Source organism: Kitasatospora sp. Ki12, assembly GCF_054601375.1.
In genome coordinates this window covers 3,364,322-3,421,992 of the sequence record NZ_BAAIHT010000001.1, presented here as the reverse complement: position 1 = coordinate 3,421,992, position 57,671 = coordinate 3,364,322, and the positions used below count along the sequence as shown (strand labels likewise).

46 protein-coding genes and 3 tRNA genes (2 of these 49 running past the window's edge) are annotated in these 57,671 nt (G+C 73.5%); 12 read left to right on the top strand and 37 right to left on the bottom strand.

The annotated features are described in order from the left end of the window. From ACYP53_RS15045 to ACYP53_RS15030, 4 genes are all read left to right on the top strand, one after another. Positions 1 to 351, top strand: the end of a protein-coding gene (locus tag ACYP53_RS15045; RefSeq protein ID WP_459647652.1) for an ABC transporter ATP-binding protein. It extends 1,383 nt beyond the left edge of the window; only the last 351 of its 1,734 coding nucleotides appear in the window; its start codon lies beyond the left edge, outside the window; its stop codon occupies positions 349 to 351. Positions 352 to 596: 245 nt separating this feature from the next. Then, entirely contained in the window at positions 597 to 2,495 is a 1,899-nt protein-coding gene (locus tag ACYP53_RS15040) for an ABC transporter ATP-binding protein (RefSeq protein WP_189918469.1), read from the top strand. Positions 2,496 to 2,715: 220 nt separating this feature from the next. Then, complete coding sequence (locus ACYP53_RS15035) at positions 2,716 to 3,624, top strand: sigma-70 family RNA polymerase sigma factor (protein WP_459647651.1); 909 nt, start codon at positions 2,716 to 2,718, stop codon at positions 3,622 to 3,624. Positions 3,625 to 3,751: 127 nt separating this feature from the next. Beyond that, positions 3,752 to 4,834, top strand: a complete 1,083-nt coding sequence (locus ACYP53_RS15030) for an NAD(P)/FAD-dependent oxidoreductase (protein ID WP_459647650.1) — start codon at positions 3,752 to 3,754, stop codon at positions 4,832 to 4,834. Positions 4,835 to 4,940: 106 nt separating this feature from the next. Here the strand turns inward: ACYP53_RS15030 and lepA are convergent, their stop codons facing one another. Next, positions 4,941 to 6,809 carry a translation elongation factor 4 gene (gene lepA / locus ACYP53_RS15025; protein WP_189917959.1) on the bottom strand — a complete coding sequence of 623 codons (1,869 nt, stop codon included), beginning with the start codon at positions 6,807 to 6,809 and terminating at the stop codon, positions 4,941 to 4,943. A gap of 188 nt (positions 6,810 to 6,997) precedes the next feature. Here lepA and ACYP53_RS15020 point away from each other — a divergent pair, with 188 nt between their 5' ends. From ACYP53_RS15020 to ACYP53_RS15010, 3 genes are all read left to right on the top strand, one after another. Further along, positions 6,998 to 7,324, top strand: coding sequence for an antibiotic biosynthesis monooxygenase family protein (locus ACYP53_RS15020; protein WP_189917957.1), 327 nt, complete (start codon positions 6,998 to 7,000; stop codon positions 7,322 to 7,324). A 253-nt stretch (positions 7,325 to 7,577) separates the two neighbouring features. Then, positions 7,578 to 7,847 carry a 30S ribosomal protein S20 gene (gene rpsT, locus ACYP53_RS15015; protein WP_030309778.1) on the top strand — a complete coding sequence of 90 codons (270 nt, stop codon included), beginning with the start codon at positions 7,578 to 7,580 and terminating at the stop codon, positions 7,845 to 7,847. Positions 7,848 to 8,329: 482 nt separating this feature from the next. Continuing rightward, positions 8,330 to 9,001 (top strand): hypothetical protein, encoded by a 672-nt coding sequence (locus ACYP53_RS15010; RefSeq protein ID WP_459647649.1) that lies wholly within the window; start codon positions 8,330 to 8,332, stop codon positions 8,999 to 9,001. Positions 9,002 to 9,087: 86 nt separating this feature from the next. Here the strand turns inward: ACYP53_RS15010 and holA are convergent, their stop codons facing one another. Next, positions 9,088 to 10,086 carry a DNA polymerase III subunit delta gene (gene holA / locus ACYP53_RS15005; protein ID WP_189917953.1) on the bottom strand — a complete coding sequence of 333 codons (999 nt, stop codon included), beginning with the start codon at positions 10,084 to 10,086 and terminating at the stop codon, positions 9,088 to 9,090. Between the two features lie 78 nt (positions 10,087 to 10,164). Between holA and ACYP53_RS15000 the strand changes: the two genes are divergently transcribed. Then, positions 10,165 to 10,458, top strand: a complete 294-nt coding sequence (locus ACYP53_RS15000; protein WP_459647648.1) for a hypothetical protein — start codon at positions 10,165 to 10,167, stop codon at positions 10,456 to 10,458. Between the two features lie 519 nt (positions 10,459 to 10,977). Here ACYP53_RS15000 and ACYP53_RS14995 read toward each other — a convergent pair. From ACYP53_RS14995 to ACYP53_RS14960, 8 genes are all read right to left on the bottom strand, one after another. Beyond that, positions 10,978 to 13,614: a ComEC/Rec2 family competence protein gene (locus ACYP53_RS14995; RefSeq protein WP_459647647.1), complete on the bottom strand. Its 2,637-nt coding sequence runs from the start codon at positions 13,612 to 13,614 to the stop codon at positions 10,978 to 10,980. 53 nt (positions 13,615 to 13,667) lie between these two features. Next, positions 13,668 to 14,363, bottom strand: a complete 696-nt coding sequence (locus ACYP53_RS14990; protein ID WP_459647646.1) for a helix-hairpin-helix domain-containing protein — start codon at positions 14,361 to 14,363, stop codon at positions 13,668 to 13,670. A gap of 522 nt (positions 14,364 to 14,885) precedes the next feature. Then, positions 14,886 to 15,731: a DegV family protein gene (locus ACYP53_RS14985; RefSeq protein ID WP_189923632.1), complete on the bottom strand. Its 846-nt coding sequence runs from the start codon at positions 15,729 to 15,731 to the stop codon at positions 14,886 to 14,888. 158 nt (positions 15,732 to 15,889) lie between these two features. Continuing rightward, positions 15,890 to 16,675, bottom strand: a complete 786-nt coding sequence (locus ACYP53_RS14980) for a hypothetical protein (protein WP_459647645.1) — start codon at positions 16,673 to 16,675, stop codon at positions 15,890 to 15,892. A gap of 338 nt (positions 16,676 to 17,013) precedes the next feature. Then, complete coding sequence (gene leuS, locus ACYP53_RS14975; RefSeq protein WP_459647644.1) at positions 17,014 to 19,929, bottom strand: leucine--tRNA ligase; 2,916 nt, start codon at positions 19,927 to 19,929, stop codon at positions 17,014 to 17,016. 324 nt (positions 19,930 to 20,253) lie between these two features. After that, complete coding sequence (locus ACYP53_RS14970; RefSeq protein ID WP_189923645.1) at positions 20,254 to 21,549, bottom strand: hypothetical protein; 1,296 nt, start codon at positions 21,547 to 21,549, stop codon at positions 20,254 to 20,256. 97 nt (positions 21,550 to 21,646) lie between these two features. Further along, positions 21,647 to 21,719: transfer RNA gene (locus ACYP53_RS14965), tRNA-Ala, on the bottom strand. Positions 21,720 to 21,914: 195 nt separating this feature from the next. Beyond that, complete coding sequence (locus ACYP53_RS14960) at positions 21,915 to 23,354, bottom strand: MFS transporter (protein WP_459647643.1); 1,440 nt, start codon at positions 23,352 to 23,354, stop codon at positions 21,915 to 21,917. 103 nt (positions 23,355 to 23,457) lie between these two features. On the opposite strand from ACYP53_RS14960, the gene ACYP53_RS14955 reads away from it, so the two are divergent. Next, complete coding sequence (locus tag ACYP53_RS14955; protein ID WP_189923649.1) at positions 23,458 to 24,357, top strand: helix-turn-helix transcriptional regulator; 900 nt, start codon at positions 23,458 to 23,460, stop codon at positions 24,355 to 24,357. Between the two features lie 58 nt (positions 24,358 to 24,415). Here the strand turns inward: ACYP53_RS14955 and ACYP53_RS14950 are convergent. The 8 genes from ACYP53_RS14950 to ACYP53_RS14915 all read right to left on the bottom strand — a co-directional run bounded on the left by ACYP53_RS14950 (position 24,416) and on the right by ACYP53_RS14915 (position 29,412). Next, a tRNA-Ala gene (locus ACYP53_RS14950) sits at positions 24,416 to 24,488 on the bottom strand. 47 nt (positions 24,489 to 24,535) lie between these two features. After that, positions 24,536 to 24,608 (bottom strand) — tRNA-Ala (locus tag ACYP53_RS14945). Positions 24,609 to 24,841: 233 nt separating this feature from the next. Next, entirely contained in the window at positions 24,842 to 25,492 is a 651-nt protein-coding gene (locus ACYP53_RS14940; RefSeq protein ID WP_459647985.1) for a histidine phosphatase family protein, read from the bottom strand. After that, on the bottom strand, positions 25,489 to 25,947 hold the full coding sequence (gene rsfS / locus ACYP53_RS14935) for a ribosome silencing factor (protein WP_189923657.1): 459 nt from the start codon (positions 25,945 to 25,947) through the stop codon (positions 25,489 to 25,491). Before rsfS ends, ACYP53_RS14940 begins: the two co-directional genes overlap by 4 nt. A 205-nt stretch (positions 25,948 to 26,152) precedes the next feature. Beyond that, entirely contained in the window at positions 26,153 to 27,997 is a 1,845-nt protein-coding gene (locus ACYP53_RS14930) for an LCP family protein (protein WP_459647642.1), read from the bottom strand. A 14-nt stretch (positions 27,998 to 28,011) separates the two neighbouring features. Then, positions 28,012 to 28,644, bottom strand: coding sequence for a nicotinate-nucleotide adenylyltransferase (gene nadD, locus ACYP53_RS14925; protein ID WP_459647641.1), 633 nt, complete (start codon positions 28,642 to 28,644; stop codon positions 28,012 to 28,014). 271 nt (positions 28,645 to 28,915) lie between these two features. Beyond that, on the bottom strand, positions 28,916 to 29,071 hold the full coding sequence (locus ACYP53_RS14920; RefSeq protein WP_189923663.1) for a hypothetical protein: 156 nt from the start codon (positions 29,069 to 29,071) through the stop codon (positions 28,916 to 28,918). Positions 29,072 to 29,265: 194 nt separating this feature from the next. Further along, positions 29,266 to 29,412 carry a hypothetical protein gene (locus ACYP53_RS14915; RefSeq protein ID WP_189923665.1) on the bottom strand — a complete coding sequence of 49 codons (147 nt, stop codon included), beginning with the start codon at positions 29,410 to 29,412 and terminating at the stop codon, positions 29,266 to 29,268. 247 nt (positions 29,413 to 29,659) lie between these two features. Between ACYP53_RS14915 and ACYP53_RS14910 the strand changes: the two genes are divergently transcribed. Continuing rightward, a complete protein-coding gene (locus ACYP53_RS14910) occupies positions 29,660 to 30,751 on the top strand; it encodes a M48 family metallopeptidase (RefSeq protein ID WP_189923667.1) in 1,092 nt (363 codons plus the stop codon). A gap of 170 nt (positions 30,752 to 30,921) precedes the next feature. Here the strand turns inward: ACYP53_RS14910 and ACYP53_RS14905 are convergent, their stop codons facing one another. The 5 genes from ACYP53_RS14905 to proB all read right to left on the bottom strand — a co-directional run bounded on the left by ACYP53_RS14905 (position 30,922) and on the right by proB (position 36,296). Further along, complete coding sequence (locus tag ACYP53_RS14905; protein WP_189923669.1) at positions 30,922 to 31,983, bottom strand: SCO2583 family membrane protein; 1,062 nt, start codon at positions 31,981 to 31,983, stop codon at positions 30,922 to 30,924. 179 nt (positions 31,984 to 32,162) lie between these two features. Further along, positions 32,163 to 32,747 (bottom strand): SCO2584 family spore wall biosynthesis protein, encoded by a 585-nt coding sequence (locus tag ACYP53_RS14900; protein WP_189923671.1) that lies wholly within the window; start codon positions 32,745 to 32,747, stop codon positions 32,163 to 32,165. An 89-nt stretch (positions 32,748 to 32,836) separates the two neighbouring features. Then, positions 32,837 to 34,159 (bottom strand): glutamate-5-semialdehyde dehydrogenase, encoded by a 1,323-nt coding sequence (locus tag ACYP53_RS14895; protein ID WP_459647640.1) that lies wholly within the window; start codon positions 34,157 to 34,159, stop codon positions 32,837 to 32,839. Between the two features lie 140 nt (positions 34,160 to 34,299). Next, positions 34,300 to 34,824, bottom strand: a complete 525-nt coding sequence (locus ACYP53_RS14890; RefSeq protein ID WP_189923675.1) for a hypothetical protein — start codon at positions 34,822 to 34,824, stop codon at positions 34,300 to 34,302. A 335-nt stretch (positions 34,825 to 35,159) separates the two neighbouring features. After that, complete coding sequence (gene proB / locus ACYP53_RS14885) at positions 35,160 to 36,296, bottom strand: glutamate 5-kinase (RefSeq protein ID WP_459647639.1); 1,137 nt, start codon at positions 36,294 to 36,296, stop codon at positions 35,160 to 35,162. 313 nt (positions 36,297 to 36,609) lie between these two features. Here proB and ACYP53_RS14880 point away from each other — a divergent pair, with 313 nt between their 5' ends. Then, a complete protein-coding gene (locus ACYP53_RS14880; RefSeq protein ID WP_459647638.1) occupies positions 36,610 to 37,401 on the top strand; it encodes a hypothetical protein in 792 nt (263 codons plus the stop codon). Positions 37,402 to 37,526: 125 nt separating this feature from the next. Here ACYP53_RS14880 and obgE read toward each other — a convergent pair whose 3' ends face one another. The 6 genes from obgE to ACYP53_RS14850 form a co-directional block, all read right to left on the bottom strand. Then, positions 37,527 to 39,005: a GTPase ObgE gene (gene obgE / locus ACYP53_RS14875; RefSeq protein ID WP_189923679.1), complete on the bottom strand. Its 1,479-nt coding sequence runs from the start codon at positions 39,003 to 39,005 to the stop codon at positions 37,527 to 37,529. Positions 39,006 to 39,126: 121 nt separating this feature from the next. After that, complete coding sequence (gene rpmA, locus ACYP53_RS14870) at positions 39,127 to 39,384, bottom strand: 50S ribosomal protein L27 (RefSeq protein WP_030058248.1); 258 nt, start codon at positions 39,382 to 39,384, stop codon at positions 39,127 to 39,129. 14 nt (positions 39,385 to 39,398) lie between these two features. Next, complete coding sequence (gene rplU / locus ACYP53_RS14865) at positions 39,399 to 39,716, bottom strand: 50S ribosomal protein L21 (RefSeq protein ID WP_189923681.1); 318 nt, start codon at positions 39,714 to 39,716, stop codon at positions 39,399 to 39,401. A gap of 230 nt (positions 39,717 to 39,946) precedes the next feature. Further along, positions 39,947 to 43,618: an Rne/Rng family ribonuclease gene (locus ACYP53_RS14860; protein ID WP_459647637.1), complete on the bottom strand. Its 3,672-nt coding sequence runs from the start codon at positions 43,616 to 43,618 to the stop codon at positions 39,947 to 39,949. A gap of 324 nt (positions 43,619 to 43,942) precedes the next feature. Beyond that, positions 43,943 to 44,743 carry a TIGR03936 family radical SAM-associated protein gene (locus ACYP53_RS14855; RefSeq protein ID WP_189923685.1) on the bottom strand — a complete coding sequence of 267 codons (801 nt, stop codon included), beginning with the start codon at positions 44,741 to 44,743 and terminating at the stop codon, positions 43,943 to 43,945. A 251-nt stretch (positions 44,744 to 44,994) separates the two neighbouring features. Then, positions 44,995 to 46,923: a TIGR03960 family B12-binding radical SAM protein gene (locus ACYP53_RS14850; protein WP_189923687.1), complete on the bottom strand. Its 1,929-nt coding sequence runs from the start codon at positions 46,921 to 46,923 to the stop codon at positions 44,995 to 44,997. Between the two features lie 570 nt (positions 46,924 to 47,493). On the opposite strand from ACYP53_RS14850, the gene ACYP53_RS14845 reads away from it, so the two are divergent. Beyond that, positions 47,494 to 48,795, top strand: a complete 1,302-nt coding sequence (locus tag ACYP53_RS14845; protein WP_459647636.1) for a M14 family zinc carboxypeptidase — start codon at positions 47,494 to 47,496, stop codon at positions 48,793 to 48,795. Positions 48,796 to 48,881: 86 nt separating this feature from the next. On the opposite strand, the gene rodA is transcribed toward ACYP53_RS14845, so the two are convergent. The 8 genes from rodA to folC form a co-directional block, all read right to left on the bottom strand. Further along, a complete protein-coding gene (gene rodA, locus ACYP53_RS14840) occupies positions 48,882 to 50,081 on the bottom strand; it encodes a rod shape-determining protein RodA (protein WP_189923691.1) in 1,200 nt (399 codons plus the stop codon). Further along, positions 50,078 to 52,417, bottom strand: a complete 2,340-nt coding sequence (mrdA, locus tag ACYP53_RS14835; RefSeq protein ID WP_459647635.1) for a penicillin-binding protein 2 — start codon at positions 52,415 to 52,417, stop codon at positions 50,078 to 50,080. The genes rodA and mrdA overlap by 4 nt, the downstream gene beginning before the upstream one ends. A 51-nt stretch (positions 52,418 to 52,468) precedes the next feature. Beyond that, on the bottom strand, positions 52,469 to 53,113 hold the full coding sequence (gene mreD / locus ACYP53_RS14830; protein ID WP_189923696.1) for a rod shape-determining protein MreD: 645 nt from the start codon (positions 53,111 to 53,113) through the stop codon (positions 52,469 to 52,471). Positions 53,114 to 53,116: 3 nt separating this feature from the next. Continuing rightward, entirely contained in the window at positions 53,117 to 54,076 is a 960-nt protein-coding gene (gene mreC / locus ACYP53_RS14825; RefSeq protein WP_189923698.1) for a rod shape-determining protein MreC, read from the bottom strand. Between the two features lie 105 nt (positions 54,077 to 54,181). Beyond that, positions 54,182 to 55,207, bottom strand: coding sequence for a rod shape-determining protein (locus ACYP53_RS14820; RefSeq protein WP_308437643.1), 1,026 nt, complete (start codon positions 55,205 to 55,207; stop codon positions 54,182 to 54,184). A gap of 321 nt (positions 55,208 to 55,528) precedes the next feature. Next, entirely contained in the window at positions 55,529 to 55,942 is a 414-nt protein-coding gene (gene ndk, locus ACYP53_RS14815; RefSeq protein WP_189923702.1) for a nucleoside-diphosphate kinase, read from the bottom strand. Positions 55,943 to 56,070: 128 nt separating this feature from the next. Then, entirely contained in the window at positions 56,071 to 56,430 is a 360-nt protein-coding gene (locus ACYP53_RS14810; protein ID WP_459647634.1) for a DUF4233 domain-containing protein, read from the bottom strand. Position 56,431: 1 nt separating this feature from the next. Then, on the bottom strand, positions 56,432 to 57,671 hold the 3' portion of the coding sequence (gene folC / locus ACYP53_RS14805) for a bifunctional tetrahydrofolate synthase/dihydrofolate synthase (RefSeq protein WP_189923706.1). 152 nt of this gene lie beyond the right edge of the window; the window shows 1,240 of its 1,392 coding nt (coding positions 153–1,392); its start codon lies beyond the right edge, outside the window; the stop codon is at positions 56,432 to 56,434.

Here is a 57,671-nt window from a genome sequence, read left to right as displayed (position 1 = left end):
GACGCCCCCATCGCCCAGGGCGGCAGCAACGTCTCCGGCGGCCAGCGCCAACGCCTCGCCATCGCCCGGGCCCTGGTCCGCAAGCCCTCCGTCTACCTCTTCGACGACTCCTTCTCCGCGCTCGACTACGCCACCGACGCCCGGCTGCGCAAGGCCCTCTCCCGCGAGACCGCCGACGCCACCGTCCTGATCGTCGCCCAGCGCGTGTCCACCATCCGCGACGCCCACCGGATCATCGTCCTCGACGAGGGCGCCGTCGTCGGCACCGGAACCCACCACGAACTGATGGCCGACAACCCGACGTACCGGGAGATCGTGCTCTCCCAGCTCACCGAGCAGGAGGCGGCGTGACCACCCCCGGAAAGCCCCCGGCAGACGCGGCGGACGTGACGGACGTGACGGACGCGGCAGGCGCGACGGACACCAGAGGCGCGACAGGCGCGGCGGACACCAGAGGCGCGACAGGCGCGGCGGACACGAGAGCCGCGGCCACGGCCGACCTGACCAAGGCCCGCCCGAAGCCGGACGACGCCGAACTGCCCAGCGACTCCCAGGCCGCCGCCGCCCGCCGCGGCCCTGCCGGCCCCGGCCGCTTCATGGGCGGCCAGGGCACCGAGAAGTCCATGGACTTCAAGGGCTCCGGCAAACGCGTCCTCGGCCTGCTGCGCCCCGAACGCACCATCCTCCTCGGCGTCCTCCTCCTCGGCGTCCTCGGCATCGGCTGCGCCGTCATCGGACCCAAGGTCCTCGGCGACGCCACCGACCTGATCTTCGCCGGCGTCATCGGCGCCCGCTTCGACCCCGGCGCCACCAAGGCCCAGGTCATCGACGGGCTGCGCGCCCACGGCGACACCGGCGTCGCCGACGTGCTCTCCGCCGTCGACTTCACCCCCGGCCACGGCATGGACTTCGGCGCCATCGGCTCCGTCCTGCTCTGGGTCCTCGGCATCTACGTCGCCTCCGCCGTCTTCGGCATCTTCCAGGGCCGGCTCGCCACCAAGGCCATCCAGCTCGCCAGCTACCGGCTGCGCCAGGACGTCGAGGCCAAACTCTCCCGACTGCCGCTCAGCTACTTCGACAAGCAGCCGCGCGGCGAAGTCCTCAGCCGGGTCACCAACGACATCGACAACATCGGCCAGTCCATGCAGCAGACCATGGGACAGGTCATCAACTCGCTGCTCACCGTGGTCGGCGTGCTCGCGATGATGTTCTGGATCTCCCCGCTGCTCGCCCTGATCGCCCTGGTCTCGGTGCCCGTCTCGGTGATCGTCGCCACCAAGGTCGGCAAGCGCGCCCAGCCCCAGTTCGTCCAGCAGTGGAAGTCCACCGGCCAACTCAACGCCCACATCGAGGAGATGTACACCGGCCACACCCTGGTCAAAGTCTTCGGCCGCCAGCGCGAGTCCGCCGAGACCTTCCGCGAGCACAACGAGGCACTGTACGAGGCCAGTTACAAGGCCCAGTTCATCTCCGGGATCATCCAGCCCGCGATGATGCTGATCGGCAACCTGCAGTACGTGCTGGTCGCCGTCGTCGGCGGCCTGCGGGTGGCCAGCGGCTCGCTCTCCATCGGCGACGTCCAGGCCTTCATCCAGTACTCCCGGCAGTTCAGCCAGCCGCTCACCCAGGTCGCCAGCATGGCCAACCTGGTGCAGTCCGGCGTCGCCTCCGCCGAGCGCGTCTTCGAACTGCTCGACGCCCCCGAGCAGAGCCCCGAACCGGCCATGCCCGAGAAGCCCGACACCGTCCACGGCCGGGTCTCCTTCCAGGACGTGTCCTTCCGCTACGACCCCGACAAGCCGCTCATCGAGGACCTCTCCCTCAAGGTCGAACCCGGCCACACCGTCGCCATCGTCGGCCCCACCGGCGCCGGCAAGACCACCCTGGTCAACCTGCTGATGCGGTTCTACGAGGTCAGCTCCGGCCGGATCACCCTCGACGGCGTCGACATCTCCGCGATGTCCCGCGAGGACCTGCGCTCCGGCATCGGCATGGTCCTCCAGGACACCTGGCTGTTCGGCGGCACCATCGCCGACAACATCGCCTACGGCGCCCAGGGCGCCACCCGCGAACAGGTCGTCGAAGCCGCCAAGGCCGCCCACGTCGACCGCTTCGTCCGCACCCTCCCCGACGGCTACGACACCGTCATCGACGACGAGGGCACCGGCGTCAGCACCGGCGAGAAGCAGCTGATCACCATCGCCCGGGCCTTCCTCGCCCAGCCGTCCATCCTGGTCCTGGACGAGGCGACCAGCTCCGTCGACACCCGCACCGAGGTGCTGATCCAGCGGGCCATGGCCCGGCTGCGCACCGGCCGCACCAGCTTCGTCATCGCCCACCGGCTCTCCACCATCCGGGACGCCGACGTGATCCTGGTGATGGAGAACGGCTCGATCGTCGAACAGGGCTCGCACGACGAACTGATCGCCGCCGGCGGCGCCTACGCCCGGCTCTACCAGGCGCAGTTCGCCGAGGCCGTCGCCGAGGTCGACTGACCGCGCGCCACCCGACGGGCCGGGGCGGACCCTCCGCCCCGGCCCCTCGCGTCCCCGCACCCGCCGTCGGAGGGCTTCCCGTCCGGGGCTTCCCGTCCCGTCCGGGGCTTCCCTTCCCGTCCGGAGTCTTCTCCCCCGGGGCTTCTCCTCCGGGTCTTCCCGTCCGGAGCTCTCGTCCGGGGCTTCGCAACGCGCCCGCGCGGGCGCTACCTTGGGGCCCGTGATCGACGACCAGCCCCCGGCCGCCCCGGACGCCTTCGAGACGAACCGCCGCTACCTGGGCTCGGTCGCCTACCGGCTGCTCGGCTCCTTCACCGACGCCGAGGACGTCCTGCAGGACGCCTGGCTGCGCTGGCAGGCCGCCGACCGCGCCGCCGTCGCCGACCCGCGCGCCTTCCTCACCACCGTCGTCACCCGGCTCTGCTACGACCAGCTGGGCTCCGCCCGGGCCCGCCGGGAGTCCTACTACGGCGAATGGCTGCCCGAGCCCACCGTCTCCTACGCCGACGGCCCGGAGACCCCCGCCGAACTCGCCGAACGCGGCGAGTCCGTCTCCCTCGCCCTGCTCGCCGTCCTGGAACAGCTCTCCCCCGCCGAACGGGCCGCCTTCGTGCTGCACGACGTCTTCGCGGTCGGCTTCGAGGAGATCGCCGGCTCACTGGACCGCTCCCCCGACGCCACCCGCCAGCTCGCCTCCCGGGCCCGCCGCCGGGTCAAGGAGGGCAGCCGGCCCGGCGGCGCCGACAAGGCCGCGCACCGCCGGGCCGTCGAGGCCTTCGCCGCCGCCAGTACCAGCGGCGACATCCTGGGCCTGATGGAGGTCCTCGACCCGGAGGTGGTCTGGCACTCCGACGGCGGCGGCATCGTCCGCGCCGGCGTCCGCCCGATCCACGGCTCCGAGAAGGTCTCCCGCCTGGTCGCCGGCCTCGTCCACAAGTGGTTCACCCCCGGCAGCGGACTCGACCACGCCGTGGTCAACGGCGAGCCCGGACTGGTCTGGTACGACCGCGCCACCGGGACCGTCGGCGGCGTCCTCGCCTTCACCGTGGCCGACGGGCGGATCACCGAGGCGTACGTCGTGGTCAACCCCGAGAAGCTCCGCCGGATCGGCCCGGTCGCCACCCCCTGACCCTGCCCTGCCGCTAACTCTGACCCGCGTGAGCTTGTGACGCGGGTCACGGTCACATCCCGGCCGGCCACGTCGTCCCCTTCCCGAACAGCGCCCCACGAGGGCACAGCGAACGGAGGCGGACGAGATGAGCAGCACCACCAGCGACCGGAAGCGGATCGTCGTCCTGGGCGCCGGGTACGCCGGACTCACCGCGGCCAAGGGCGCCGGACGCCACCACCACGTCACCCTGGTCGCCCCCGAGGAGCGGCTCCTGCACCGCATCCGCCAGCACGAGACCGCGGCCGGACGCGGCCGCGACTGGCCCGCCATCGGCGAACTGGCCCGCGGCCGCTCGATCGAGCACCGCCGGGCCCGCGCCGTCGAGCTCGACCTCGCCGGGCGCAAGGTCCTGCTCGACGACGGCACCGCCCTCGGCTACGACACCCTCGTCTACGCCCTCGGCAGCCGCACCGCCTGGCACGACGTCCCCGGCGCCGTCGAGCACGCCCACCCTGTGGAGCGCGCCGCCGAGGTGCGGCGCCTGATCGGCGAGGCCGACCGCCCCGGCACCCTGGCCGTCGTCGGCGGCGGCGCCACCGGCATCGAACTCGCCACCGAACTCGCCGAGGCCCACCCCGGCTGGCGGGTGCGGATCGTCGCGGCCGGCCGGGTCGGCGGAATCTACTCGCCCAAGGGCCGCGCCCACATCCTGCGCGTCCTCGACCGGCTCGGCGTCACCGTCACCGAGGACGCCACCGTCACCGAGGTCACCCCGGACGGCCCGCGCACCACCGCCGGCCCTATCGACGCCGACCTCACCGTCTGGGCCGCCTCGCTGGAACCGCACCCGCTGGCCGCCGAGGCCGGACTGGCCGTGGACGAGCGCGGCCGCGCCCTGGTCGACGACCACCTGCGGTCGGTCTCGCACCCCGACGTGCACGTGGTCGGCGACGCCGCCGCGGTCACCGTCCCCGGCATCGGCACCCTGCGGATGGGCTGCGCCACCGCCCTGCCGCAGGGCCAGTACGTCGGCAAGCTGCTCGACGGGCGCACCGCGAAGCCGTTCTCGTTCCGGTACGTCGTGCAGTGCCTGAGCCTCGGCCGGCGGGACGGGCTGCTGCAGCTGGTCCACCCGGACGACGCGATGAGGCCCACCGTCCTGACCGGCACCGCGGGGCGGCTGGCCAAGGCGGCGATCGTCTCGGCCGTCCTCGGCGCGCTGAAGTAGCGCGCCGAGGGAGTAGCCGCCCTCGGACGTCGAGGGCCCCTTCCGGGGACGCGAAGGGCCCGGGGTCCGGGCCCTTCGGCCAGCCTCTGTTACTGCTTTCCCTCGGCTACTTCTTGTCCTTCGGCGTCTCCGCGTCGGTGGACAGCGCGGCGATGAAGGCCTCCTGCGGGACCTCCACGCGGCCGACCATCTTCATCCGCTTCTTGCCTTCCTTCTGCTTCTCCAGCAGCTTCCGCTTACGGGAGATGTCACCGCCGTAGCACTTGGCGAGGACGTCCTTGCGGATCGCGCGGACCGTCTCACGGGCGATCACCCGGGAGCCGATGGCCGCCTGGATCGGCACCTCGAACTGCTGGCGGGGGATGAGCTTCTGCAGCTTGCCCGCCATCATCACGCCGTAGCCGTAGGCCTTGTCCTTGTGGACGATCGCGGAGAAGGCGTCCACCGCGTCGCCGTGCAGCAGGATGTCGACCTTGACCAGGTCGGCGGTCTGCTCGCCGATGGGCTCGTAGTCCAGCGAGGCGTAGCCGCGGGTCTTGGACTTCAGCTGGTCGAAGAAGTCGAAGACGATCTCCGCGAGCGGAAGGGTGTAGCGCAGCTCGACCCGGTCCTCGGAGAGGTAGTCCATGCCCTGCAGGCTGCCGCGGCGGGACTGGCAGAGCTCCATGATCGCGCCGACGAACTCGTTGGGCGCGAGGATGGTGCCGCGCACGACCGGCTCGTACACCTCGGCGATCTTGCCGACGGGGAACTCGCTCGGGTTGGTGACGGTGTGCTCGGTGCCGTCCTCCATGATCACCCGGTAGACCACGTTGGGCGCGGTGGAGATCAGGTCGAGGTTGAACTCGCGCTCCAGGCGCTCCCGGATGATCTCCAGGTGCAGCAGGCCGAGGAAGCCGCAGCGGTAGCCGAAGCCGAGCGCGACCGAGGTCTCCGGCTCGTACACCAGCGCGGCGTCGTTGAGCCGCAGCTTGTCCAGGGCGTCGCGCAGCAGCGGGTAGTCCGAGCCGTCCAGCGGGTAGAGGCCGGAGAACACCATCGGGCGCGGGTCCTTGTAGCCGCCGAGCGGCTCGGTGGCACCCTTGTGCATCGACGTGATGGTGTCACCGACCTTGGACTGCCGGACGTCCTTCACACCGGTGATGATGTAGCCCACCTCGCCGACGCCGAGGCCGTCGGCGACCTTCGGCTCGGGGGAGATGACGCCGATCTCCAGCAGCTCGTGGGTGGCGCCGGTCGACATCATCGCGATGCGCTCGCGCTTGGTCAGCTGGCCGTCCACGACACGGACGTAGGTGACCACACCGCGGTAGGAGTCGTACACCGAGTCGAAGATCATCGCGCGGGCCGGGGCGTCCTTGACGCCGACCGGGGCCGGGATGGTGTCGACGATGTGGTCCAGCAGGTCCTCGACGCCCAGACCGGTCTTGGCACTGACCTGGAGCACGTCGGCCGGGTCGCAGCCGATGATGTGCGCGATCTCGGCGGCGTACTTCTCCGGCTGGGCGGCCGGCAGGTCGATCTTGTTCAGCACCGGGACGATCGTGAGGTCGTTCTCCAGCGCCAGGTACAGGTTGGCGAGGGTCTGCGCCTCGATGCCCTGGGCCGCGTCGACCACCAGGATGGTGCCCTCGCACGCGGCGAGGGAGCGGGACACCTCGTACGTGAAGTCCACGTGGCCGGGGGTGTCGATCATGTTGAGGATGTGCGTCGTCCCGGCGTTCGCGCCGGTCTTCGGCGCCCACGGGAGGCGGACCGCCTGCGACTTGATGGTGATGCCGCGCTCACGCTCGATGTCCATGCGGTCGAGGTACTGGGCACGCATCTGCCGGGGGTCGACGACGCCGGTGATCTGCAGCATCCGGTCTGCGAGCGTCGACTTGCCGTGGTCGATGTGGGCGATGATGCAGAAGTTGCGGATCAGCGCCGGGTCGGTACGGCTGGGCTCTGGCACATTGCTGGGGGTCGCGGGCACCTTGGTCCGATTCTCCGTTGGTCCGGGGCCGGGGGTGTCCGGGTCATCGCTGACCGGCTTCCCGGGGACCGGACAGTCTCGTCCGATCGAAATAGTTCCTCCCATACTCCCACGAGCGCGGGCCCTGCCGCCGTTCGGGACCGTCCGACCCTTCCCGCCGCCCGCCCCGGAGCGGCAGGATGGCCCCCGTGATCCTCGAAAGCGCCCTGCTCGACGTCCTGCCCGGCCGGGAGGAGGAGTTCCTCGCCGCCTTCGCCGAGGCCCGCCCGCTGATCTCCGTCCAGCGCGGCTTCCGCTCCCTGGAACTCCGGCGCTGCCTCGACGAGGGCCGCGGCTCCCGCTTCCTCCTCCAGGTCGGCTGGGACACCCTCGCCGACCACACCGAGGGCTTCCGCACCTCCCCCGAGTACCAGCGGTGGCGTGCGCTGCTGCACCACTTCTACCGCCCCTTCCCGGAGGTCGAGCACTACGGCGAACCGCTGCTCGACGCCCGGCCGCCGGCCTCCGCCCACTGAGCGGTCGGGGCCGGACGGCGCGGGACGGCGCGGGACGGCGCGGGACGGCCGGTTTTGGGGGCGGACGGCGCGGGACGGCCGGTTGGGGAGCGGTCGGCTTGGGGGCGGTCGGGGCCGGGCGGCCGGTTTGGGGCGGGAGTGGGCCCCCTGGTAGCGTAGTCAGCTGCACCTGGCCTCGGCATGCCCTCTCAGCTGGACCGACGGCCGCCGGTGCGATCCCGTTCAGAACCTTTAGACAGACTGAGGCTCCTTCGTGGCGAACATCAAGTCCCAGATCAAGCGCAACAAGACCAACGAGAAGGCGCGCCTGCGCAACAAGGCCGTCAAGTCCTCGCTGAAGACCGCTCTGCGCAAGGCCCGTGAGGCCGCTGCCGCCGGCGAGACCGAGAAGGCCACCGAGCTGGCCCGCGCCGCCTCCAAGGCGCTGGACAAGGCCGTGAGCAAGGGCGTCATCCACGCCAACCAGGCCGCCAACAAGAAGTCGGCCATCACCAAGCGCGTCAACACCGCCGTCCAGGCCTGACGCCCCCGGGGCCACTGGCCCCCTCCGCCTCGGGACGCTCCGGCCCTCTACCCGGACCCTGAGGCGCGCGAGACTCGCACCGCACGCGGCCTGCGTTCGCCACGCGGGTGCGGTGCACGAATCTGTACGGCAGGCGCCGCAGTCGGCCTCCTCCCCGGAGGCCACTGCGGCGCCTGTCGCGTTTCACGGTCCGGCCGCTATGGTCGGGTCAGGTGTGATCGAGGTGCGGGGAGCGCCCCGACGCCAGGCCTAGGGGGAACCTCATGACGACGCCACCGCCACCGTCCGCACCGAACGGGCCGGGGTACGGATTCCCGCAGCAGACACCCGGCGCGCAGCCCGTACCGGGGGCGCGACCGCCGGGCGCCGCGGGCTTCGGACCGCCGCCCGGACTGCCGACGGCGCCCGGGATGCCCGCGGGGCCGGGGATGCCTCCGGGGCCGGGGATGCCCGCGGCGCCGGGAGCGGCGACCGCACCGGGGATGGCGTCGGTACCGGGGGGCGGTGCTTCGGGCTCCGGGGGGAACCTGCGGCGCAACGCCGTCTGGGCCTTCGTCGGCGCCGTGCTCGTCTCGGCCGGCTGGGCCACCGCCGTGATCGTCATCCCCGGCATGGTCAGCAGCGACTCCTCGCCGCGCAGCCTCGGCAGCTACCACCTCTCCGACGACTTCTGCACCACCGGGAAGCCCACCAAGCTGCTGCAGACGTACTCCGTCTCGGACACCTCCGCGCCGACCCACCACACCGACCGGCACCCGGCCCTGGACAGCATGAACTGCTCGATGAGCCTCAAGCGGACCGGCGGCAACAGCGACAGCGAGTACGCCTCCGTCTACATGCGCGCCGACCTGCACAAGGCGGTCAACCCCGGGCCCGAGCTGAAGGCCAACAAGGAGCTCTACCGGGCCCGCGGCTACCAGGTCACCGACATCTCCGGGCTCGGCGAGGAGGCGTACTTCCTCTACAAGGACGACGGCTCGGACAAGTACCACAGCCTCTACGCCGAACTGGACATCCTCGACGGCGGGATGACGTACTACATCAACTACTCGGCCAGCTACACCGAGGGGAAGGGCAAGCCGCCGTCCAAGGACGATCTGCGCAGCGCCCTGCAGTCGGACGCGCAGGACGCCGTCCGGGCCATGCGGAAGTAGCCTCCGGCCGCGGGGGTCGGCGGCGGGCGCCGCTCCGGGGCTCCGGCCGCGGGCCCGGGCGGCCTCGGCCCTCGGCCTCGGCCGTGTCAGTAGGCGGGGCGGGAACCGGCCCTGGCCGCCCGGGCCACGGCGACCACCGCACGCTCCAGGGCGAAGGCCGGATCGTCCGAGCCGCCCTTGACGGCGGCGTCGGCCTGGGCGATCGCGGTCAGCGCGGCGGCCACCCCGTCTCCCGTCCAGCCGCGCATCTGCTGGCGGACCCGGTCCACCTTCCACGGCGGCATGCCCAGCTCACGGGCCAGGTCGGCCGGGCGCATGTTCCGCCCGGTGGTCGCCAGCCGGCCGATGCTGCGCACGCCGGAGGCCAGCGCATAGGTGATGCCGGTCGGCGGCTGGCCGACGGCCAGGGCCCAGCGCAGCCGCTCCAGCGCCTCCGCGGCCCGGCCGGTGACCGCCAGGTCGGCCACCTCGAAGCCCGTCGCCTCCGCCCGGCCGCTGTAGTAGCGGGCGACCACCGTCTCGTCGATCGTGCCCTCGACGTCCGAGGTCAGCTGGTGGCAGGCGGCCGCCAGCTCGCGCAGGTCACTGCCGAGCGCGTCCAGCAGCGCCTGGCAGGCCTCCGGCGTCGCCGAGCGGCCCAGCGTGCGGAACTCGCCCTTGACGAAGGCCAGCCGCTCGTTCGCCTTGGTCAGCTTGGCGCAGGCCACCTCGCGGCCACCCGCCTTGCGCCCGGCGTCCAGCAGGCCCTTGCCCTTGACGCCGCCGGCATGCACCAGCACCACGATCACTTCTTCGGCCGGCGCCTCGATGTACGCCTTGACCTCCTTCACCGAATCGGCGGAGAGGTCCTGGGCGGCACGGACGACGATGACCTTGCGCTCGGCGAACAGCGACGGCGTGGTCAACTCGGCCAGGCTGCCGGGCTGCAGGCCACCGGGCGGCACGTCCCGTACGTCAGTGTCCGGGTCCGCCGCCTTCGCCGCCGCCACGACCTGGGCGACCGCGCGGTCCAGCAGCAGCTCCTCCTGGCCGACCGCGAGGGTCAGCGGGGCGAGCAGGTCATCGGGTGCACTCTTCCTGGCCATCGCCTACCAGCATCCCACGGGCCGCCGACACTCCCGCCCTCCCGATCGGCCCGGGCGGGCGGCCTGGACAATGGGCGGGTGACCGACAACCACACCACCACCCTCCCGGACGTCGACGACCCGCACGCCCGGCAACTGCTCGTCCTGCCCGACCGCGACGCCGCCGACGAGGTCGCCGAGGAGCTCGGCGCCACCCAACCCGACCTCGGCGAACTCGAGATCGTGCGCGACGCGCTCGCCGGCGAGGACGACGCCGAGGACGCCCAGTGGCTCGTCGTGATCGACGCCCCGGACACCGGCTGGACCCCCACCCTGCTGCACGCCCTCGACACCCTCGCCAGCGACCACGAGGGCTGGCGCGAGGAGGCCTGAGGGGCGGGGCTCCTCGGGGGCCCTCTCCGTTGTGCTTCTCCCCTTGCGCTTCCGCTTCCGTTTCCCTTTCCCCTTCACTTCCGCTGCCCGTTCCGCGCGCCGGTGCGGGTCGGAAGTGGGGGTGCGAGGGCCAATTTTGCTCCCGATTTCCTGCGGCGTGCTCCGGGCTCGGCCCGGAGCACGCCGCAACCCACGCCCGCGGACGACCATGCCGCAACCGCCGGTCCCGAGGCTCGCCCAGCTCTGGACCCCGCTGCCCGCCACCGCTCGGCTTCCTTCCCCGTCCCCCGGTGCGCGCCGTAATCACAGCTCCCGGGTTCACCCATCTCCAGCACCCCCGCCTGCAGGCCACCGCTCCGTGGCTTCGGGCGGTTCCCCTCGGCGCGCTCCGGGCCCGGGCCCGGAGCGCGCCGAAACGTTTCTGCCAGGCCGGGCCCGGCCCGGCCCCTCCCGCTCTCCTCTTCCAACCCCCAACCCCTTCCCTACCCCACTCCACGGTTGGGAGGAGGAGAGCGGGGATCACCCGGGCGGGGCCCGCGGTGTGCCCGGGGCCTGCCCGGGGCGGGTGGGGGACGCGGAGTCGGCAGCGCCGCGGGGGCGCGACTTGTGGGCCGTGTGGGCCGGCTGCGGGTGGACGGACACCCCGAGCGTGGCCGGGGAGTCACCCGTCACCGCGATGTCGCCCACCCGGTCGGTCCGCAGGACCGTCGCGCCGAGCGCACGCAGCCGGTCCACCGTCTTCGGGGACGGGTGACCGTACGCATTGCCCTCCCCACAGGAGATGAGGGCCAGTCGGGGCCGTAGCGCGCCGGTCAGGTCCCAGTCCTGATGGGCCGAGCCGTGGTGCGCGACCTTCAGCACGTCGACCTTCCCCAGGTGACCCAACAGGGCCGACTGAGCCTGCGGTTCCAGATCTCCGAGCAGTGCCATGCGTAGTCCTCCTGTCAGTGACACCGTCAATGCGACACTCGCGTTGTTCGCGCCGGGCGCCTCGACACCCGCCCCGGGAACGGGCCACACCACCTCCCAGGCCAACTCCGGTCCGATCGAGCGCCGTTCACCGCGCCCCGCCCGCAGCAGTGGGACGCCGGCCCCGGCCGCCCAGCCCGCCACCCGGGCCGCCTCGCCCGGCGGCTCGTCCAGCGTCGTGCCCTCGACCGCACCGACCTTGCGCCCCCGCAACACCCCTGGCACACCCTCCACATGGTCGGCGTGGAAGTGCGTCAGCAGCAGGAGCGGCACCGTCGTGATCCCGAGGTCACGCAGGCACCTGTCCGCCGCGTTCGGATCCGGCCCGGCGTCGATCACCACCGCGCTGCCCGGCACACCGGCCGCAAGGGCCAACATGTCCCCCTGACCGACGTCGCACATCGCCAGGCGCCACCCCGGCGGGGGCCAACCGGTGGCGATCCGGGTGAGTTGCGGTGGGCGCAGCAGGACGGCCAGCAGTACCACCAGCAGCGCCCCCGTCACCAGCACCCGTGCCCCTCGGTGCCGGTCGCGGGCCGGCGCCCGGATGTCGGGCTCCGCTCTCCTGGGCAGCAGGAGGGGCACGGACCAGCAGAGCGCCAGGACGGCCGATGCGACCGTGACCGTCCCGAACCAGCCTCCCGGCCAGGAGAGTTGGCCACCCGGAAGCTCGGCACCGCGCCGGGCGACCAGCGCGAGCCAGCCGGCCGCCACCCCGGCCGGGACGGCGAGCAGATGTGCGAGGGCCGGGAGGACCGGCTGCAGGACGAGCACCCCGAAGCCGAGCAGTGTCGCCGGGGCCACGGCCAGCTCGGCCAGCAGGTTGCAGGGGATGCCGACCAGGCTGACGTGCCCGGACAGCACCACCGTCACCGGCGCGCACAGCGCCTGCGCGGCCGCCGTCGCCGCCAGGGCGCCCGCGAGGTGGTGCGGCCAGCGCCGGGCCCGCAGGGCCTCGGCCCAGTGCGGGCCGAGCACGAGCAGCCCGGCCGTGGCGAGCACCGAGAGCAGGAAACCGAACGAGTGGGAGAGGAACGGGTCCAGCAGGACCAGTACCAGGACGGCTCCGGCGAGCGCGGGCACCGCCTGGCGGGGACGGCCGGTGGCCAGGGCCAGCATGCCGATCAGCCCCGTCCCGGCCGCCCGCAGCACACTGGGCTCGGGGCGGCAGACCGTCACGAAGGCCAGGGTCAGCCCGGTGCCGAGCAGCGCGCCGGTGCGCAGCGACAGCCCCAGCACCGCGGCCAGCCCGCGCCGTTCCGGGGTCCCGGCCCGGCCGGGCGCGCCCAGCAGCGCGCCGAGGACGATCGCCAGGTTGGCCCCGCTGACCGCCACCAGGTGAACCAGGTCGGTGGCCCGGAAGGCCTCCTCCAGGTCGTCGGGCACGCGCGAGGTGTCCCCCACGACCAGGCCGGGGAGCAGCCCGCGCGCGTCCGGTGGAAGCCCGTCGGTGGCCGCGCGCAGGCCCTCACGCAGCCGTCCGGCGATGCGCTGCGGCAGGCTCGGCGGGGCCAGCTGCCGGGGCGGACCATGAGCGAGCAGCAGCGCCGCGGACTCGGTGTCGTGGCCCTCCCCCGCCGGCTGCACCTCGGCCTCCACGGCCAGCCGCTCGGACGGGAGCAGCCGTTGCCAGGACTCGGCGTCCGCACCTCGGACCATGACGGTCACGGGTGTGCGGGTCCGGGTGGTCGGGCCGGACGGGAGGACGGTGACACGGTCGGCCACGGCGCCCACGGTGAGGAGTGTCCGCCCATCGGTGGTGCCGCCGCGGGAGGTGTGGATCTCGGGGTCTCCGACGACGGTCAGTTCCACGTCCACCGCCGGGGCGGGCGTGGCCGCCGGTGAGCGCGGCGTGCTGTGCTCGGCCGCGTCGGCGAGCTCCGGCAGCGGGCCTCGGTGCAGGTCGGCGGTGTGCAGCGGGGTCGCGATGGCGGCCGCCGCCGCGGTGAGCAGGACGGCTGCCAGAGTCACCGCGGCTCCGCGCAGGCGCAGGACGCCCGGCCGGGCGAGCAGCCGGCCGGCTACGAGGACGGCGACGCCCGCCGCCGCGAGGACCGGGACCTCGTGCCCCGCCTCCAGACGCAGGAGCGCCGCTGTGACGGCCCAGGCCGAGACGGCGGGCAGCAGGAGCCGGAAGTCGGCGCCCGAGGAGCGGGCGTGCGGGACCGGGGTGGTGGGAGCGGACACGTCGGGACCTCCCTTCGGAGCGAGGGGAACGGGCGGAACGGGACGGGGAAGCGTCAGAGGGTGAGCAGCGGACGGAGTTCCGCGTACGTGCGGGCGCCGATGCCGCTGACCTGCCGGAGCTGGTCGAGGGAGCGGAAGGAGCCGTGGGAGGTTCGGTAGGCGAGGATGCGCTGGGCGAGGGTCGGGCCGACGCCGGGGAGGGTGTCGAGCTGTTCGAGGGTGGCTCGGTTGAGGCTGACGGGTGGTCGGGGCGTGGCGGGCGGCGGAGGTCCGTTTCCGGTCCCGGTGGCCGGGGCGGCGGGGGCCGCGGCCTGCTCGCCGACCATCAGCTGCTCACCGTCCGTCAGGACGCGGGCCAGGTTGAGGTTCCTGGTGTCCGTCTCCGGCAGTACCCCGCCCGCGGCCCGCAGGGCGTCGGCCACCCGAGAGCCGCCGGGCAGGGTGTGCAGGCCGGGAAGGTGGACCCGCCCGCCGATGTCGACCACGACGGCCGCACCGGCGCCGGGCCCGACGCCGCTCCCTGTCCCGTCCCCGATACCGGGCACGACGGTGCCGACCTCGGACGGACCGGTCCCAGGCACCGTGTCGCCCGGGGCCTGCGCGGGTGCCCCCGCCAGCGCCGAGGCGGCCGTCAGCGCGGGTACGGCGACGGTCTCCGGTCTGGCCAGCCAGAAGTGCTGCACCGCGTAGCCCACGGCGAACAGCAGCAGGATGACCAGTCCGGCCACCGCACGCCGGTCGAGCGCCATCGCCGGGGCGAACGGAGCGAACGGACCGCCCTTCGGACGCACCCTTGTGTCCGGTGGATCCGCCCCGACTCCCGGATCCGCCGCATCCGCGCCCGGCAGCGGCGGTGCCGGGCCAGCCGGCGGCCCCGTCGCCGGCCGCTCCCCCGCCGTGAACGCTGCCGTACCCGCGGCCGCCCCCGGGGCTTGTGCCGGTGCCAGTGCCGGTGCCGGTGTCGAGGAACCGCCAGGGACTCCCACCGGCTCGTCGCCCGTCGGGAGCAGCGCAGCCATCCGCAGCCGCACCGTCTCGTTGATCGCTTGGCGCTTCGCCGCGCCCAGGCCCATCGTCGTCATGCCGAGGACGGTAGGAGTCCTCCGGCGGACGCGTGGAAATTACCGAAAGCCTGTGGATAACCGGGGGGTTGTGGACAGAAAAGGTCGCTCACACAAGTGGGCGTAGATCCCGGATGTTGACCACACGACCTACGAGACACCCCTTCGACCCCCGCCCAACCCCCAACCCCCGGCCCCGCTCCGGCCCCCTCAGCGCGGCGCGACCACCACCGCGAGCAGCCCCGGCCCGACGTGCGCGCCGATCACCGCCCCCACCTCGCCGACGTACAGCTCCCGCAGCCCCGGCACCCGTGCCCGCAACCGCTCCGCGAGCGGCTCGGCCCGGTCCTCGGCCGCCAGGTGGTGCACGGTGATGTCGACCTCCCGCTCCCCCGACCGCTCGACCGCGATCTCCTCCAGCCGCGCGATCGCCCGCGACGCCGTCCGCACCTTCTCCAGCGGCTCGATCCGTCCACCGTCCAGGTGCAGCAGCGGCTTGACCGCCAGCGCGGACCCGAGCAGCGCCCGCGCCGCCCCGATCCGCCCACCCCGGCGCAGGTGTTCCAGGGTGTCGACGTAGAAGAACCCGCTGGTCGTCGCCGCCCGCCGGGTCGCCGCCTCGGCCGCCTCCGCGAGTCCCTGCCCGGCCGCGATCGACTCGGCGGCCGCCAGCACCGCGTACCCGAGCGCCATCCCGACCAGTCGGCTGTCCACCACCCGCACCGGTACGGGCGCCTCGGCGGCCGCCAGCCGGGCGGCCTCGACGGTGCCGGAGAGCTCGCCGGAGATGTGCACCGAGACGATCCCCTTCGCCCCGGCTTCGGCGGCCGCCCGGTAGGTGGCCGCGAAGGTCTCCGGGTTCGGCCGGGAGGTGGTCACCCGCTGCTTGCCGCGCAGCGCCTCGGCGACGTCCTTCGGGGAGATCTCGACGCCCTCGCTCAGGACCGAGTCACCGACCGCGACGCTCAGCGGGACGACCGTGATCCCGTACCGGTCGAGGGCCTCCTGCGGCAGATAGGCCGTGGAATCGGTGACGAGCGCGAGGTCGGAGGGCATGAGGCGGAGGTTACTCCCCGTCCGTGCGCGAGGACAGCGCCCGCCGGCGGACGACCGCGCCTCGGCCCCGAGGCGCCCGGGAGGTACCCGCAACGTGCCCGCGAGGCGCCCGCGACGCACCGACCTGTGTGCCCCCGCCCAGGGCCGGCCCCGGACGATCAGCCCGCCGAGGACCCCGTCGACGGCTTCCGCAGCCGCTGCGCCAGCTTGGCCAGCGGATCGGCGAGCCCCAGCAGCTCCTCCGCGCTCGGCCGCCCCTTCCCGTCCGTCAGTCGGGCCCGGGCCGCACCCCCGCCGGCACCGGCCGAGCCGGCACCGGAGCCGGACCCGGAACCCGCGCCGGACCCCGAGGATCCAACGGAACCGCCGGCCCCCGCCGCCCCGGCCCCCGACCCGTCCCAGTGCCGCAGCGCCCCCGCCTCGCTCTCGCACTCCTGGCTGAGCCGGCTCAGCTCGTCGTCCGCGAACCGGTGCATCCGGTCCTGCGCGGCCCAGCGCATGGTCTCAGCGGCGTGCGTGATCCGCTCCGCCCGCTCGCGCAGTTCGGGGAGCTTGGCGGCGATCCGCGCGGTGTCCGGCTCGCGTTCGAGCACCCGGAGCTCGCCGTCGAGTTCCGCCGCGTGGGCGTCGAGCCGGGTGAGCAGGGCGAGCGATTCGCCGAGCTGGCCGTCCTGCGCGAGGCCGCCCTCCAGCACCTGTCGGGTGCCGTCGAGGGAGGTCCGCAGGCCGAGCCGGACGGTGGCGATCTGCGCGGGCGGGCCGATCTTGGTGTACGTCTTCGCCTTGAGGGTGGCGGTCTCGACGGCGCGCCGGGCGTTGGCTTCGTGCTTCTCGATCTTCGCGCCGACGGCCTTGGCGGCCTTGACCGTGCCGATCACCATCAGGGCGACCACCGTGATCCCGACAAGCAGGACCAGGCCGATCATCACGCCGAACACGTCCATCGCGCGCCACCTTCCGCCACCGTTTCGGGCCCCACCGAGCCCAACGCGGGCCGCATCGCCGAGGGTTCCACGGTAGCCGCCGTCCCCTCCCGAGGGGGCTCCGAACGGTCCGGAAGGCCGGAGATCAGGGACAGATCCGGGATCTCCCCGAGGGCCCGAGCCCAACCCGCCCGACCCCGCCACGCCCCGCCACGCCCGGCCCCACCCCGGCCCCGCCACGCCCCACCTCCCCAAGGAGCGACACCCGGGAGCGGCGCACCAAAAGCACCGGGCGGGCGCCCCGAAGGACGCCCGCCCGATCGATCGGCCTCGGATCCAGCCCGGAATCCGGTTCCGAATCAGCCCGTGACGATGTTCACCAGCTTCGGGGCGCGCGCGATCACCTTGCGCACCTCCGCGCCGCCGATCGCCGCGACGACCGCCGGGTCCGCCAGCGCCAGCGCCTCCAGCTCGGCGTCGGAGATGCCCGGCGCGACCTCCAGCCGGGCCTTCACCTTGCCCTTGATCTGCACCACGCAGGTCACCGACTCGTCCACCACGTACGCCGGGTCGGCGACCGGGTAGTCGGTGTGCGCCAGCGACTCGCCGTGGCCCAGGCGGCGCCACAGCTCCTCGGCGACGTGCGGGGCCAGCGGGGCGACCATCAGCACCAGCTGCTCGGCCACGACCCGCGGCGTCGAGCCGCGCTTGACCAGGAAGTTGTTCAGCTCGATCGCCTTGGCGACGGCCGTGTTGAAGCGCAGCCCTGCCATGTCGCCGCGGATGCCGTCGATCGCCTTGTGCAGGGCGCGCAGCGTCGCGTCGTCGGGCGTCTCCTCGGTGACGACCAGTTCGCCGGTGGTCTCCGAGACGACGTTGCGCCACAGCCGCTGCAGGAAGCGGTAGGAGCCGACGACGGCGCGGGTGTCCCAGGGGCGGGAGACGTCCAGCGGGCCCATCGACATCTCGTACAGGCGCAGGGTGTCGGCGCCGTACTCGTCGGCGATGTCGTCGGGCGCGACGGCGTTCTTCAGGGACTTGCCCATCTTCCCGGCCTCGCGCTTGACCGGCTCGCCCTGCCAGAAGTACTGGCCGCCTCGCTCCTCGACCTCGGCGGCGGGCACCGGGAAGCCGCGCTCGTCGCGGTAGACGTCGGCGGTGATCATGCCCTGGTTGAACAGCTTGTGGAACGGCTCGACGGAGGAGACGTGGCCCAGGTCGTGCAGCACCTTGTGCCAGAAGCGCGCGTACAGCAGGTGCAGCACGGCGTGCTCGGCGCCGCCGACGTACAGGTCGGCGCCACCGGCCGGCTTGGTGTCCGTCGGGCCCAGCCAGTACCGCTCGTTGGCGGGGTCGACGACGGCGTCGGAGTTGGCCGGGTCGACGTAGCGCAGCTCGTACCAGCAGGAACCGGCCCAGTTGGGCATGGTGTTGGTCTCGCGGCGGTACTTCTTCGGCCCGTCGCCCAGGTCCAGCTCGACGTCGACCCAGGCCTCGTTGCGCGACAGCGGGGTCTCGGGCGAGGAGTCGGCGTCGAACGGGTCGTAGGTGCGCGGCGAGTAGTCGTCGACCTCGGGGACCTCGACGGGCAGCATCGACTCGGGCAGGGCGTGCATGACGCCGTCCTCGTCGTAGACGATCGGGAAGGGCTCGCCCCAGTACCGCTGACGGCTGAACAGCCAGTCGCGCAGGCGGTAGTTGACGGTGCCCTCGCCGATGCCGCGCTCGGCCAGCCAGGCGGTGGCGCGGGCCTTGGCGTCGACGACGCTCAGCCCGTTCAGCGACAGGTCGCCTTCCTCCCGGGCGGACCCGGCGGACCGGGCGGACCGGGCGGAGTTGACGATGACGGAGTCGTAGGTGTCGAACGCGTCGTCCCACTGCGCGGTGTCCTCGCCGCGGCCGTCGGTCGGCTCGACGACGCAGCGCATCGGCAGGGCGAAGGCGCGGGCGAAGGCGAAGTCGCGGTGGTCGTGGGCGGGGACGGCCATGATGGCGCCGGTGCCGTAGCCCATCAGCACGTAGTCGGCGATGAACACCGGGACGGGGGCGCCGCTGACCGGGTTGACGGCGTAGGCGCCGGTGAAGACACCGGTCTTGACCTTGGCCTCGACCTGGCGCTCGACGTCCGACTTGGCGGCGGCCGCGGCCCGGTAGGCGGCGACGGCCTCGGCGGGGGTGGCGGCGCCGCCGGTCCACTCGGCGGGCACGTCCTGCGGCCAGGCGGCGGGGACGACGGCGTCGACCAGGCCGTGCTCGGGGGCCAGCACCATGTAGGTGGCGCCGAACAGGGTGTCGGGGCGGGTGGTGAAGACGGTGATCTTCTCGTCGGTGCCGACGGCGAAGTCGACCCGGGCGCCTTCGGAGCGTCCGATCCAGTTGCGCTGCTGCAGCTTGATGGCCTCGGGCCAGTCCAGCAGGTCCAGGTCCTCGATCAGCCGGTCGGAGTACGCGGTGATGCGCATCATCCACTGGCGCAGGTTGGACTTGAACACCGGGAAGTTGCCGCGCTCGGAGCGGCCGTCCGCGGTGACCTCCTCGTTGGCCAGTACGGTGCCCAGGCCCGGGCACCAGTTGACCGGCACCTCCTTGGCGTACGCCAGGCGGTACTCGCCCAGGACCTGGTCGCGCTCGGCGGCGGACAGCGCCGCCCAGGCCTGACCGCCCGGCACCTCGCGCTCACCGGACTCGAACTGGGCGACCAGTTCGGCGATCGGACGGGCCTTGCGGGCGGTCTCGTCGTACCAGGAGTTGAAGATCTGCAGGAAGATCCACTGGGTCCAGCGGTAGTAGTCCGGGTCGATCGTGGAGATCGAGCGGCGCGGGTCGTGGCCCAGGCCCAGCCGGCGCAGCTGCTGGCGCATGTTGGCGATGTTGGCCTCGGTGGAGACCCGCGGGTGGGTGCCGGTCTGCACCGCGTACTGCTCGGCGGGCAGGCCGAAGGCGTCGTAGCCCAGCGTGTGCAGCACGTTGTGGCCGGTCATCCGCTGGTAGCGGGCGAAGACGTCGGTGGCGATGTAGCCCAGCGGGTGGCCGACGTGCAGGCCCGCACCCGAGGGGTACGGGAACATGTCCATGATGAAGCTGTGCGGCTTCGCGGCGACGTCACCGGCGGACGGGTCGGCCAGCGCACCGGTGGGGTTGGGGGCGTGGAAGGTGCCCTCCTTCTCCCAGAGGTCCTGCCAGCGGGACTCGATCTCGGCCGCCAGCGCGGCGCTGTACCGGAACGGCTCGGTCGCGGTCTCGGCCGCGCCGGACGCAGGGGTCGTCTCGCTCATGGTCCTTCAAGCTCCATCGGTGTCGGTTGGCGAACCGCGCAGGCGGCCGGCGCGTGGGCCCGGCCCGGGACGGGATCGGGGGCGGAAAACAAAAAAGCCCCTCGCAGGAGGGGACGCCACGCCGACTCCGGCACCGCCCGAGGGCTCAGCCGGTCCTGGTCAGCGCGGCCGGCTAAGGAGCAGGCGCACGGTTCGCATGGGCTCAGGGTACCGCAAGCGGCCCGGCCCGCCGCTGGGTATACCGCCGGGGCCGCGCACGAGCGGGGCCTCTCCCCCACGCCCCCTCCCCCACGCCCCGCACCCCGGCGCCACCACGCCCCCGCCTCAGCGCGCCGCCGTCCGCCCCGCCGCGTCGAAGTCCCGCAGCGCCTTCGCCAGCCGCTCCGACTGCATCCCCGCGGCGAGCGAGCGCGCCAGCGCCGCGGTGCGGGCGGCCTCCCGCTGGTCGCCGAGCCGCCGGTGGGTCTCGGCGAGGCGCACCATCAGCAGCGCCTTGGAGCGTGCCCGCCCGGGTCCGAGCCCGGCGACCGCCTCGGCGAGCGGGGCCTTGGCGAGCCGGGCCCGGCCGAGTGCCAGCCGCCCCTCCCCGACCATGCCGGCGAGGGAGGCGCGGGCCTCCTCGGTGCCGGGCACGCCGTCCAGTTCGGCGAAGGCCCGGGCGGCGGCGGCCTCGGCCCGGTCCGGCTCGCCACGGCGGCCGTAGGCGCGGGCGAGCCGGCCGAGCTGGCGGGCCCGGCCGGTGGGGCCGAGGGCCGCGCCGTGGGCCTCCAGGGCGCCCTCCAGGGCGGAGACGGCGTCCAGGCCGCGCCCGCCGGGGCCCTGGGTGGCGAGCACCACCAGTGCGCCGAGCACGGCGACGCCGAGCCGGGGGTCGCCGCTGACGTGGGCGGCGCGCAGCGCGGCGACGAAGGCGCGTTGCGCGGCCGCGTCGTGGCCGAGGTCGTACGCGGCCCAGCCGGCCAGTCGGGCGAGCCTGCTGGCGGTGCCGTACAGCTCGCGTCCCAGCCGTTCGTCGTAGGCGCCGAGTTCCAGCAGCTTGGCGAGCATGGCGAGTTCAGCCCTGGTGGGGCCGAGGACGAGGCCGCCGCCGCAGGACCGTTCGAGTCGCTGTTTGCTGCGGTAGGACAGGCCGAGTTCGCCGACCAGCGCGGCTTCCACGCGCAGCGCGCCCTCGCCGCCGCCGACGGGCGGGGGCGGGGAGGTGAACCGGGCGGCGGCCTGGTCGAGGTCGGCGTTGCGGAAGAGGTCGGTGAGGCGGACCGGACCGGCGTCGGTGGCGGCCTCGCGCAGCGCGGTCTGGGCGGTGTCGGCGGTCCACGGGTCGGTGAGCAGCCGGGGCGAGAGGATCTTGGCGCCGCGGTGGCCGCCCATCCGGCCCCAGAGCTGCTCGTAGGTGACGGCGATGCCGAGGGTGCGGCTGAGCACTTCGCAGACCGCCTGGTCGTGCGGGCTGCGCGGCACCATGCCGCGGTCGCGCCACTTGTAGGGGGCGGTGGAGCTGATGGCGAGGCCCGGCGGCAGGGCGAGGCTCACCTCGCGGGCGAGCCGTTCCGGACTCCATCCGAGCTGGTGGAGTATCCGGGCCAGTTCCTCGTTCCGCCTTCGCTCCAGATCGGCCATGGCACGACGGTAGCGGGATTCCCGGCCGTCCCGCGGGTGGCACGGTCGAAACGGCGAAGAGCCGCCTCCCGTTTCGGGAGGCGGCTCTCGACTGCTGTGGAGCTACGGGGAATTGAACCCCGGACCTCTTGCATGCCATGCAAGCGCTCTACCAACTGAGCTACAGCCCCTTGACCTGCTTCGTCGCCTTGGTCTTTCGGCCGTTTCCGTCCGGTTTCCCTTGGCGACATCGACTACTTTACACGGTCCGGGGCGTGCTCCAGAAATCCGTTTCCCGGAGCCCGCCCCACCCCCTCCCCGAAGTCCCCCCGGCGCCCAGCGCCCAAGCCCCCGCCCCGGCCCCCGAGCCCCCAGGCACGCCCCTCCTACCGCGCCGCCCGCCGCCCATGCGCCGCGAAGCCCGCGGTGAGGAGCACCACGACGGCGTTGACCAGCAGCGTGGTCCACAGCGCGTGCCCGGACTCGGCGGCCGGCGCCGGCAGGTCGACCTGCCCGAGGAACACCGAGCCGAGCACCGCGACGCCGAGCACCTGCCCGAGCTGGATGACCGTCACCATCACCCCGCTGGCGTCGGCCGCGTCCTCGGGCGCCACCCCGGCGAGCGCCCGGGCGAACAGCGGTGCGTACGCGCAGCCGGCGACCAGGCCGAGCGCGGCCATCTCGGCCAGCGGCCCCGCCCCGATCCCGGCGCCGTCGCCGAGCAGGACGCCCAGCAGCAGGTAGCCGCCGGAGAGGAGCACCGCGGCGACCGTCGGCAGGGCGCCGTGCAGCCGGCCGGGCAGCCGGTGCCAGTGCATGCTGGACAGGCCGAAGCCGACGGCGACGGGCGCCGAGCAGAGCCCGGCCGCCAGGGCGGTGTGGCCGAGCCCGGCCTGCTGGTGCAGGGCGAAGGCGAACATGAACCCGGCGAAGGCCGCCATGATCGCGAACAGTCCGGCCGCCGCCGGCCGCAGTCCGGGGGCGCGCAGCACCCGTCCGGCGATCAGCGGCTGGCCGCCGGCGCGGGCGATCCGGCGCTCGACCACCACGAAGAGGGCGAACAGCAGCACGCTGCCCGCGATCATCGCCCAGCCCCAGGCGGGCCAGCCGAGCTCGTGGCCGAGGACGAGCGGCACCACCAGCAGGCCGAGCGCCGCGCCGAGCACCACCAGGCCGGGGACGTCGAAGCCGCGGGTGGCGTCGCCGGGCAGCCGGGGCAGCAGCCGGGCGCCGGCGGCGAGCAGCAGCACCCCGATCGGCACGTTGACCAGGAACACCGGCCGCCATCCGCTGCCGAACAGGTCGGCGCTGACCAGCACGCCGCCGAGCACCTGGCCGAGGGCCATGCCGCCGGCCAGGACGGCCGAGTAGAGGCCGAGCGCCCGGGTGCGGGCGGCGCCGGTGAAGGTGCGCTGCAGCAGGCTCATCACCTGCGGCACCATCAGCGCCGAGCCGGCGCCCTGGAGCAGCCGGAAGGCGATCAGCCAGCCGGTGGACGGGGCGAGGCCGCAGGCCAGCGAGGTGGCGGTGAAGGCGGCCAGGCCGAGCTGGAACATCCGACTGTAGCCGTGGCGGGCGCCCAGCCGGGCCCCGGTGATGAGCAGCACGGCGTAGCTGATGGTGTAGCCGGCGATGACCAGCTGCAGGGCGGCACCGGAGGCGCCGAGGTCGGTACGGATGGTGGGGACCGCGACGTTGACGATGGAGACGTCGAGCACGGCCATGAACTGCCCGCACAGGACGAGCGCGAGGAGCAGCCCTGGCCGTACGGCCGGTGCTCCGGTGGTGCCGCCGACCGCGCCGGGCCGGATCTGGAGGTCCGTCATGGCAGCCAGCCTGCGGCCGTACCGGTACTGGTGGTTAGAGCCTGCTGATCCTGGTACTGGCAGCACCTGTATCGCCCGCCGGTGCTGCGGCACGATGGTGGCCATGACCGTGCTGGAGGAACTCCCGACCGCGGCGGGCGGGCGCGACCGCCGCCGTACCGAGCTGGCCCGCTTCCTGAAGGCCTGCCGGGCGCGGGTCGCCCCCGAGGAGGTCGGGCTGCCGCCCGGGCTGCGCCGTCGGACGCCGGGGCTGCGGCGCGAGGAGGTGGCGCAGCTCGCCGGGGTCGGGGTCACCTGGTACACGTGGCTGGAGCAGGGGCGGCCGATCAACGCGAGCGAGCAGGTGCTGCTGGCGGTGGCCCGGGCGCTGCGGCTGGACGGCACCGAGCGCGAGCACCTGTTCGGGCTGGCCGGGATGTCCCCGTCGCCGCACGCGCAGCCGGCGCCGCCGGAGCTGAGCCCGTCGATCCAGGTGATCCTGGACTCGCTCGCCCCGCTGCCGGCGGCGGTCTCCAACACCCGTTTCGACGTGCTGAGCTACAACGGGCCGTACCGTTCGCTGTTCGGCACCGAGCGGATGCGCCCGGTCGGCGGGGTCGTCTTCAACAGCCTCTGGTGCATGCTGACCGCCCCGCCGTGCTGCAACCCGTGCGGGAACCGGGACGAGGCGCTGCCGCGGATGGTGGCGGTGCTGCGCTCGGCGTACGGCAAGCACGTGGGCGAGCCGGCCTGGGAGGAGCACGTGCAGCGGCTGTCGGCTCGCAGCGGGCTGTTCCGGGAGCTGTGGGCCCGCCAGGAGGTCGCGCCGCCGGAGACCTGGCTGCGGATCTTCCGGCACCCGCAGCTCGGGGTGCTGCGGGTGAACGCCACGTACCTGACGATCCCGGGGGTGCCGGAGTGCTACATCGTGGTGTACCTCCCGGCGGACCCGGAGGACCGGGAGCGGGTGGAACGGCTCGGCTCGCTGCCGCCGGGCGGCTGGACGCACGTCTGCGAGCAGTGACGGGCGCGCGAACGCCGGAAGGCCGCCACCCCTCGGGTGACGGCCTTCCGAACTGCTGTGGAGCTACGGGGAATTGAACCCCGGACCTCTTGCATGCCATGCAAGCGCTCTACCAACTGAGCTACAGCCCCGCGACACGGACGACCCTGGCTGACTGACCACGACCGCCGATGCGGAGTGGAGCTACGGGGAATTGAACCCCGGACCTCTTGCATGCCATGCAAGCGCTCTACCAACTGAGCTACAGCCCCGCACTCACCGGATCTCCCGCTTCCCTTCCGGGCCGCGTTCCTTCCCTGCGAACGAGGAAGACTCTAGCTGGTCAGGGCCGGAACTGCGAAATCCGCCCTCGTGAGGCCCTCGCCGGACCTCCGTCGAGGCCCCCACCGGGCCCCCGCGAGGAACCCTGCGGCCCCCCGCGGACCCGCGCCGGACGCCCGTGCCGAACCGCTGCCGCGCCACTACCGAACCGCTGCCGTACCGCTCAGGTGTCGTCGCCGATGACCGGCTGCGGGAGCGTGCCCGCGTTGTGCTCCAGCAGGCGCCAGCCGCGCGCCCCGTGGCCGAGCACCGACCAGCAGCAGTTGGACAGTCCGCCGAAGCGCTCCCACTGGGGCGGCTCCAGGTCCAGCAGGCGCCCGAGCATGGTGCGGATCGTCCCGCCGTGGCTGACCACGACCAGCGTGCCGTCCTCCGACAGCTTGCCGACGGCCTCCAGCACCAGCGGCACCGAGCGGTCGGCGACCTCGGTGGCCAGCTCGCCACCGCCGCCGCGCCGCACCGGCTCGCCGGCCGCCCAGGCCGCGTACTCCTCGGGGAAGCGCTCGCGGATCTCGGCGTTGGTCAGGCCCTGCCAGGAGCCCGCGTAGGTCTCCCGCAGGCCCTCGTGGTGGGTCACGTCGAGCCCGGTGACCGCGGCGAGCTCGTCGGCGGTGCGCCGGGCGCGCTTGAGGTCCGAGGAGATCACCAGGTCGGGGCGGAGCCCGGAGAGCAGCCGGGCCGCCCGCTGGGCCTGAAGGACGCCCTGGCCGGTCAGCTCGATGTCCGTGGTGCCCTGGAACCGCGACTCGAGGTTCCAGGACGTCTGGCCGTGCCGCCAGAAGACGATGCGCGGGCCTCGCGCGCCGCGGCTCAGTGCAGGTCCTCGGGCTTGCCGAAGTCGTCGGCCGGGGCGAGGGCGTTGCCGGCCTCGTCGGTGTGCGCGTCGGGACGGTTGCGCGAGGCCAGGGCGTCCTCGGGCAGCGGCAGCTCGGGGCAGTCCTTCCAGAGCCGGTCGAGCGAGTAGAAGGAGCGCTCCTCGGAGTGCTGGACGTGCACGACGATGTCCAGGTAGTCGAGCAGGATCCAGCGGCCCTCGCGCTCGCCCTCGCGGCGCACCGGCTTGATGTCCAGCTGCTCGCGCAGCTGGTCCTCGATCTCCTCGGCGATCGAGCGGACCTGGCGGTCGTTGTTCGCGGAGGCGATCAGGAAGGCGTCGGTGATCGACAGCACCTCGCTGACGTCGAAGGCGATGATGTTGTGCGCGAGCTTGTCGGCCGCCGCCTGGGCGGCGACGTTGATGAGCTGCTGGCTGTGGTCGGTGACGGTCACGGTGATCTTCCGGCTCGGCTGCGTGGGGCGCGCCCCGGCAACTGGGCCGGGGTCGCCTTCCAGGATCTCACGCCGCCCGGGCGGGCCCGGAACCGTTTTCCGGGCCCCGCCCGTGCCCGCCCGGGCCGCCGCACCGCCCACGGCCCGGGCGACGGGGCCGGCCACCGGGGGCCGGGCCGCCGTCGCGCGGGTGTCCGTCGCCGTCCTACGGGTTCTTCGGTGCCTGGTAGTCCTTGCCGAGCACTACCAGCAGGTCCGCGTTCTGGGTGTCCCCGGTGACCTTCTTCAGCGCCGTGTCCGGCAGGCCGAGGCTGGTCGCCAGCGACTTCGCCGCGCCCTGGCGGGCGTCGTCGGTGTAGCGGATCTCACTGGTGGCCTGCGCGGCGGTCTTGGCCCCGCCGGGGATGAAGGTCAGGCCGGAGTTGACGATCTGGACCTGCGCGGCGGCGGCCGCGGCGTCGTTGCCGCTGGCGTCCTGCAGCGCGACCCGGGCGGGGGCGTCGCCGGCGGCCGCGGACTTCACGGTGCCGCCCAGCACGTCCTTGACCTGCTTGCCCGCGGTCGCCTCGTCCAGGCTGCCGTCCGGCTTGACGGTCAGCGCGGTGGTGCCGAAGTGGCCGCCCTTCGCCTGCTGGGCGAGCTGGACGAGCACCCCGGCGAGGGCGTCCTCGGGCAGTGAGGGGTCGAGGACCGCGTTCATCCGGTGCACGTCGTCCTTGGCGTCCTTGAACTCGGTCGGCATGGTGCGCACCACCGCGTCCATGACCTGCCCGAACCGGGCCAGCTGGGCGTCCCGGTTCTCGCCCGGGTTCTGCAGGGTGGCGTACGCGACCGCGGCCTTCCCGCTCAGCATGGTGTTCTTCCCGGCCGCGGACAGCAGCTTGCCGTCCGGCTTGCCGCCCTCGTGGGTCTCGGCGTTGGTGTCCACCCGGACGCCGCCGAGCTGGGAGACCAGCAGTTCCAGGTACGGGGTGTCCAGCCGCCAGGTGCCGGCCACCGGGGCGCCGAGCACGGTGGACAGGCCGTCCCGGGTCGCCGAGGCGCCGATGCTGTCCATGGCCTGGCCGATGGTGGTGACCGGCGGGTCGCCGGGGCCGGGCAGCCGCAGGTTGTCGGGCAGCAGCAGCACGGTGCCCTTCTTCCCGGAGGCGTCGTCGACCAGCAGCGCGCTGGAGACCTTGCCCTGCAGGTCGCGCAGGTGGACGACGTTGACCTGGCGCCCGCCGGCCGCGGCGGCCGCGGTCGGCTTGTCGCCGGTGAACCACAGGTAGCCGCCGACACCGCCCGCCGTGAGCGCCACCACCACGCCCAGGCCGATCAGCCGGTTGCGCAGCTTGCGGCGGCGCTCGGCGCGCACCTCGCTGCGGGACTCGGCGAACTTCAGCCAGTCGATGACGTCCTCGGTCTCCTCCGCCTCCTCGTCGACGAAGGTGAACTCGCCCGTGGTGTAGCCGTCCTTGGGCGCCTTGCTCCCGGCCTTGCCGCCGCGGGCCCCGGCGACCTGCTCGGACGGCGACCGGTCCTTGGCCGGCGCCGGCGCCGCCTCCGCGGCGGGCCGGTTCGCCCGCGGGCGCGGCGGCACGGCGGCGGGGGCCACCGGCTCGACGGGCGCGGGCGCGGGCGCGGCGGCCTCGGGCGCCGCGGCCTCGGGCTGGTACGGCTGCTGGTAGTCCTGCTGCCCCTGGTAGCCCTGCTGCTGGTAGCCGTACGGGTCCTGGGTGTAGACGGGCTGCCCGTACTGGTCGTACTGCGGCTGCCCGTACGACTCGTACCCCTGCTGCTGCGGATACCCCTGGCCCTGGCCGTTCTGCTGGTAGCCGTCGTACCCCTGCTGCCCCTGGTAGCCCTGCTGCTGGTAGCCGTACGGGTCCTGGGTGTAGACGGGCTGCCCGTACTGGTCGTACTGCGGCTGCTCGTACGACTCGTACCCCTGCTGCTGCGAATACCCCTGGCTCTGGCCCTGGCCCTGGCCCTGACCCTGGTACGGCTGCTGGTACTGCCCGGTGGACCAGTCCTCCGGCCGCTGCTGGCCGCCGCTGCGATCCGTCATGCGCCGCTCCTGGCTCAGGTCCCGCGCGGCGCGTACAGCGCCCGCTTGTCGATGTAGCGGACCACGCCGTCCGGGACGAGGTACCAGACCGGCTCGCCCTTGGCGACCCGGTTGCGGCAGTCCGTGGAGGAGATGGCCAGGGCCGGGACCTCCACCAGGGAGACCCCGCCCACCGGAAGCCCGGCGTCCGAGAGAGTGTGCCCCGGGCGGGTGCATCCGATGAAGTGGGCCAGCGAGAAGAGTTCGTCGGAGTCACGCCAGGACAGGATCTGGGCGAGCGCGTCGGCGCCGGTGATGAAGAAGAGGTCGGCGTCCGGGTGCAGGGCGTGCAGGTCGCGCAGGGTGTCGACGGTGTAGGTCGGACCCTGGCGGTCGATGTCGATCCGGCTGACCGAGAACTGCGGGTTCTCGGCGGTGGCGATGACCGTCATCAGGTAGCGGTCCTCGGCCGGGGTGACGTGCCGGTCGCTCTTCTGCCACGGCTGACCGGTCGGGACGAAGATCACCTCGTCCAGGTGGAACGCGCTCGCGACCTCACTGGCGGCGACGAGGTGGCCGTGATGGATCGGGTCGAAGGTGCCGCCCATCACGCCGAGGCGCTTCTTCACCGGTTCCGGTCCGCCGGGATTCCCGGCCTGCTCTCCCATGCCGCCACACATTACGCGACACCCGTTACGGTGCGGGAACGGCCGGGTGGGGGTCCTCCGCAGACCCGGTGGGGGCGGCCCGCAGACCCGGTGACGGACCGGCGACGACCCCGGCCACGGCCCCACGGCAACCCCGGTACCGGCCCCACGGCAACCCCGGTTTCGGCCCCGGCGGCGACGGCCCGCGCACCCGCCGGGGGTGTCCGCGGATATGCGTGAGGGAGCGGCCGGCCGGTGGCCGGACGCTCCCCGAGCGGTCCGCGGAGCGGGCTCAGCGGTCCCGGTTGAAGCGGGTGGTGATGAAGAGCAGGAGCAGCAGGATCACCAGGGCGGCGCCACCCGTCAGAGCCGGGTTCAGGCTGTCGTGGTTGCCCCCCTCGCTCTCGGCGAGCAGGTTCAGAACAGGGAGTGCGGCGGCAGTGCTCATCGTCGGCGGGACCTTCTCGGCTCGGTGAACGGACCTGGGGGGTTGTTCCGGGCCGGTGAGGGCCCACCCGTCATCGTACGGGGGGTCGCACCGCAACCGCTCGGCGGCCCACCGCCGCTGAAGGGGCGTGAGCCGGGGTGGCCCGGACCGGACCCGAGGGGCCCGCGAGGCCGGTCGCCACCGGGCCCCGGGGTCTAGTTTCCGCGGAAGGCGCGGGCCATCAGCCAGACCAGCAGGCCGACGCCCACGAAGGAGGCGACGATGATGATCCGCAGGAAGAGGCCCGGGCCGGCCTCGTCGGAGATGGGCGCGGCCAGGCTGACAAGCGCGTCGGTGGACATCTGGGGGCTCCTCGAACTGCTCGGTACCGCGGCCGGGTCCGGTCTCGGTGGTCCAGGGCAATCAGGGTAAACCGGCCTCACACCGGCACCCCTCACCGGCCCCTGTGGCGCGCCCCGCCCGCGCGTACGCTGGCGCCGGGGACGAGTACGCAACCACGGACGTTGCACAGACAGTCGTTGAAGGCGAAGACCAGCGGGGGGCCGGCCAGCGGGCCGTGGCCGCCGTCGACCAGGAGGTACTCAGACCATGACCGACACGACCGCGAAGACCCCGAGCCGTCGCCGCGAGCGCTTCCCCGGCATCTCCACCCGCGCCTGGGAGCACCCGGCGGACCGCTCGGCGCTGGTGGCCCTGCGCAAGCTGTCCGGCTTCGACGACATCCTGAAGAAGCTCGCCGGCCTGGTCTCCGAGCGCTCGATCCGGCTGATGTTCCTGGCCACCGCGGTGAAGACCTCCGAGCGGCAGTTCCCCGAGCTCCACACCATGGTGCGCGACGCCGCCTACGTGCTCGACCTGGAGCAGGTCCCGGACCTGTACGTGACCCAGGACCCGACGGTCAACGCGTTCACCATCGGCATCGACACCCCGATCATCGTGGTCACCAGCGGCCTGGTCGAGCTGCTCGACGAGGAGGAGCTGCGCTCGGTCATCGGCCACGAGGTCGGCCACGCGATGTCCGGCCACGCCGTCTACCGGACGATGCTGATGATCCTCACCAACATCGCCACCCGGATCGCCTGGGTGCCGCTCGGCAACCTGGCGATCATGGCGCTGGTCACCGCGCTCAAGGAGTGGTTCCGCAAGGCGGAGCTGTCCAGCGACCGGGCCGGCCTGCTCGCCGGGCAGGACCTCCAGGCATCCATGCGGGCCCTGATGAAGCTGGCCGGCGGGCACAACCTGGCCGAGATGAACGTCGACGCCTTCCTGGAGCAGGCCGAGGAGTACGAGAAGGCCGGCGACCTGCGCGACGGCGTGCTCAAGCTGCTCCAGGTGCTGCCGCAGACCCACCCCTTCGCGGTGACCCGGGTCGCCCAGCTGAAGAAGTGGGCGGAGAGCGACGAGTACCGCTCGATCCTGGCGGGCGCCTACCCGCGCCGCTCGGACGACCGGGACACCTCGGTCGGCGAGCAGTGGAAGGCCGCCGCCGACCACTACACGACCTCGGTGAAGGAGAGCAAGGACCCGCTGATGGGCCTGCTGCGGGACGTCGCCGGCGGCGCCGCGACCGTGGGCGGCAAGCTCCGCGACACCTTCACCGGCGCCACCAACCGCGGCGGCTCGAACGGGAACGGGAACGGAAACGGCTCGAACGGGTCCGACGACCGCAGCGGCAGCTGAACCCCGGCCGCCGAGCGCGGACACCGGGCGCGGGCTCCGGGCGCGCGGAGCACCGAACGCCGAACACCGCCGACGGCCGGTGACCCACCCGGGTCACCGGCCGTCCGGCCACCCAGCCATCCGAGTCGTCCGAGCCCCCTCAACCTCCGCCGGCGCGGCGGCCCCGGCCCTCAGCTCCCCGCCAGCACCCCGCACACCTGCCACCCGGGCCGGGCGTGGTTGCCGGGGTCGACCGCCGTCGGCGGCGCGACCACGGTGCCCTGCGCGGTGGCCAGCACCGGCTGCAGGAAGCCCGCCATCGAGGTGCCGCAGGGCTCCGGCCCGGCCTGCAGCACCGAGTCCACCAGCCGCAGCTGCGCCGAGGCCAGGTCGACCCGGTCGAACTGGAAGGTCAGCTGCCGCCGCACGGTCTCCAGGGTGACCGGCGCTCCGGCCGGGGCTCCGGCCGGCTTCAGCGCGTAGACGAAGGTGTGGTCGGTGGTGATCTGCAGCGTCCCGCTGTCCGCCTCGTCGATCCTCATCGCGCCGGCCACCTTGACGGTGTCCGAGGCCAGCGCGACCTGGGCCGGGTCGAAGCGGACCAGCCAGCCGGTCACCGCGTGGTGCCGGTCGTCCACCGGCTGGGTCACGCCCGCGTCGAACTCCGCCTGCTCACCGGGCGTGACGAAGGCCCGGACGTCCGCGGTGGCGCCCCGGACCAGGGCGGTCGGGGCCAGCGAGGAGGCGACCAGGTAGCGCTGGACGGTGTCGAGCGCCTTGGTCACCTCGACCCGGCCGAAGTGTTCGGTGGCCGCCCCGGTCGGGGTGTTCAGCCCGAGCGTGCCGTCCCCGTACCCGGGTGGCAGGGCGGCGAAGGGGTTCGCCGGGTCGGCGACCGGGCGCACGGCCGAAGCCGGGCTCAACGCGACCAGACTGACGGTCAGTTGGCTTCCTTCGGGCCGGGCCGGGATCCCCTTCGGCGAGCTGATCCCGAAGTACACCGCGGCCCCGAAGGCGAACAGGATGAGCAGCAGCAGGGCGAGCGCCTGGCGCGGGACGCTGCCCAGCGGGCCGAGCCGTACCCGCTGCCGGGTCGCCTTGCCGAAGGAGCCCGCCAGCCGCTCCCGGGCGGACAGCTCCTGGATCCGGGCAGCCCGGACGAACGATTCGTCGAACACGACGGACCGGAATTCGTCCTCGTTGCCGGAACCGCCCTCGGGCGGACCCTCAGGAGGCTCTCGCGGGTCACCCATAACACCAGGGTAGGCGGACACCCGCGCCGCCACGAGGGTCCTCGCACAGATTCCCGGGGACGCTCCGTGACCACCCGCCGGGGGCCCGCACCGCACCGCCGCCCGACCGCCCTCCGACTGCCACCCGACCGGCGGCACCCGGGGCAGCCGCAGCCGGTCCGGGGCCGGTCCGGGCCGGTCTAGCCGGCGGGTGCGGTGACCACCAGCGGCGGCTCGGCCGGGACGGGACGCTGGTCCACCCCGGCGCTGCTGCTGCCGGACTCCGGTCTGCGCGACGTGCCCGAGGAGCCGCCCACGCCCTGGGAGATCGCCGCGACCGCCACCGCGACCAGGCTCACGCCCATGATCACGGCGAGCACCCAGGCCACCGGCCGGTGCCAGCGCTGCTGGGCCACGTACCGGCCGCGGGCGCGCACCGGGTCGTAGCCGCGCCGCCACCGGCGTCGGCCGGGTCGGTCGACCGCCCGGCCCGGTCCCGACCAGGGGTCGGGGTAGAGGTGGTCCGCGTCGAGTCCGGTCGGGTACGGGCGCAGCTCCAGCGGCAGCCCGTCACCGGCCGAGACGTCATAGCTCCAGCCCGGGCCCGCGCTGTCCGACTCGAACCGGGCCTCGGCGGCGGCGAGTTGCCGCTCCTTGGCGGTCGGCTCGTGCACGGCGGCGGACCGGACGAAGGCCTCATCGAAGACCACGGTGGCGAACTCGTCGTCCGCACCACCGTGGTCGGCGCCGTCGGGGTACGGCAAGCCCCCCACATCCTCAGCCACGGATTCAGCGTATTACCGGTCGGGCGTTTTGTCTGTGGCTCCCGGCAGTTGGTCCGTCACACGTGTGACGGACGGCCCGCGGCGACGGCTCAGCGGGCGTCCGGGGTGCCACCGACGGTCTGCGTCGCCTCGCCCCGCACGTGCCCGTCACCGGTGACGATGTACTTGGTGCTGGTCAGCTCCGGCAGGCCCATCGGGCCGCGGGCGTGCAGCTTCTGGGTGGAGATGCCGATCTCCGCGCCGAAGCCGAACTCGCCGCCGTCGGTGAACCGGGTGGAGGCGTTGACGGCCACCGTGGTCGAGTCGACCAGTTGGGTGAAGCGGCGGGCGGCGGCCTGCGAGGTGGTGACGATCGCCTCGGTGTGGCCGGAGGACCAGCGGCGGATGTGCGCGACGGCGGCCTCCAGCGAGGGCACCACGGCCGCGGCCAGGTCCAGCGAGAGGTACTCGGCGCCCCAGTCCTCGTCGGTCGCGGGCAGCACGGTGGCCGGGCCGCCCTCGGCGGCCTTGAGCACCGCCTCGTCGCCGTGCACGGTCACCCCGGCCCCGGCCAGGGCGGCCAGCGCGAGCGGCAGGAAGGCGTCCGCGACGTCCTGGTGGACCAGCAGCGTCTCGGCCGCGTTGCAGACGCTGACCCGCTGCGCCTTGGAGTTCAGCAGGATGCCGACGGCCATCGCGAGGTCGGTCTCGGCGTCCACGTACACGTGGCAGTTGCCGGTGCCGGTCTCGATCACCGGGACGGTCGAGCCCTCGACGACGGTGCGGATCAGCGAGGCGCCGCCGCGCGGGATCAGCACGTCGACGAGGCCGCGGGCGCGCATCAGCTCCTGCACGGACTCCCGGCTCTCCCCCGGCACCAGCTGGATCACGTCGGCGGGCAGCCCGGCCGCGACGACGGCGTCCCGCAGGACGGCGACCAGCGCGGTGTTGGAGCGGTAGGCCGAGGCCGAGCCGCGCAGCAGCACCGCGTTGCCGGACTTGAGGCAGAGCGCGGCGGCGTCGGCGGTGACGTTCGGGCGGGCCTCGTAGATGATCCCGACCACGCCGAGCGGCACCCGCACCTGCCGCACGTCCAGGCCGTTCGGCAGGGTGTAGCCGCGCACCACCTCGCCGACCGGGTCGGGCAGGCCGGCCACGTCGCGCACGTCGGAGGCGATCGCGGCGACCCGCTCGTCGGTCAGCGTCAGCCGGTCGATCACCGACTCGGCCGTCCCGGCCTCCCGGGCCCGGGCGACGTCCTCGGCGTTGGCCGCGACGATCTCGGCACTGCGGGCCACCAGCGCGTCCGCGATCGCCACCAGCGCGGCGTCCTTCGCCTTGCGCGGCAGCGGGGCGAGCGCGGCGGCGGCCTCCCGGGCTCGGCGCGCTACGGCGAGGACGGGACTGTCGGCGGTGGCGAGGTCGCTGGTCATGCCGCCAAGGGTAGCGACTGCGCCCGCCCCGCCGATCCCCTATTTCGCCCGGTGAGACACCGTCCGGGCGCACGTCCGGGCGCACGTCCGGGCGCACCCCTCAGAACGACGCACCCCGCGCGGTACGGGTGCGCCCCGCCTCAGTACGGGTGCACCCCGCCCAGGTGCGGCGGCGGATCGCCGAAGCCCTCCGCCACCCGCTTGTGGTACGTCGCCCGGTCGACCACCTCCAGCCCGACGATCTCCCACGGCGGCAGCTTGGCGGTGACCTTGTGCTCGCCCCAGAGCCGCAGCGCTATGGCCGCCGCGTCGTGCAGGTCCCGGGCCTGTTCCCAGTACCGGATCTCGGCGTGGTCGGCCGCGTAGCGGGCGGTCAGGAAGAACGAGTGGTCGTGCGCCAGCCGTTCCAGTGAGGCGCGCAGCGCGGACAGCGGGGTGACCTGCCCGGCCACGCTCAGCACCACGTGCCACAGCCGTGCCTGCTCGGGCACGGTGGGCGGGTCCGCCGCGTCGGCGCGCTGGGGCCGTGGCCTGCGCGTCCCGCCCGGTCCCTGGGGCGGCGGACCGGCCGGCTCGGCGGGGCCGTCCCCGCGTCCGCCGTCGATGCTGGTCAGCCGCCGGCCCGCCGTCCCTCCGGTCAGCGCTGCCTCGCGCCTGCGTTCCACCGGCGGCCTCCTGTTCGGCGATCTCGTGTCGTCCCCACCGGCCCCGCCGGCCCTCGGCCGACCGGTCCGGCTGCGCCCCTCCTCGCCCGTGGCCGGGCCGCTCCGGGTACGGAGCGGCCCGCCGTCCGCGCTGCGCCGATCGGCCGGCGGCCGGTGCCGGCCCCTGGGGCCTGTCTCTCGGGTCCTTGCCGGGCCCGCGACGCCAGGGCACGCACCTCGCCGCGTTGTCGTCGGTCGCCGATGCTCCGCATGGACTCCCTCCTCCGCCTTGCGATGCACGCACCCTGACGCCGCGGCCTGATCCGACGAAACCCAAGAGACAGGCCCCGGGTCGGTCAGCCGCGCAGAACGACCAGGTCGTCGCGGTGGACGACCTCGCGCTCGTACGCGGCGCCGAACTCCTGGGCCAGGTCGCGGGTGGACCGGCCGAGCAGGCGGGGCAACTCCCTCGCATCAAAGTTGACCAGTCCGCGAGCCACGATGTGGCCGTTTTCACCAAGAAGGTCCACCGGATCACCCGCGGCGAACTCCCCGTCGACCTTGGTGACCCCGGCCGGCAGCAGCGAGGCACCGCCGGAGACGACCGCGTCGACGGCGCCCGCGTCCAGGTGCAGGGCGCCGCGCGGGCTGCTGGCGTGGGCCAGCCAGAGCATCCGGTCGGAGGTGCGGGCGCCGGTGCGCAGGAAGAGGGTGCCGGTGGGGCGGCCGGCCAGCGCGTCGGCGGCGTGGCTGGCGGCGGTGAGCACCACGGGGATGCCGGCGCCGGTGGCGATCCGGGCCGCCTCGACCTTGGTGACCATGCCGCCGGTGCCGACCCCGGCCTTGCCGGCGCTGCCGATCTCGATGCCGTCGAGGTCGTGCGGGCCGCCGATCCGGGCGATCCGGCTGGTGCCGGGCCGGGAGGGGTCGCCGTCGTACAGGCCGTCGACGTCGGAGAGCAGCACCAGCAGGTCGGCCCGGACGAGGTGGGCGACCAGGGCGGCGAGCCGGTCGTTGTCGCCGAACTTGATTTCGGCGGTGGCGACGGTGTCGTTCTCGTTGACGACCGGCATCGCGCCCATCGCCAGCAGCTGGTCCAGGGTGCGGTAGGCGTTGCGGTAGTGGGCGCGGCGGCTGGCGTCCTCGGCGGTGAGCAGCACCTGGCCGACCCGGATGCCGTACCGGGCGAAGGAGGCGGTGTACCGGGCGACGAGCAGGCCCTGGCCGACGCTGGCGGCGGCCTGCTGGCGGGCCAGGTCCTTGGGCCGCTTGTCGAGGCCGAGCGGGGCGAGTCCGGCGGCGATGGCACCGGAGGAGACGAGGACGACCTCCGGGGCGTCGGGGCGGCTGCGCACCTTGGCGAGCGCGTCCACCAGGGCGTCGACGCGGTCGGCGTCCAGGCCGCCGGCCGCCGTGGTGAGTGAGGAGGAGCCGACCTTGACCACGATCCGCCGTGCGGTCAGCACCTCCTCCCGCAGAGAGTCCTGGCTCATCTCGCTGTACGCCCTTCCGGTGTGGTGCGGGTACGGCGGACCCTGGCCCGGCCGTCACCCCCGAAATCTACGCGATTCGCGCAGGTCCCCCGCGGTCGTTTCACCGGCTGGACCCGACCTGGTCACGGACGTGCCACAGCCCGTACGGCAATCCGGATGGCTGGTATGGTCCCTGACCGAAAGCCAGATCGGGGGACGGCTTCTTGCCCGCTGGACCCATTTCGTCTTCGACCCTTCCTGTCACGAGAGGGCGGCGCCGCACTGGGCAGGCCGGCAACGGTTCGCGGCCGCGCGCCCGGGAGAAAAGCGCATCATGCGTTCGTACACCACCAAGCTGACCGTCGCCGCCCTGGCGGCGGCCACCGCCCTGTCCCTCGCGGCCTGCGGCCCGGACAACGCGGACACCCCGGCCGGGACCGGTGGCGCCACCGGCGCCGCTCCCGCCCCGACCACCGGCGGCCCGGGCGCCACCGCGGGGGGCGCGGCCGGCGGTTCGACCGCCGCCCCGACGGGCGGGGCCACCGGGGGCGCGACGGGCGGCGCCGCCACGGGCGGGGCCACTGGAGGCACGGCCACCCCCGGTGCCACGGGCGGTGCCGGTACGGCCGGCGCCGCGGGCGGCGGTGCGGGCGGCGGCAAGCTGCCGCAGGCCGGCACCTCGGTGAAGTTCGGCCAGCCCGCCACCGTGGACTTCGCCGACAAGACCTTCAACGCCGCCGCCAAGCTGGAGATCACCGTCACCGGTGTCGTCCCGGGCTCCGTCAAGGACCTCCAGGACGCCAAGGCCTCCACTGCGGGCCTGGACGGCCGTGCGCTGTTCTACGTCAGCTGGACCATGAAGAACATGTCGGACGCGAAGCTGACCTTCGCCGCCCCGAACTCCAAGTTCAAGGTCTACGACGCCGCCGGCAACCTCGGGATGTTCGCCGGCTCGGCCGCCAACCCGGTCGCCAAGTGCAACACCCCGAGCTTCTCGGGTGCCACCAAGGGCGTCGAGTTCAAGGGCTGCGACATCGTCAGCTTCCAGGCCGGTGCCACCCCGGTGATGGTCGGCTACGGCGACTCGACCGACATCAGCAAGGTCCAGGCCGCCTGGACCAAGTGACGCCCGGTCACCCCTGAGCACGACGAACGGCCCCCGCCACCTGTCGAGGTGGCGGGGGCCGTTCGTCACACCGGAGCTGTTCGCGTCAGCGGGCTCCGGATCCAGCGGACCCGGTCCGAGCGCGCTCAGTCCTCGTCGTCGTCGCCCTCGATGGCGGCCTGGCGGCCGCTGGACAGCGCCTCGAAGGCGAGGAACTCGGCCTCCGCCGCGTCCCGGCCCTTCTGCTTCTCGCGGCGGCGGTCGACCGCCGGGCGCTGGGTCTCCATCCGGTGGTCCTCACCGCGGCGGCCGAGCATCTCGGCGCCGGCGGCCATGGTCGGCTCCCAGTCGAAGACGACGGCGTTCTCGTCCGGGCCGATGATGACGGTGTCGCCCTCGTGCGCCCCGACCTTCCAGAGCTTCTCCTCGACACCGAGACGGGCCAGCCGGTCGGCGAGGTAGCCGACGGCCTCGTCGTTGGAGAAGTCGGTCTGGCGGACCCAGCGCTCCGGCTTGACGCCGCGGATGCGGAAGGCGCCGTCCTCCTCGGTGATGGTGAAGCCCTCGTCGTCGACGGCCTTGGGCCGCAGCACGATCCGGGTGGACTCCTCGGCCGGCTTGGCGGCGCGCGCCTCGCCGACGATCCCGGCCAGCGCGAAGCTCAGCTCGCGCAGGCCCTTGCGGGAGGCGGCGGAGACCTCGAACACCCGGTAGCCGCGCTCCTCCAGGGAGGCGCGGGTGAGGTCGGCGATGTCCTGGCCGTCCGGCACGTCGATCTTGTTGAGCGCGACCAGGCGCGGGCGGTCGTCCAGGCCGCCGTACTCGGAGAGCTCGGCCTCGATGGTCTCCAGGTCGGTCAGCGGGTCGCGGCCGGGCTCCAGGGTGGCGCAGTCCAGCACGTGCACCAGCACCGAACAGCGCTCGACGTGCCGCAGGAACTCCAGGCCCAGGCCACGGCCCTGGCTGGCGCCCGGGATCAGGCCGGGGACATCGGCGATGGTGTAGACGGTGTCGCCCGCGGTGACCACGCCCAGGTTGGGGATCAGGGTGGTGAACGGGTAGTCCGCGATCTTCGGCTTGGCGGCGGAGAGCACCGAGATCAGCGAGGACTTGCCGGCGCTCGGGTAGCCCACCAGGGCCACGTCGGCGACGGACTTGAGCTCCATCACGATGTCGCGGGCCTCGCCGGGCTCGCCGAGCAGCGCGAAGCCGGGCGCCTTGCGGCGGGCCGAGGCCAGCGCGGCGTTGCCGAGGCCGCCGCGGCCGCCCTGGGCGGCGACGAAGCTGGTGCCGTGCCCGACCAGGTCGGCCAGCACGTTGCCGGCGCGGTCCAGCACCACGGTGCCGTCCGGCACGATCAGGACGAGGTCGCCGCCGTCCGCGCCGGTGCGGTTGCCGCCGGCGCCGGGCTTGCCGTTGGTGGCCTTGCGCTTGGGCGAGTGGTGGTACTCGAGCAGGGTGGTGACCTGCGAGTCCACGGTGAGGATGACGCTGCCGCCCTCCCCGCCGTTGCCGCCGTCCGGGCCGCCGAGCGGCTTGAACTTCTCGCGGTGCACGGAGGCGCAGCCGTGGCCCCCGTTACCCGCGGCGACGTGAAGTTCGACGCGGTCCACGAAGGTGGTCATGGGTGTGCCTCCAGTGCGCGAGAGTCTGCTTGCTACCTGCGTAAAGCGTGAAGGGTGGACCGGAGAATTCCGGCCCACCCCTCACTGTGAGTCGTCACACGACTCGGGAGTCCGCGGGGACTCAGGCCTCGACGGCCACGATGTTGACGACCTTGCGGCCACGACGGTTGCCGAACTGCACGGCACCGGCGGTCAGCGCGAACAGGGTGTCGTCGCCACCGCGACCGACGCCCGCACCCGGGTGGAAGTGGGTGCCACGCTGGCGGACGAGGATCTCGCCGGCCGAGACGACCTGGCCGCCGAAGCGCTTCACGCCGAGGCGCTGGGCGTTCGAGTCACGGCCGTTACGGGTAGAGCTTGCGCCCTTCTTGTGTGCCATATCTCGCTATCCCCTTACTTGCTGACCGAGTCGATGCTGGTGATGCGCACCGCGGTGTGCTGCTGGCGGTGGCCCTGACGGCGGCGGTAGCCGGTCTTGTTCTTGTAACGCAGGATGACGATCTTGTCACCCTTGGTCTGGTCGACCACCTCGGCGTGAGCCTTCACGCCGGCCAGGACCCACGGGTCGGAGGTGACAGCGTCACCGTCGACGACGAGGAGGGTCGAGAGCTCGACCGAGTCACCCGGCTTGGCCTCGATACGGTCGATCTCCAGCACGTCGCCCACGGCGACCTTGTGCTGGCGGCCGCCTGCGCGAACGATCGCGTACATGCGGTACCTGCTTTCCTTGCTCGGTCGGAACCCCCGACGCCAGCCACCTGGGTACGGACACAGGAGCCTCTTCCCTCACTCGCCGCGCGAACGCGGTGACCTCGGGAAGGTGATGTGCTCGGGAGCATGGCGTAGACACGCCAGTGGTCAAGAATACGGACCGGCCGCCCGGGGGGCAAACCGGCCCGCACGGCCCGGGGCGGAAGTGGCTCCCGCCCCGGGCGTGGGCACTACTCGGCCGTCGTATCACCCTCGGCGGCCGCGGCCTTCTTGGCCGCCGCGCTCGTCCGCTTGGTAGCGGTCTTACGGGCGGTGGTCTTCTTGGCCGCCGTGGTCGTCTTCTTGGCGGCGGTCTTCTTCGCGGCGGTCTTGCGGGCGGCCCGCTTCTTCGGCGCCGGCGCCTCCTCGGCGGCGGCCTCCTCGGTGGCGGGAGCCTCGGCGGCGGGAGCCTCGGCGGCCTCCGCGGCCGGGGTCTCGACGGCCACGGCCTCCGCGACCACGACGGGCTCACCCGGCGCCTCGGCGACGGCCTGGGCGGCGGCCTCCGCGACGGCCGGGGCAGCGGCCTCCAGGGCCGCCTCCAGCGCCGCCTCGGCCTTCGCCTGGAGCACCACGATCTCGGCGGTGCCCGGCGAACCGGCCGGAGCCGTCGCCTTACGCACCGCGCGGCGGCGCTGACGGCCCGCCGGAGCGGCCGGCGCGGGCTCCGCGACGGCCGGGGCCTCGACGACCGGAGCCTGCGCGACGGCCTCCACGACCTCCACGGCCTCGACGCCCGGGACCTCCAGGGCCAGCTGGCCCTCGATCTCCTCGCGCACCGGCTCGGCCGGCTCGACGACGACCTCCACGGCCGCCGGCTCGGTCACGACGGCCACCGCGGCCTCGACGGCCTGCGGCTCCTCCTGGCCCGCGCCGCCCTTGCCCCGACGACGGCGCTTGCCGCCGACGGCCTCGCCCGCCGGGACGGACGGGGCGTGCACGTGGGCGCTCGGCTGCTCCATGTGGACGATGACACCGCGGCCGTTGCAGTGCACGCAGGCCTCGGAGAAGGACTCCAGCAGGCCCTGGCCGACCCGCTTGCGGGTCATCTGGACCAGGCCCAGCGAGGTGACCTCGGCCACCTGGTGCTTGGTCCGGTCCCGGCCCAGGCACTCCAGCAGACGGCGCAGCACCAGGTCGCGGTTGGACTCCAGCACCATGTCGATGAAGTCGATCACGATGATGCCGCCGAGGTCGCGCAGCCGCAGCTGGCGCACGATCTCCTCGGCCGCCTCGATGTTGTTGCGGGTGACCGTCTCCTCCAGGTTGCCGCCCTGGCCGACGAACTTCCCGGTGTTGACGTCGATGACGACCATCGCCTCGGTGCGGTCGATCACCAGCGAACCGCCGCTGGGCAGCCAGACCTTGCGGTCCAGCGCCTTCATCAGCTGCTCGTCGATCCGGTAGGTGGCGAACACGTCCACCTCGGAGGTCCACCGCTGGAGGCGCTCGGCGAGGTCCGGGGCCACGTTGGAGACGTACTCGTGGATGGTCTTCCACGCCTCGTCGCCGGAGACGATGACCTTGGTGAAGTCCTCGTTGAAGATGTCGCGGACGACCCGGACGGTCATGTCCGGCTCGCCGTACAGCAGCGCCGGGGCGTTGCCGGTGGCGGCCTTCTTGCGGATGTCCTCCCACTGCTGCTGCAGCCGCTGGACGTCGCGGGTCAGCTCCTCCTCGGAGGCGCCCTCGGCGGCGGTGCGCACGATGACGCCCGCGTCGTCCGGGACGATCTTCTTGAGGATCTGCTTCAGACGGGCGCGCTCGTTCTCGGGCAGCTTGCGCGAGATGCCGGTCATCGAGCCCTCGGGCACGTAGACCAGGTAGCGGCCGGGCAGCGAGATCTGGCTGGTCAGGCGGGCGCCCTTGTGGCCGATCGGGTCCTTGGAGACCTGCACCAGCACGGACTGGCCGGACTTCAGCACCGACTCGATCCGGCGCGGACCGCCGTGGCCCAGCGCACCGAAGTTGACCTCACCGGCGTACAGCACCGCGTTGCGGCCCTTGCCGATGTCGACGAAGGCGGCCTCCATCGACGGCAGCACGTTCTGGACCTTGCCCAGGTAGACGTTGCCGACGTACGAGGTGGCCTGCTCCTTGTTGACGTAGTGCTCGACCAGGACGCCGTCCTCGAGGACGCCGATCTGGGTCCGCAGGCCGTTCTGGCGCACCACCATGACGCGCTCGACCGACTCCCGGCGGGCCAGGAACTCGGCCTCGGTGATGATCGGCACCCGGCGGCGGCCCAGCTCGCGGCCCTCGCGGCGGCGCTGCTTCTTCGCCTCCAGACGGGTCGAGCCCTTGATGGACTGCACCTCGTCCGGGTCGAAGGACGGCTCGGTGGAGCGGCGGCGCGGCTCGCGCACCTTCACCACCGTGCGGACGCCGTCCTCGGTGGTCTCGGCGGTCTCGACGGCGCCGGCCTCACCGCTGCGGCGGCGACGGCGACGGCGACGGCGCGACGAGGACAGGCCGGCGGCCAGGTCGTCGTCGTCCTCGTCCTCGTCGAGGACGGCCGCGGCCGGCTCCTCGGCGACGGGCTGCTCGGTCTCGACGGCCTCGGCGGCGTCGAACTCCTCGGCCTCACCGCGACGGCGGCGACGGCCACCCCGGCGGCGACGGCGCGACGGACGGCCGTCCTCCCACTCGTCCTCGGCCTCCGGACCGGCGACGGGGGCCTCCACGACGGGCGCCTCGACGACGGGCACCTCGACCGGGGCCTCGACGACGACCGGCGCCTCGACGACCGGCTTGGCGGCGACGGGCTTGGCGGCGGCCGACCGGCCGGCGCCCTTGCGGCGGGTCGGCTCGACCCGGGTGCGGACCCGGCGGCGGCGGCCGACGCCGCTGTACTCGAACTCGTCGTCCTCGGTGGACTCGGCCTGCGCCGGGGCCTCGGCCTGAACCGGAGCCTGCGCCGGGGCCGGGGCGGCGACGGCGGGCTGCGCGGCCGCGGCCGGCGCGACGTAGGGGGCGGGCTCCTGGAAGACCGGGGCCTGGAAGACGGCGGTGGCCGGGCGGACGGCGCGGCGGCGCGTCCGGTGCGGCGGCTCGGCCTCGGCGACCGGAGCGGGGGCCGGAGCGGCGGCGGCCGGGGCGGCCTCCTCCTCGGGCTCCTCGGCGACGGCGGGCTCCTCGGCCTGCGGCTCCTCGGCGGCCGGCTCCTCGACCGGGGCCTCGACGACCGGCGCGGCCTCGACCACGCGACGGCGGCGGGGGCGACGGGCCGGAGCGGCGGGGGCCTCCTCGGCCGCCGGCTCGGCGACGGGGGCGGCGGCGGGCGCGGGGGTCTCGACGACCGTGGCCTCGACCACGGGCGCCTCGGCCTCGGCGGCGGGCGCACCGGCCGGAGCCTCGGCGCGCTTGCGGGCGCGGCGGGCCCGGGCGGGCTTCTCGGCCACCGGCTCGGCAGCCGGAGCGGCGATCGGCTCAGCGGGCTTCTCGGCGACCGGCTCGGCGACGGGGGCGGCCTCGGCCGGCGCCGCCTCGGGCGTCCCGGCCGGGGCCTCGGCGCGCTTGCGGGTCCGGCGGGCCCGGACCGGCTTCTCGGCGGCCGGCTCGGCGGCCGGCTTCTCGGCAGCCGGGGCCGGAGCGGCCTCGGTCGTCGGCGCCTCGGCCGGCACCACGGTCTCGGCCGCCTCGACGGCCGCACCCTGGGGGGTGCCCGCCGGGCGGGAGACCGCGCGGCGACGACGGCGCGGCGGCGCGGCGGACGCGCCCTCACCGCCGGTCGCGGTGGTTTCGTTCGGTTCCGTGGCCGCGGTCTGCTGCGGATCGGTGTTATCGAGCATGCGGGTGGATCTCCCGTCAGGCCCCCGGGCTCCGCATCCGGGCACGGCACGGCACCTGCGGGTGGCCGGCATCTCGAGGATGCTCGGGCCGGACCCGTTCACGGTGCCGCCGTGCGGACGCGAGGCCGCACAGGGGCTCGTAGTCTCGCTCGGCGCCCCGCGCTCGGCGGGGTGTCGAAAGTCTTCTGGTCTGACCAGTCTTCTGAGGTTTTCCCAAGCTGCGCCGTCCCCCAACCCCGGGTGGCTCCCGGACGGGGCCCCGGGCCCACCGGCCGTCCTGGCCGGCAGGCCCCGGGTGACAGGCCTGTGCTGCGACGACGCTCGCTCCCCTGGGGAGCCGCGGGAACCCTGGAGGACCATCGGGTCCAGTGAGGCACTGGACCCGGCCTCCGCCCGCTAGGCGGGCGCGGTAGCGCGCGGCCCGGCGTCCGGCTCCGAGCCGGCCGGGGCCGCGGCGCGGTCGAGCGCCAGCGGGTCGGTCACCGTGCCGGTCCCCTCGTCGAGCGGCCCCTGCGCCAGCCTGGTCACCTCTGCGGGGACCGGCGGCGCCAGGTCGGCCGTCGCACGGAGACCGGACAATACGTCGTCGGGTCGTACGGCGGGTGTGGCGTGTCGTACTACCAGGCGCAGTATCGCACAGGGACGGCCGGTCCGAACATCGCGGTCCGTTCCGGCCTCCGTGTCCGCACCGCCGTCGACCTGGGGCGGGAGGACGTCGAGCGCCGCCACCGCGCCGCGCGCGTCGAATACCCGCACGCCGTTCTTGGTGACACGTTCGACCTCGACCCGCTCCTCGGCCAGGAAGCGCGCCACGGCGCCGGCCGCCTCGTCCGGCTCCACGCCGTCGAGCCTGACCAGCCACTCGGAGGCCTCCAGGCGCTCCACGAAGTTCGGCGTGCGCACCTCGACCGCGTCGATCACGTCGAGGCCGTTCGGCAGCGACTCGTCCAGCTGCGCCCGCAACTGCTCCGGGTCACGGACGGCGGCCAGGCCGATCTCCAGGTACTCCGCCTCGCTGGCCACCCCGGTCGGGGCGGCGTTGGCGTAGGAGACCTTGGGGTGCGGGGTGAAGCCGGCCGAGTAGGCCATCGGAACGGCCGACCGGCGCAGGGCGCGCTCGAAGGCGCGCTGGAAGTCACGGTGGCTGGTGAAGCGGAGCCGGCCGCGCTTGGTGTAGCGGAGACGAATCCGCTGCACCGTCGGCGCGGGCGGCGGACCGTCGGGCGTACGGCGTGCCAGGGTCGCTCAGTCCTTAGTCAGTTGTCCCCGTCCGGCGCGGCGTCTTCCCGCCACTGCCCGGACTCTGTCACCTCAAAGGGTACGCGCCCCACCGCCCCGCTCGCTCCGCCCCTGGTCAGCCACGCCCCGGGCCCCGGCCGGAACCTTCCGACCGGGGCCCAGGGTGTGGGAACCGTCACTCGCCGACGACCACCGCCGACGCCCGCCGGCTACTTGTTGACGACCGTCAGCGGCAGCATCTTCTTACCGGTGGGACCGATCTGGATGTGGGTGTCCATCTGGGGGCACACGCCGCAGTCGAAGCACGGCGTCCAGCGGCAGTCGTCGACCTCGACCTCCTCCAGCGCGTCCTGCCAGTCCTCCCAGAGCCAGTCCTTGTCGAGGCCGCTGTCCAGGTGGTCCCAGGGCAGCACCTCCTCGTAGGTGCGCTCGCGGGTGGTGTACCAGTCGACGTCGACGCCGGTGCCGGCCAGGCCCTTCTCGGCGCAGGCGATCCAGCGGTCGTACGAGAAGTACTCGCGCCAGCCGTCGAAGCGGCCGCCGTCCTCGTAGACGGCCCGGATGACCGCGCCGACCCGGCGGTCGCCGCGGGAGAGCAGGCCCTCGATGATGCCGGGCTTGCCGTCGTGGTAGCGGTAGCCGATGTTCTTGCCGTACTTGCGGTCGCCGCGGATCGAGTCGCGCAGCTTGGCCAGACGGGCGTCGGTGGCCTCGGCGGACAGCTGCGGGGCCCACTGGAACGGGGTGTGCGGCTTGGGCACGAACCCGCCGATGGAGACGGTGCAGCGGATGTCGTTCTGGCCGGTGACCTCGCGGCCCTTCTGGATGACGTTCTTCGCCATCTCGCCGATCTGGAGCACGTCCTCGTCGGTCTCGGTCGGCAGGCCGCACATGAAGTACAGCTTCACCTGGCGCCAGCCGTTGCCGTACGCGGTGGCGACGGTGCGGATCAGGTCCTCCTCCGACACCATCTTGTTGATCACCTTGCGCATGCGCTCGCTGCCGCCCTCGGGGGCGAAGGTGAGGCCCGAGCGGCGTCCGTTGCGGGACAGCTCGTTGGCGAGGTCGATGTTGAAGGCGTCGACGCGGGTGGACGGCAGCGACAGGCCGATCTTGTCCTCGGTGTAGCGGTCCGCCAGGCCCTTGGCGATGTCGCCGATCTCGGTGTGGTCGGCGCTGGACAGCGACAGCAGGCCGACCTCCTCGAAGCCGGTCGCCTTCAGCCCGCGCTCGACCATCTCGCCGATGCCGGTGATGCTTCGCTCCCGCACGGGGCGCGTGATCATGCCGGCCTGGCAGAAGCGGCAGCCGCGGGTGCAGCCGCGGAAGATCTCCACGGACATCCGCTCGTGCACGGTCTCCGCGAGCGGGACGAGCGGCTGCTTGGGGTAGGGCCACTCGTCCAGGTCCATCACGGTGTGCTTGGACACCCGCCACGGCACGCCGGGGGCGTTCGGCACGACGCGGCCGATCCGGCCGTCGGCCAGGTACTCCACGTCGTAGAACTTCGGCACGTAGAACCCGCCGGTGCGGGCCAGGCGCAGCAGCACCTCGTCGCGCCCGCCGGGGCGGCCCTCGGCCTTCCAGGCGCGGATGATCTCGGTCATGTCGAGGACGGCCTGCTCGCCGTCGCCGACGACCGCCGCGTCCAGGAAGTCGGCGATCGGCTCCGGGTTGAAGGCCGCGTGGCCGCCGGCGAGGACGATCGGGTCCTCGTCGGTGCGGTCCTTGGACTCCAGCGGGATGCCGGCCAGGTCGAGCGCGGTCAGCATGTTGGTGTAGCCGAGCTCGGTGGAGAACGAGAGGCCGAACACGTCGAAGGCCTTCACCGGGCGGTGGGCGTCGACGGTGAACTGCGGGACCTTGTGCTCGCGCATCAGCGCCTCGAGGTCCGGCCAGACGCTGTAGGTGCGCTCGGCCAGCACGCCCTCGCGCTCGTTCAGCACCTCGTAGAGGATCATGACGCCCTGGTTGGGGAGGCCGACCTCGTAGGCGTCGGGGTACATCAGTGCCCAACGGACGTCGCAGGCGTCCCAGTCCTTGACGGTCGAGTTGAGCTCGCCGCCGACGTACTGGATCGGCTTCTGGACGTGCGGGAGGAGGGCCTCCAGGCGTGGGAAGACCGATTCGACAGTCATGTACTAGGAACCCTTACGACGTGATTCGGTGCCGCGAGTCGGCACGGGAGGGGTGACCCTCAAGGGTAGCCCAATCCGGGGATCGGACCGTCTGCCCCCGGGCGCGGGCCCACCGCGCTCCGGCGCGACCCGACCGCTCGGTGCCCGCCCCGGTACGCGCAGTGCGCGCCCGCCGCCCGGCGCCGTCCGCCGTTGACACGCCCGGACGGCCCGTGCGGTACTGACAGGGCTCCGCCAAGGGCAGGGCCGCGCCAAGGGCCCGGCTCCGCCAAGGGCAGCTCCCCGCCAGGGGCACGGCTCCGCCTGGCCCATCTGGACCCCTTCCGGACAAGGGAGTTGGGTCGTACGCTCGGGCCCTCGCCGGAGTTCCCCCCGGCGCTGCCCCTCTCCCTCCCCCACGCCCGCACGGCCCCGTCCACCCTCACCAGGCCCGTCCCGTGTCCGCCCGGCCGCCGTCCCCGGCCCGCGGTGCCCGTCCCCCGCCCGCGCCCCGTGCCCGGCGGCGCACCCGCGCGCCGGCCGAGGGCGCCCGGCCGCCGGGCGGGCCGTACGACCGGCGCAAGGAGAACCATGACCGACACCGGTCGGCGGATCCGCCCCCTCCGGCCCCTCGACTCCCGTCCGGCCCGCTACCCCACGGCGGCCCAGGCCGAGTGCGCGGCCCGACGGCTCGCCCTGCGCCACCCGGACCGCTGCCGGCTGCGCGAGGTGGGCCGGTCCCGGGCCGGGCGCCCGCTGCTGCTGCTCTCCGTGGACCGCGGCCCGCGCGCCGTGCTGGTGGTCGGCGGCCCGCATCCGAACGAGCCGATCGGCACCGCCGGGGCGGTCCGGCTGGCCGAGCTGCTGCTGGAGCGCCCCGCCCGTCCGGGGCTGTCCTGGCACCTGCTGCTCTGCCTCGACCCGGACGGCGCCGCGCTGAACGCCGGCTGGCTGGACGGCCCGCTCACCATGGGCCGCCACTACGAGCACTTCTTCCGGCCCTCCTTCGAGGAGCAGCCGGAGCTGTTGCCCGCCCCCGGCGGCGGCCGCCCGCCGATGCCGGAGAGCCTGGCGCTGACCGGCCTGATAGACGAGCTGCGCCCGTTCCTGCAGTGCTCGCTGCACGGGGTGGACTTCGGCGGCGCCTTCGTGCAGCTCACCGGCCCGGTGCCCGGTCTGGCCGAGCGGTTCGCCCGCTCCGCCGAGCGGGCCGGCCTGCCGCTGGACGTGGACTCCTACGACGCGATCGGCTGGGCCAGCCCCGCCCCCGGCACGTATCTGATGCCGGCGCCCGGCAGCCGGGAGGCCTCCCGGGCGCTGCCGGACGAGCCGGAGCTGTCGACCTGGTCCTACGCCGCCCGGCAGGGGGCGGTCACGGCCGTGCTGGAGGTGCCGATGTGGGCGGTGGACGCGGTCGGCGACGGCCGCCCCCACCCGGCCGGGCCGCGGGCCCTCGCGGCCGCCGCCCGGGACCTCACCGCGCGCGCCGAGGAGCTGCGGGCGGTGCTCGCCCGGGTCCCCGCGCACGGCCACGAGGCGTACGGCCCGCTGGTGCGCACCGCCGAGTTCAGTCTGGCGGTGGCGCCGCGGGTGGCGCAGGAGTGGCTGGACCGCTGGAGCCCCGAGCCGCTCTCCTGTTCGCGGGTGACCACCGTCGGGCTGGTCGCGGCCCGGTTGCCGCTGCGGGTCGCGTCGGTGCTGCTGCGGCTGCTCGCGGACGCCCGCGGCCCTGGCGCGGAGGCCGCCCGGGAGCGCGCCCGGGGTGTCGTGGCCGACAGTCTGGACCGGCTGCGCAACCGCTTCGGCGCCCGCTGGGTGCCGGTGCAGGAGCAGTTGGCGCACCAGACCCGCGCCGTCCTCGCGGCCGCCGACTGCCTGCTCCAGGCAACCTGACGAGGCGTCAACTCCACTGGAGAGAAAGCGAAAGGGCCGGTCCGGGATTCCCCGGACCGGCCCCGCCGCGCACCCGCTCAGGCCACTCAGGCCGCTATCGGCCGCTGGCTGCGCACCGCCTGGAGCAGCCCGATCGCCAGCCAGTTCGCGAACATCGACGACCCGCCGTACGAGACGAACGGCAGCGGGATGCCCGCGACCGGCATGATGCCCAGGCACATCCCTATGTTCTCGAAGGCCTGGAAGGACAGCCAGGCGACGATCCCGGCCGCCACGATCGTGCCGTAGAGGTCGGTCGCCTGCCGGGCGATCCGGCAGGCCCGCCACAGCACCACGCCGACCAGCAGGATGATCGCCAGCGCTCCGACGAAGCCCAGTTCCTCGCCGGCGACGGTGAACACGAAGTCGGTCTGCTGCTCCGGCACGAACTGCCCGGTGGTCTGCGTCCCGTGGAACAGGCCCTTGCCGGTGAGTCCGCCCGAGCCGATCGCGATCCGGGCCTGCGCGGTGTTGTAGCCGACGCCGTTGGGGTCCAGCTGTGGGTTGGCGAAGGCCGCGAAGCGGTCGATCTGGTACTTGCTGAGCAGCCCGAACTTCCAGATCGCCACGCAGCCGGCGGCGCCCGCCATCAGCAGTCCGAGGACCCAGCGGTTGGCCGCGCCGGAGCCGAGCAGGATGCCCAGCACGATCGCGGCCATCACCATCACCGAGCCGGCGTCCGGCATCAGCATCACGACGGCCATCGGCAGGCCGGCCCAGACCAGGCCCCGGAACACGGCCCGGTGCGAGGGGAACTCCCGCTCCCCCGCGTCCACCTGGTCGGACAGCACGACCGCCATCGCCAGGACGATCGCCAGCTTCGCGAACTCGGCGGGCTGGATCGAGAAGCCGCCGCCGAGCTGGATCCACGAGTGCGCGCCGTTGATGGTCGAGCCCAGCGGGCTGAGCGTCGCCGCCAGCAGCACGATCACGCCGACGTACAGGAACGGCACCAGGGTGCGGAAACGCCGGCTCCCTATCGCTATCACGACGGAGCACAGCACCAGCCCGACCACGAAGTTGGTCAGGTGCCGGTACAGGAAGTACTGCGGGTCCCCGTGGGTGAGGGAGTCGCGCCCGCGGGTGGCCGACCAGACCAGCAGCGAGCTGCCCGCCGAGAGGGCGAGCGCGGCCAGCAGCAGTATCCAGTCCAGCCGCCAGAGCGGGGAGTCCTTGGCGAGGGTCTTGGGGACCCCTCTGCGCTGCGGGGCCAGCCGCAGCTGCCGGTAGGAGCCGTAGGAGGTCATGCCCGTCCCCTTCCCGGGCCGCGGCCGGGTTCGAGCGCGGCGTCGGCCGCGGTGTACGACGCCGGACGGTCGGTCGGCGGTGCCTCGTCGAGGAAGGCCGACGCGGGGGCCGGGGCCGCCTGCGCCGAGGCAGCCGGAGCAGCCACGGCAGCCGGGGCGACCGGGGCACCGGCGACGCCCTGGACGCCCGGCGCACCCGGCGCACCCGCCGCCACGCCGACGGAGTACCCGACCGGCTTGATGATCGCGGTGCCGTCCGGGTTGAACTTCGGCAGCTCGGCCTGCGGGGCGGGCAGCAGCGCCTTGCCGTTGTCGATGTTGCCCTTGTCGTCCACGCCGTACAGCGCCTGGTAGATCCGGCGGATGGCGTCACCGGAGCCGCCGGAGCCGGTGCCGCCCTGGCTGATCGTCATGACGACCGCGTAGTCCTTGCTGTACGTGGTCAGCCAGGAGGTGGTCTGCTTGCCCTCGACCTCGGCGGTGCCGGTCTTGGCGTGCAGCGCGATCTTGTCCTGCGGCCAGCCGGCCTGCACGAACTTCCAGGCCGCGGTGCCGCTCTTGACGACGCCCTCGGTGGCCTGGTTGATGTAGCTCAGCAGCTTCTCGTCGCCGGGGAACTTGGCGTCCGCCTGCGGGGCGATCTCGCGGACGAGGTCCCCGCCCGGGCTTATCACCGCCTTGGCGATGGTCGGCCGGTAGAAGGTGCCGCCGTTGGCCAGCGCCGAGTAGATCCGGGCCATCTGGACCGGGGTGACGAGGGTGTCGCCCTGGCCGATCGCGAAGTTGACGGCGTCACCGGCGCGCATCTGGTAGCCGTCGACGCAGTTCTCCCGGGCGATCTGGTCGGAGAAGCTGGTGCCGCCCTTCTTCGCCTGGGCGCACCAGGCGTCCTTGTTGTTGTCGTAGAAGGACTGCTTCCACTGCCGGTCCGGCACCCGGCCGGTCACCTCGGACGGCAGGTCGATGCCGGTCTTGGCGCCGAGGCCGAACTCGTGGGCGGTCTTGAAGAACCAGTCGGCCGGCTCCTTCTTCGGCTTGATGCCGCCGTCCTTCAGCCACTGGTCGTTCGCCAGGCCGTAGAAGACGGTGTCGCAGGAGACCTCCAGCGCCTTCTCCAGCGTGATGGAGCCGAAGTTCTCGCTCTCGAAGTTCTTGAACTCGCGGCCGCCGATGGTCAGGCTCTTGGGGCACGGGTAGGTGCCGTCCAGGGAGTAGCCGGCCTGCACGGCGGCGGTGGTGGAGATGACCTTGAAGGTCGAGCCGGGGGCGGACTGACCCTGTATGGCCCGGTTGAGCAGCGGGAAGTTGGACTCCTTGCTGGTCAGCGACTGGTAGTCCTTGCCGCTGATGCCGCCCACCCAGAGGTTCGGGTCGTAGGTCGGGGCGCTGGCCATCGCGACGATCCGGCCGGTGTGCACGTCCATCACCACGGCGGCGCCGGAGTCGGCCTCGTAGTTGCGGTTGGTGACCTTGTCGAAGGTGTTCCGGGCGTCGTTCATGGCCTGGACGAGGTTGTCCTCGACCACCTTCTGCACCCGGGCGTCGATGCTGGTGACCAGGTTGTCGCCGGTCTTCGGGGAGACCGTGCCGGCGGTGCCGATCACCCGGCCGAGGTTGTCCACCTCCAGCTTGGTGATGCCGGCGGTGCCTCGCAGGTCGCGGTCGTACACCGATTCCAGGCCGGCCCGGCCGATCTGGTCGGCGGGCAGGTACCGGTCCAGGCCGCTCCTGTCGGCGGTCTTGCTGACCTCCTCGTCGGTGACCGGCGAGAGGTAGCCGAGCACCTGGGCGAGGTTGGCGCCCTCGGCGCCGGTGTAGCGGCGTACGGCGGTGGGCTGCGCGGTGACCCCGGGGAAGTCCTCGCGGCGCTCCATCATCTGCATCGCCTGCTGGGTGGTCGCGTCCTTGGTGACCGGGATCGGCTGGTAGGGCGAGCCGTTCCAGCAGGGCTGCGGGGTCTTGGCGTCGCAGAGCCGGACCTTCTCCTGGACGTCCTTGGCGGGCATCCCGAGCACCTCGGCGAGCCGGGCCAGGACCGCCTTGCCGCCGTCCTTCTGCTGCAGCAGCGAGGTGCGACTGACGGAGACCACCAGGCGGGTCTCGTTGCCGGCCAGCACCCGCCCGGAGGCGTCCAGGATCTCGCCGCGGACGGCCGGTTCGACCACCTCGCGGATGTGGTTGCCGGTCGCCTTGGCCGTGTACTCCTTGGCGTTGCGGATCTGCAGGTACCACAGCCGCCCGCCGAGGGTGGCGAGCAGCGACAGCACCAGGATCTGCAGCACCACCAGACGGATCGTCACCCGCCGGGTGCGGCCGGTCTCGGGGATGTTGCTCACGTCTCGTGCGCTCCAGGGTGCGGGGAAGTCGGGAGGTCGGGGCCGGACCGGTTACGGGCGGCGGGCGAAGCCGGGCACGCGCCGCTTCCGGTAGCCCGGCCCGGAGGAGACCTCGCGGGTGGTGCGGTAGCGGGCCAGCGAGCCCAGGCCCAGGCCGGGGCCGCTCTCGTCGTCGTCGGCGGCGGCCACCGGGTCGCGCCCGAAGCGGCGGCCGAGCAGCATCACCAGCGGCACCACGAACGGCGCCAGCAGCAGGTCGTAGAGCAGGGCGCTGATCACCAGGCCGCCGAGGCCGACGTGCCGGGCCGCGGTGTCGCCGACCAGGGCGCCGACCGTGGCGTACAGCAGCGTGGAGGCGACCGCCGCGGCGCCCACCACCAGCAGCGCGCTGGCGACGGAGCGCTGGCGGCCGTGGTCGGGGCGCAGCAGTCCGGCGGCGTAGCCCATCAGGCAGAGCACCAGCGCGTAGCGGCCGATCGCGTGGTCGGAGGGCGGTGCGAGGTCGGCCAGCAGGCCGGCGGTGAAGCCGACCAGGCAGCCGCCGGTGGGCCCGTAGACCATGGCCAGGCCGACCACGACGAGCAGCAGTATGTCCGGGGTGGCTCCCGGGAGCTGGAGCCGGCCGAAGACGCTGACCTGGAGGATCAGGCCGAACAGCATCAGGACGGCGGAGACGGGGATGCGGGCGAGGCGCATGGCTCAGTTCCCCCCAGTGGGCTTGGCGGGCGGGGCGGCGGGCGCGGAGGCCGGGGCCTGGCCCGGGGCGGGCGCGGCGGGGGCCTGGCCCTGGCCCGCGGCGGGGGCCGGCGGCAGGACGGCGTCGCGGGGGTCGGCGCGCGGGGGCACGACCACGACGCCGACCAGGTCCAGCCGGGTGAACTGGACGAAGGGCTCGACCAGGACGGTCTTGGTCAGCTGGCCCGCGTTGGCCTGGACCTCGGTGACCTTGCCGACCGGGACGCCGGGCACGAACGGGCGGCCGCTCTGCGAGCCGAAGGTGACCAGCCGGTCGCCGGCCTTGACCTGGGCCTTGCCGTTGAGCAGGGAGACCTTCATCGGGCTGTCGCCGCCGCCGGAGGCGAAGCCGATCTCGCCGGTGCCCTCCAGCCGGGTGCCGGCCGAGAAGCCGGGGTCGGAGGCGAGCAGCACGGTGGCGGTGGTCGGGGCGACGGTGGTGATCCGGCCGACCAGGCCCTGGCCGTTGATCACGGTCATGTCGCGGGTGAGGCCGTCGTCGCCGCCGGCGTCGATGGTGATGGTCCAGGAGAAGCCCTGGGCCGGGCCGATCGCGATGACCTGGGCGGCCTTGACGGTGTAGCCGCCGGCGCCGGCGGTGCGCAGCAGGTCGTCCAGCTGCTTGGTGCGGCCGGCGGCCATGTCGGAGGAGGCGAGCTTCTGCCGCAGTTCGGTGTTCTCGCGGGCGAGCTGGTCGGTGCGGCCGCTGTTGGTCGCGGTGTCCCGGAAGGCCCGGACGGTGTCGGCGACGGGGTCGACGACGGTGGCGGCGCCGCGCTCGACCGGTCCGAGGACGGTGGCGGCCGCGTGCCGGGCGGGGCCGAGCGGGGAGTCCTCACCGCCCTTGATGTCCACGGTGATCAGCGCGAAGGCGACGGCCACCAGCAGGATGAGCAGCAGCCGGCTCTCTCGTGTGTCCCTCACGGTGCTGGTACTGCCCCTTCGTACCTGGCGGCCGCCCGGGGCTGTGGGGCCCGGGCGGCGGCCCGTCGGTCGAGTGTCGGATGTGCGGTGGTGCTGGCGCTGGTACTAACGGCGCGGCTGCGCGTCGAGTACCTGCTGGAGGGCCTCGAACTCCTCGACGCACTTGCCGGAGCCGAGTGCGACGGAGTCGAGCGGGTTCTCGGCGATGTGGATCGGCATGCCGGTCTCGCGGCGCAGCCGCTCGTCGAGGCCGCGCAGCAGGGCGCCGCCGCCGGTGAGGACGATGCCGCGGTCCATGACGTCGCCGGCCAGCTCGGGCGGGCACTGGTCGAGGGTGGTCTTGACCGCGTCGATGATCGAGTTGACCGGCTCGTCGATGGCCTCGCGGACCTCGGCGGCGGAGATGACCACGGTCTTGGGGAGGCCGCTGACGAGGTCGCGGCCGCGGATCTCGGCGTGCTCGTCCTTCTCGCCCTCCATGCCGAAGGCGCTGCCGATGCTCATCTTGATCTGTTCGGCGCTGCGCTCACCGAGGAGGAGCGAGTACTCCTTCTTGATGTGCTGGACGATCGCGTTGTCCAGTTCGTCGCCGGCCACCCGGATGGACTGGGCGGTGACGATGCCGCCGAGGGAGATCACGGCGACCTCGGTGGTGCCGCCGCCGATGTCGACGACCATGTTGCCGGTGGCCTCGTGGACGGGCAGGCCGGCGCCGATGGCGGCGGCCATCGGCTCCTCGATGATGTGCACCTGGCGGGCGCCGGCCTGCGAGGAGGCCTCGATGACGGCGCGGCGCTCGACGCCGGTGATGCCGGAGGGCACGCAGACGACGACGCGCGGGCGGGCCAGGTAGCGGCGGCGGTGGATCTTGAGGATGAAGTACCGCAGCATCCGCTCGGTGATCTCGAAGTCGGCGATCACGCCGTCCTTGAGGGGGCGGATGGCGACGATGTTGCCCGGGGTGCGGCCGATCATCTTCTTGGCCTCGGCGCCGACGGCGAGGATGCCGCCGGTGTTGGTGTTCACCGCGACCACCGACGGCTCGTTCAGGACGATGCCCTTGCCCCTGACGTACACCAGCGTGTTGGCAGTTCCGAGGTCGATCGCCAAGTCGCGGCCGATGAACGACAGGTTGCTCGCCATGGGGTGTAGGTGCCTTCCCGGGCTCGGAGTTCATGGGGGGTGGACGACTGCGTGCGCCCACGCTTGGGCGGAGACCAGCTGAGCTGCCTTACCGGGCCCTTGAGTCGCGTCCATCGTAGTCACGCCGTGCGGTACGGACGTCGACGTGGGGCATACCGTCCATTGTCCGGAGCGTGATCGCTTCTCCCAGGATTGGGACGCCGTGTCGGCCCCCCCAGTTCCCTATTTCCCGATAAGAATGCCCCGGCCGGGCCAATGGTCCCGACCGGGGCAGTCCCAAGGTCCTCCGGGCGTGTCGCCCGGGCCGGCTCAGGCGTGGGCCGGGAAGAAGATCTTGATCTCGCGCTCGGCGGACTCCGGGGAGTCGGAGGCGTGGATCAGGTTCTCGCGGGTGATCGTCGCGTAGTCGCCGCGGATGGTGCCGGCGCCGGCCTCCAGCGGGTTGGTGGCCCCGGCGAGCATGCGGATGCCCTTGACGACCTCCTCGCCCTCGACGATCAGCGCGATCGACGGGCCGGAGGTCATGAACTCCAGCAGCGGCTCGTAGAACGGGCGGCCGACGTGCTCCGCGTAGTGCTGCTCCAGCGTCGCCCGGTCGAAGGTGCGCAGCTCGACGGCGCCGAAGCGCCAGCCGGCCTTGCGCTCGATGCGGCTGATGATCTCGCCCGCCAGGCCGCGGCGGACGGCGTCGGGCTTGAGCAGGACGAGAGTGCGCTGGGACACGGTGCGTCTCCTGGGGATTCGGTTCGACGGACGGTCGGGTCGACGAGTGGGCCGACACGGCAGAGGTTACCTTGCGTACACGGCGTGTCGGTGCGCTGGTCCGGGCCCCCGGACCGCTACGGCCGGGCCTATGCGGCGGCGGCCTCGGCGGCGGTCTCGGTGGCGGCCGCGCGGGCGGCCTTGAACGCGTCCACCTTGCGGCCGTAGTGCACCGAGCACCACCAGAGGCCGGCGAAGACCACGCCGAGGCCGAACATCGTCGGCAGGACGAAGCCGGCGGCGATCAGGCCGATCTGCAGCGCCCAGCCGATCTGCACCGCGCCGGGCCGGTCGATCATGCCGCAGAGCGCGACGCACAGGGCCATCGCGATGCCGCTGACCGTCCAGATCTCCCCGGTGGAGACGTCGGTGAGCCGCATCGCGACCAGCGCCGCGAACATGATCAGCAACGCCTCGCCGATCAGCGTCGAGGAGCAGAGCGTCCTCATGTCACTTCCTCCCGAGCAGCAGGCGGGCCTCGCCCACCGTGATGACCGAACCGGTGACCAGCACCCCGGCACCGCCGAGGTCGCCCTCCTCCTCGGCGAGGGTGACGGCCGCGGCGATGGCGTCGTCGAGCCTGGGCTCGACCTGCACGCGGTCCTCGCCGAAGACCTCGACCGCCAGGGCGGCGAGCGCGTCCACGTCCATCGCGCGGTGGGTGGAGTTCTGGGTGATGACGACCTCGGCCAGGATCGGCTCGAAGGCCTCCAGCACGCCGGCCACGTCCTTGTCCCCGGAGGTGCCGATCACGCCGACCAGCCGGGTGAAGCCGAAGGACTCGGTGAGCGCGGCGACGGTGGCCTGGGCGCCGTGCGGGTTGTGCGCGGCGTCCAGGAGGATCGTGGGGCTGCGGCGCACGATCTCCAGGCGGCCCGGGGAGGAGACGCCGGCGAAGCCCTGGCGGACCTTGTCCACGTCGAGCTGTCCGCCGCGGGCGCCGCCGACGCCGAAGAAGGCCTCGACCGCCGCCAGCGCCAGCGCCGCGTTCTGCGCCTGGTACTCGCCGTGCAGCGGGATGAAGACGTCCTCGTACTCCTCGCCGCCGAGTCCGCGCAGCGTCACCAGCTGGCCGCCGACCGCGAGTTCGCGGCGGATCACGCCGAACTCCATGCCCTCGCGGGCGACCGTGGCGTCGACCTCGACGGCGCGACGCAGGATGACCTGGGCGGCGTCCAGCTGCTGCTGGGCGACGACGGCGACGGCACCGGACTTGATGATCCCGGACTTCTCGCCGGCGATCTCGCCGGTGGTCTCGCCGAGCTTGTCGGTGTGGTCCAGGCCGATCGGGGTGATCACGGCGACGCCGGCGTCGATGACGTTGGTGGCGTCCCAGGAGCCGCCCATGCCGACCTCGACCACGCCGACGTCCACCGGGGCGTCGGCGAAGGCGGCGTAGGCCATGCCGGTGAGCACCTCGAAGAAGGACATCGGCACCGGCTGCGCCGCGTCGACCATCCGCACGTAGGGCTCGATGTCGCGGTAGACCTCGACGAAGCGCTCGGGGCTGATCGGGGCGCCGTCGAGGCTGATCCGCTCGGTGACGGACTCCACGTGCGGGCTGGTGTAGCGGCCGGTGCGCAGCTCGAAGGTGTTGAGCAGCTGCTCGATCATCCGGGCGGTGGAGGTCTTGCCGTTGGTGCCGGTGATGTGGATGGAGGGGAAGGACCGCTGGGGCTGGCCCAGGATG

What these genes read in the sequence shown, in the direction of transcription:
- ACYP53_RS15040 (WP_189918469.1), top strand. Translation starts at nt 597, where the DNA reads ATGGGCGGCCAGGGCACCGAGAAGTCCATGGACTTCAAGGGCTCCGGC.
- ACYP53_RS15030 (WP_459647650.1), top strand. Translation starts at nt 3,752, where the DNA reads ATGAGCAGCACCACCAGCGACCGGAAGCGGATCGTCGTCCTGGGCGCC.
- ACYP53_RS15010 (WP_459647649.1), top strand. Translation starts at nt 8,330, where the DNA reads ATGGCGTCGGTACCGGGGGGCGGTGCTTCGGGCTCCGGGGGGAACCTG.
- holA (WP_189917953.1), bottom strand. Translation starts at nt 10,086, where the DNA reads ATGGCCAGGAAGAGTGCACCCGATGACCTGCTCGCCCCGCTGACCCTC.
- ACYP53_RS14990 (WP_459647646.1), bottom strand. Translation starts at nt 14,363, where the DNA reads ATGGCGCTCGACCGGCGTGCGGTGGCCGGACTGGTCATCCTGCTGCTG.
- ACYP53_RS14985 (WP_189923632.1), bottom strand. Translation starts at nt 15,731, where the DNA reads ATGCCCTCCGACCTCGCGCTCGTCACCGATTCCACGGCCTATCTGCCG.
- ACYP53_RS14980 (WP_459647645.1), bottom strand. Translation starts at nt 16,675, where the DNA reads ATGGACGTGTTCGGCGTGATGATCGGCCTGGTCCTGCTTGTCGGGATC.
- leuS (WP_459647644.1), bottom strand. Translation starts at nt 19,929, where the DNA reads ATGAGCGAGACGACCCCTGCGTCCGGCGCGGCCGAGACCGCGACCGAG.
- ACYP53_RS14970 (WP_189923645.1), bottom strand. Translation starts at nt 21,549, where the DNA reads ATGGCCGATCTGGAGCGAAGGCGGAACGAGGAACTGGCCCGGATACTC.
- ACYP53_RS14960 (WP_459647643.1), bottom strand. Translation starts at nt 23,354, where the DNA reads ATGACGGACCTCCAGATCCGGCCCGGCGCGGTCGGCGGCACCACCGGA.
- ACYP53_RS14955 (WP_189923649.1), top strand. Translation starts at nt 23,458, where the DNA reads ATGACCGTGCTGGAGGAACTCCCGACCGCGGCGGGCGGGCGCGACCGC.
- ACYP53_RS14930 (WP_459647642.1), bottom strand. Translation starts at nt 27,997, where the DNA reads ATGACGGATCGCAGCGGCGGCCAGCAGCGGCCGGAGGACTGGTCCACC.
- nadD (WP_459647641.1), bottom strand. Translation starts at nt 28,644, where the DNA reads ATGGGAGAGCAGGCCGGGAATCCCGGCGGACCGGAACCGGTGAAGAAG.
- ACYP53_RS14920 (WP_189923663.1), bottom strand. Translation starts at nt 29,071, where the DNA reads ATGAGCACTGCCGCCGCACTCCCTGTTCTGAACCTGCTCGCCGAGAGC.
- ACYP53_RS14915 (WP_189923665.1), bottom strand. Translation starts at nt 29,412, where the DNA reads ATGTCCACCGACGCGCTTGTCAGCCTGGCCGCGCCCATCTCCGACGAG.
- ACYP53_RS14910 (WP_189923667.1), top strand. Translation starts at nt 29,660, where the DNA reads ATGACCGACACGACCGCGAAGACCCCGAGCCGTCGCCGCGAGCGCTTC.
- ACYP53_RS14905 (WP_189923669.1), bottom strand. Translation starts at nt 31,983, where the DNA reads ATGGGTGACCCGCGAGAGCCTCCTGAGGGTCCGCCCGAGGGCGGTTCC.
- ACYP53_RS14895 (WP_459647640.1), bottom strand. Translation starts at nt 34,159, where the DNA reads ATGACCAGCGACCTCGCCACCGCCGACAGTCCCGTCCTCGCCGTAGCG.
- proB (WP_459647639.1), bottom strand. Translation starts at nt 36,296, where the DNA reads ATGAGCCAGGACTCTCTGCGGGAGGAGGTGCTGACCGCACGGCGGATC.
- ACYP53_RS14880 (WP_459647638.1), top strand. Translation starts at nt 36,610, where the DNA reads ATGCGTTCGTACACCACCAAGCTGACCGTCGCCGCCCTGGCGGCGGCC.
- obgE (WP_189923679.1), bottom strand. Translation starts at nt 39,005, where the DNA reads ATGACCACCTTCGTGGACCGCGTCGAACTTCACGTCGCCGCGGGTAAC.
- rpmA (WP_030058248.1), bottom strand. Translation starts at nt 39,384, where the DNA reads ATGGCACACAAGAAGGGCGCAAGCTCTACCCGTAACGGCCGTGACTCG.
- rplU (WP_189923681.1), bottom strand. Translation starts at nt 39,716, where the DNA reads ATGTACGCGATCGTTCGCGCAGGCGGCCGCCAGCACAAGGTCGCCGTG.
- ACYP53_RS14860 (WP_459647637.1), bottom strand. Translation starts at nt 43,618, where the DNA reads ATGCCGGCCACCCGCAGGTGCCGTGCCGTGCCCGGATGCGGAGCCCGG.
- ACYP53_RS14850 (WP_189923687.1), bottom strand. Translation starts at nt 46,923, where the DNA reads ATGACTGTCGAATCGGTCTTCCCACGCCTGGAGGCCCTCCTCCCGCAC.
- ACYP53_RS14845 (WP_459647636.1), top strand. Translation starts at nt 47,494, where the DNA reads ATGACCGACACCGGTCGGCGGATCCGCCCCCTCCGGCCCCTCGACTCC.
- rodA (WP_189923691.1), bottom strand. Translation starts at nt 50,081, where the DNA reads ATGACCTCCTACGGCTCCTACCGGCAGCTGCGGCTGGCCCCGCAGCGC.
- mreD (WP_189923696.1), bottom strand. Translation starts at nt 53,113, where the DNA reads ATGCGCCTCGCCCGCATCCCCGTCTCCGCCGTCCTGATGCTGTTCGGC.
- ACYP53_RS14810 (WP_459647634.1), bottom strand. Translation starts at nt 56,430, where the DNA reads ATGAGGACGCTCTGCTCCTCGACGCTGATCGGCGAGGCGTTGCTGATC.